Genomic DNA, 57,671 nt, shown 5'->3' on the forward strand with positions numbered 1-57,671 from the left:
AAAGCGAGTTCGCTGCCTCTCTACATGCCATGAAGCTTCGGCTTGGCCGCCTGATCTACTTCCGAGCGGCTGATGTTGCAAATTTGCTGGCTGGAGGTGAGTGATGCCGATCGACATTAGGTCGGCGCTCGTAACCCGGCCACCGGCATTGGACTATGTGTTCGGCAGCTTCGTAGCTGGTACCGTCGGCGCGCTCGTAGCACCTGGCGGAACAGGCAAAAGCTTCTGGGCTCTGCAGGCGGCAATTGCGGTGGCCTGTCATGTACCCGAAGGAAACCTCGTTGAAATCAACCCTCCCTCGAATGGCCAAGTGGTTTACCTGGCTCTGGAAGATAGTGAGCAGGTTCTCGCTCACCGGATCCATGCCATCGGTCGATGCATACAGAAGCGGGCACAACACTCGGACAACGCCGCTGAAGCATTGGATGCGATAGTTGGGAATCTGACGATCGAAGCGATGATGGGCAAACGCCTAGACGTTATGACCAGCGAAGGCATAGATACCGTCTTGCAGCTGCAAGAAACTCCTCGATTGATCGTCTTCGACACCGTAAGCCGCATTCATGGCCTAGATGAGAATAGCAACAGGGACATGTCTCTTCTGATCTCGCGATTGGAAGAGCTAGCTATAAAAAGCGGCGCCGCAGTTCTTCTCATTCACCACGTGAGCAAAGCCAGCAGACGGGATGGTCAACTCGATCAGTATTCCTCTCGCGGAGCTTCAGCATTGATTGATAACGCTCGATGGTGTGGATATCTAACGCAAATGACCGAGGAGGAAGCCAAGGGCCTGATAGACAGCTCCCAGCTCTCAACGCCCCTGACTGGGCTGCATAGCCAATACGTTCGCCTAGGCGAGAGCAAGCTCAACTATGGGGCTGCCGCACTTGATCAGCAGTGGTACAAACGTTCGGACGGCGGCGTGCTGATACCGGCCCAGATCAGGCGAACGACAAGTATGAAGCCTCGAAAAGGACGGGAGGCGGCAAATGCGCTCTGATATTCGTGGCAAGGACGCCATATACACAATTTTAGACCCGGCACTGGCTGCTGCTTCGCTATTCCGGGCTTATAAATACGGTGAGCGACCAGTCGGGCTCGCAGTGGAACACAGGCACGACAACACACATTTCTTGTTCACCTGCTATGAGTGGCTGGATGTTCGAGATCAATCAATCCTTCTGGCCATCGTGGGCTTAGCCGGGCTTGGCCGCGATCTAATAGGAGCAGAAAGTGACTCTTTAATAACCCGGCAGCTTTGGTCAGAACTGCATCCCTCGCGGGATGCATTAGGGGGTAGTGCTTTAACGCTCACTACGACGTGCTACCAACTGTTGACGGCAGCCAATCTCCCCACTCGTGCCGGCGATTACGGTCGCCTTAAAGACTCGCTTTATAGGCTTTCTCAGGTTGGCTGCAGAGCTAGAAGGGATGGATATGATTGGTCTATGCGCTTACTCAGCGTCGCAACGGCACCGAATGGAGAAGTGCTCATTGCGCTCAATTCTCGATTCGTACAGGCGTTATTTGATCGACAGTATGTGAAAGTATGCCTAAAGGAGCGCAGGATGTTGGACGGTGATCCAGCTAAGCTTCTGCATGCGTGGTTATCGGCCACTGTCCATGAAAACAGTGAGTGCTACTGGACGGGCTTGGATACTGTGTCTCGAAGAATCTGGGGCCCAATGAGCGACAATTCAGCAACACAGAGATGGCGTCGCGCACAGAGTCGCAAAGCACTAGTCGAAATTAGCGAAATTGGCTGGCGCGTCAAATTTCGCGGCGAGGGCATACGATCCCATTTTCGAATTTATCGACCTCGAATCAAATCCGACTGACGCGTTTTCACCAACAATATATCGCGCTTTCACCAACAGGCTATCGCGCTTTCACCAACGTAGAAAAATAGGTACGTCGCTGGAGAGCCCTTAAAATCAAGGCCTCCAGACCAAGCAATATTTTGCTTACTAGGAGATCTCTAAGAGATCCCTATACGCCGGCCCCTCGTTAGACGAGGCCCGGCCTTGCGAGCTCATTAACCACTACCTAAAGCACCGGTTCCGAAGCCCCCGTCGCCCTGCTGTTTTTTCTAATCAGAGGCTTTTGATTCTTCTGTTGATGCGGTATTGACTTGAAAGCCTGGGGCGCCATGACGATGCGACTTGGAAACAAGGAGGCCTGGACGTCGACATGACGCTCAACGCAGGTAGGTGTCGGTGATCTCTGGACGGAAATGCCCTAACTCCTGGGAGACAATAGCTTTTGCGCGCTGTACCTCACCTAGTGCAGCTTGAACCTCGCGGTTTCTATCCTGAGCGTATGAATGTCTTAAACCATGCGCTCCGTTGCTAAAGCCCAGTGCAGAGTTACTCGCGCGCGAGAAAGATTGAGACCACGATTGCCCACCCGCTATATCGTAGAAGCTTTTGTAATGAATTCGACGATCTATGACAATGACAGGCGCATCTAGCCGGCGAGCTTCGAGTTGTGCAACCAAGTTCTTTGGCAAGCTTACTTCGCGAACAAGCCCTCCTTTTCCTACCACAGTATATCTAACACCTTCTCGAAACTTTCCTGGGTCAGCAGGACGATCATCCATTGCCCTTTCGGATGCTGGGAGTAGTGTCAGTAGTTCGTGAGCTCTCAGGCCGGCTGTAGCGGCTAACTCGGTGCTAAGCGCATTACGCGCGGTCTGATGAGAAAGAATTCTTTGCACTTGTTCTGCAGTATAATTTCGGCTGGTTAGGTTCTGTGGCTTCTCTGCCTGAATTACACTCAAACGCTGCTTATCACTTAGCCTTCCAAGTTGGCGTAATACAGCCTGAAGAGCCTGCCGGTCTCTGTCTAAAGTTTTTTGACCTACTTCTCTGGAGCGCTCATACAGGTAAGCTTTAGCTGCCTTCGGAGTAAGCTCGTGTAATGCTCCTCGTCCTGCCCCACGAAGCCATTGTGCGGCCAATTTAAGGCTAGCCTCGTAACTGTGCGAAGTGCCAAGCCCCGAGACAAGCCCGGAGTTGTACATTGCCTTACTAAGGATCTTTGCTTGAGTGGAGGGCTTGGCAAATGTTCTCTTTTCTCTAGAGCGAGGACTTTTGATTTTTTTGCTCACTAATCACCTGCAACATTCTGACGATAGAGCTCAAAGACGTTTCCACTCCTTGGGCCCGCAGCTCTATAAGAATTTGCTCAGCACCAAAGCCCCTGACATATCGATAATTCTCGATTAGACCAATATATTTACTCAAGTGTCGACGATAGGTTCGTCGCTGTAAGCTCGCGTCTACGTCGTTTCGGTAGCGTTTGAACTCGGAGTCTGAAATGGAAAGTGACTGCTGCCTCTGAGTACTTAGTGATCTATGGATTGATCTGGAAATTGCTGAAAGACAGACCTTTACCCTACGCTGCTCAAGCAGCCAACGTTGAATCATCACCAACGTATAGCGCTGTATCCGCAGAGATAAAATTTCTTCGTGATGCCCGTTGAGCTTACTATTCATAAATCTTTAGATCTCGCTGTAAGTTACAGCAACCACTTTAAAGACTTAAATTTCAGCTGCAACCCAAATGGGGCGCTTGGAATTCAAGTATGTGGTTCCGACATCCAGCGGATGCCTAGCCCCTTTTTTTGCAGTGTCGGACTTATCAGATGCAGATACCGAAGTACCGCAACGATGCGCTTTCGCACTCTCACTGTTTGCTTCGCTGTCTAATCGACAGAGTCGAAGGGTTGACCCCTTGCCAGGTTTTCGCGCCTGATACAACTCAATTTATTGTCAGAGTTAGACAGTGATGAATCTGATGCACGGCCGAAGCAAAACCCAGCATCAAGCCTAATACAACGCCTTGAGGTGATGGCTAATCAACTCAGGATGACCAAGCATGCAGATTGAATTAGCAAACTGATGCTTGGGAAGCGAGGTAACGGGCAGCAATAGCTGCCGCATAACCCCGCACCACTCACGCAGACTGAATTAGCAGTCTAGAAAGAACGCACGAAATAGCGTGACATCCTGTGAGGAGAACTCGCATAGCTAGTTCGGGTGCGATTTGATCTTGCTATCGACGCTAGTTTAAGGTCAATAGCAAATACTGAATGTCACATCGATTTTGCTTTTGATCGCGGGACGCGGCTCTGTTCATGGTGTTGAGCGTAGCGAAGCACCCTGACAGAGCCGCGTGCTTCGCACGCAGCAGCGCGTAAAGCGCTGCACGTTCAGCCTAAGCTGAACGAACTGAGATTTTGATGACACCGCATTCCATGAACCATTGTTGACTGATCGCTGGCTAGCAGTGGGACTGAATTCGGATGGCCTGTTTTGAGTTGATCTTTACGAATTTTACTTCAGAGTGAAACTCCTTAAGGACAGGTGAGGAGTTATCGTGAAGGTGCTTAATACTGAGATGAGTCCATCCAGGCTGGCGACGTTAGTAATTTTGGTTGTGGGATTCACGGTGCTGGAAAATTATGTGTATACAGCCGCTGGACTCATATGGGCAGCACTTGTTTTCGTGATTGGAACCGTAGCGATTTTTTTTACCGTACCTAAAAAGATTTTCTCAAGTATCGAGGCCTAACGAATGGGCGAGTTTGGTAATTTTGGGTGGCTATTTCAAAGCGGTCTTGACGCAATGATTTCATCGTTAATATCGATGGGAACAAAGAATGCTGAGCTTGCTGAAATAGTTCGCCAGCTCGCCAGAGCTGTGCCTTACATTTCATTATCTTGGATTATCTGGAATCTGGTGCGAGGCAGGCCCACCAGTATGCCTTTCGGGGTTTTTATAACATCGCTGTTCGTATTCATCGCTTTGCAGCCTGAAACCGTGACCTTCCCTGGTCGTGCCAGCATGGAAATGACAAAAGGACAATCATTTACACTTAAAGTAATTCTCCCTACATATGAAAAGCTCGTCCAGGTGTATCGAACTAAAAATAACGAACAATCCGCGCTGACGATTGCCGATCTTACCGAACGGGAAATCAGTCCATTCATGGGAAGTGATTTGGCTAAGCTAATGAAAGATTACAAAGTATATTGCGAGCCAAGCCCTACTGATGACAATAACGTTTCGGAAACTACTTGGCAAGCTATTGGGCTTCGGGGTGGTGGTGCGCTCGGAGTACCAGAATCTCAAGTCTCTATACTTAGTAGCAATACTGCCGATAAAGTTTCAGGTCTAAATTTTTCATGGTTTTCACAAATTCGACAAGCTCAAGCTTTAATGGATATTTACAAGGCAGGCGAACGAAGATCAGCGGGAAAAGCTGCGCTAGAGCAAATGAGTAGCGATAAATGGCCCACTGGAAAAAGATATTTGCTACCCAGTGAATCTGGATGGAAGTCTAGGTTGTCAGGTGGTGTTGAGGAACCCGCTGGCTACCTGAACCCTTGGGAGGTTGCCGATGGTTCGCTTTCTGATCCGGCGTTGTTAGCAGAGCCATCAGGTGTAAATAATAGATATTTCGTTCCGGAAAATTGCTATGAGGCTTATCAGGCTGCGCAAGCAGGTGCTGAAGAGGGATATAGGGCAGTGGGAGACCGTATTCGACCTTCTAATTTAGCACCTGATACAGAGCCATCTGTTGTCGCAGGGGTTAGAGCTTGGTCAGATGTTGTCAATAAAAGCCTAGGATCTCTTTATTCCGGCTCTGATGGGTCGTCTTTTAGTTCAAAGGTTCGCGAAAATGCATCTGAGGCGATTGGAGCACTCAATGAAGCAAACGGTGCACTTGCAACTTTAGATCTAGCGGCAAAGCTTCCATGGTTTGTCTATTTAACAGCAATGGGACAAGCCGCTCTTATTCATATATTCCCGCTGGTAGCGCTTTTGGCATGTGTCTTTGGTATTGAGATATTGCTCTATTGGATACGGCTGCTTGTATTTACATATCTATCATTGTTTTTTGCTGAAGGTATTCTTTATTTAGTTGCTAGCCAATTAGCCAGCATTAGTTTTATACAAGCTGCAACTGCTATTAATAGCTCTGGTACGCCAATGGAGATTAATGGCATGCGCGGAGTTTTAGCCGGTGGTGCCGGATTCGTTATTCTGGTCGCGACATGGGCTGCTGCAGCGCTTTTGAGAGTTCAATCGCTACCAAAAACAGACAGTGCTGCCAGTTTCACCCAATTAGGAAGTATCGCTGCATCTGTCGCGGGCTCAATAGTCGGCGGACTCTCTAAGATGTCGGCAATCAAGAGCGCCGGTCTAAAGCAAGAGCTACTCCGAGCAAAGATCCAACAAGCACAAAAAACCTTGGGCTCGCCTGGGTCGTCACCAGGTGGCACCCCTAGCAGGGCTGATACGCCGCCGCCTTCACGGCAAAGCCGCGAGTCTGCCGGTCAACGTCTTTCTCGACCAAGCTCTGCCGATAGATCAGAAGGTCAGCAGAAAAATCGGACCACTCGCGGCGAGCGTGCCGAAAAGCGTCGATCGCCGCTCAACCCTTCGGACAATCAGTAGTGCGAAGTACACGCAGCGTCGTTGTGGACGTGGTTCTGGCACGCGAGTCCTCATGCTTCGATGCAGACTCGCCCCTGCTTGAGTGCACCCAAATGAGCCTTACATTCGATTATTACCTAACGGCCACGTACTGCGAAAACTGGGACAACCCGGTCGACCTCAGGTACCTGTTTGATGCCTCGCCCCTTGGCCGGGATTGGTATGGGTCATGCGTGGGGATCAGTATTTTCTGTCGCCCCAACTGAGCGGAATAGGCGCTTATGAGTGGGATGAAACGACCCCCATCGAGATTCGGCTTTTTGAGACGCCATCACTGGACGCTTTGACCTGGTATCTGGTGACTGCGGAGCTAAATCGACGAAACGGCTTTGATGACCGAATGGCGGAAATCCATGAGGTGCAGCTGCAACACTTGATCAATGAGCTGCCAGTTGCGACGGTGCCTTACGTAGGGAGAGCTTGAAAAATGGCCTATCACAGGGTTGTCGTTGCGTGGGTGATCTCCGCGATCGCGTTACTTCCGATGACTGTTGCGTTGCTCCCTCAGGCGTCCTATAGCACTGCCCACAAAGCTTATCTGGCACTTCTGATCATCGCGACCATATCAGCAATATACGCAACGCACCGTACCCATCAGTGCACGCTTAGAAAGCGTTTCTGCTGCGTGTTGTGGGGGATCGTGGTCGCATTTCTCTGGACTTGGTATTGATGAAAAAGGAGCACCCTTTGAAGCAACGGTGGAAGGTACTTTGTGTGGCCGCTTGTTGTGGCTTGGGGTTGACCCCTTGGGAAAAAATCCCAGAACTGATTTCGTCAGAGGTAAGTGGGTACTACATCAGCGACGGCGGATTGAGTACCGGTTATAAAGTGCTCAAGATCGACAGATCAGGGGACGGGAAAATGTACTCGTACGATGCGATGCACCACGGGATCCTGAACACCTACCCCTTCAAGTATTCATCCACTTTTCTGACTATCACTCTCGACTTTGCGGGTGGGGGCCAGGCAGTCCTTTCTGAAGGATGGTTGGGACTGGAAGGCCGTCTCCATTGCTCGAGAGGAAGCTGTGGTGGGCTAGGAACGGTTAGCCGCGTGGGTGAAAGCGAGACGGATCTTCCTGAAGCATTTCAGCGCGCTCTATCAAAAATCAATTATTGATATATCAGTATTTATTTATTGATATTTTTTAGCTCATTGATATCATCGAGTCCGCAGCGCTTCAGGGTAGTAGAAGGGTAAAATCCAATAAACTCTGCTGCTGGTGATAGGGGGGAAGACCTACGGGCTGCCCCCCTGCTCCAATTCTGATGCGTGGTCTATGTCCTTAATTTTCGAAGCTGATCTACGGCGGTACCTGGCTTCAGGCTTGGTGCATGATATCTCGGCCCTTCGCACCCGCGATGGGTGGTCATTGCGCATTCAATTAGGTTCCGAATTTATGTCGTTACGCCGGCAGCGAGGCGGCGAGCGAACCTTCAAAAGTCTCGACAAGCTGGCGATCTTTCTGACCGAGCTGGGGCTTGATCAGTTAATTGTCCAACTGAGGAATTCAAGCGATCAGACTGGAAAGCTTCTGTCACGCAGTCAGTCCGTAGAGGATGACCGGCAAGATCAATTGTTAAGGAGATCGTCAGATGCTTAAAAAGATTGGTTGCCTTATCGGGCTGTGCGTCGGTCTGAGTGGTTGCGGCAATCCATTTGAAGGCAGCTATCGAGCTATGCAAGGCGTAGTAGGTCCACTGGTGGCCATCGATATTAAGGGCAGTAAGGCCACGGTAGTGAAGGTCGATCCTTTTCAGAAAAAGATCCTTAGTGAGCAAACTTGGGAAGCAAAAAGCAAAGGCGAAAAGCTGCTACTGACCGACCTTAAAGGCAAGACCTTTGCTTTCAATCGATCAGTTGATGAGAAAGGGCTGGATTGCCTAAATTGCGGCTTCGGCACAGGCATGCCTGATTCTTGGCAGCAATTCGATCCAAACAAGTAAATGTGACTCATGGAGGGAGGGTACAGAGAATTGCAGCCTTCGCCTCATTACCTAAGCACGCGATTGATGGACGATGAGTGCGTACTTGCACGGACTTGAGCAGGCATTTGCTTTCGATTTGACCAGCAAACTGGTTGCTCACTATCGGAGGAAACCGGGGCGACTCACGTATCGATTCCAAGACTTCTATTCGACCTAACGCCGCTATGACAAGGCTTACAGGGCGATTATAGTCAGCGAGATAATTTAGGATATTTGAGAACGGCTACCCAAAATCGTCCTACCGAACAGGTATGGCTAATACCTTATTTTGAATGTGGGCGAATCCTCCGGCCTGAGCTGCCGGCGGTCATAAATCCGGGTTGTGCTGATATTGGCGTGACCGAGCCAAGCTTGTACCTTGGCAATGTCTGCTTCGTGCTCCAAGGCATTTGTAGCGGCGGTAGCACGCAGACCATGCACGCCAAGTCCGGCAACCTCGATGCCCACCGTCTTTGCATAGCTGCCCACCATCATGTAGATCCCGTTGGCACTGATACCAGCACCTGTCGCACGACCGCGCAGAGGCACAAACAGTGGCGCGTCGGCGCCGACTAAGTGATGACCTGAAATTTCCAGGTAACCATGAATGCGTTCGGCCGCTGTAGGGTGCAGCGGCAGGAAGCGCAGTTTGCCGCCTTTGCCGTGGATCTGCAGGTGCTTGATGCCGCGACGTTCCTGGATATCAGCCACCATGAGTTGCGCGGCTTCCTCCCTGCGCAGGCCGTGGTACAGCAGCACCGCCAGAATCGCCCGATCGCGCTTGCCCTTGAGCGTCTCCGGATCTGGGGCATCAAGCAGGGCCTTGGCCTGGTGATCACCGAGTGCCGGCGTTTTCCCTTCATTGGTTTCAATACGTGGTCGTTTCACCCCATGCACCGGGTTGCCGCCGGCGATGGCATTGTTCTCAAGGAGGTGATCGAATAGGCTGGCCAAGGCAGCGAGTTTGCGGCGGATGGTGGCTCCGGCCAGATCTCGGTCTTCGAGCTGGGCGCGCCAAGCCAAGACGTGCGCACGGGTGACTGCGCGAAACTCTTCGGCGCCGGTGAGCCCGACAAAACCGCAGAAGTCGGCCAGGTCGTTTTGATAGGCACGGCGGGTGCGTGGGTTGTCGATATTGGCGAACCATTCGACCGCTGCCGGCACCTCAGCCAGTATCTGAAACTCGGCAGCGGTCAGACGGCGTTCGCCAGTGATCTGCAGATCGCTCGATGCGCTGGCCGGTAGATTGATAGGGTCACTCATGGCTATGAGAGATCTACAAATTCGTCAGGCATTCGATAAACCACTCCTCCCCCTTTTTTCATAGCCAATCTCCACTTATGGGCAAAGGCTTTTTCTGTGGCCATTCCAGAATCCACCACTGGATGAGCAATGCTGAATTTGTGGGGCAAATACATCTGGTCTCCTACCGCTACGTCTCGAGCGCGAATACGCCTCACGAAAATCGTCGTATTTGCATTGACAATCATGACATTCAGAGGACCTCCGCAGGTTTTGCAGGTCCAGTCATCGTCGTTCACAGCGGCCATGTTCAGAATCAAATTGTGCTGGCCACAATTTGCGTTTACACATTTGTAGCCTTTGTCGTGCCCAGTGTTGATGCGTGGCGCCATGATGAGATCCTTTCAAATAATTGGTGATAACGTATTTTATCACTAATTTATTATGCCGCGTGGTCGCCCTCGCGCAAGCTAGTAGCGCATCAGGTTAGGGTCAGGATGCGCGGCTTCTCCTCCTATGTAGAGGGCCTTAAGGCGAGTCAACCAGTGAAAACCGTTCACTCCCTAGGCTTACCCAAGACTTATTAATCGTACGGAGCGCTTGTCTGACCCAAATCCTCCGACTGACCGCTCAGATCCTGCTCGTGTGCCACCCAAGCACTGCTGTATATTTGTGCTAAGGATGGTAATCCCCTCAGGATTACTGAGTGGCGATCAAATGCTTTTTTACGCTGAAGGCTAAATAGATGGATAGTTTAAAAAATAAAAACCCCTATAAACCTTAGCTTTTATAGTTTTTTTCAAAACCAATCAATCATAGAAACAGATCAGATTTATGATGGGGAACAAATGGAAGGCTTTGCGGAATACAATACGAAACTTGAGCAAGTCTTCTACCTTTGGAAAAAAGACTCTAGTTCTTTTTCCAACCACAGCAATATTACAGCATCTAAAGTCAGGGAACTGATAGACATTACGACTCTTCGTGAATCAGGAGTGTTTTTTACCAGCGACGCTTTGGCAGAAAAAGCAATAAACTCGTTTAACGTGCCAATTGATGATACCGCTCTAGTCGTAGACCCCACATGCGGCTCAGGAAGTCTGCTGGTTGCAGCATCAAGAAAACTGTCTGTAATGCCTTTAGCCAGTGAAACTTTGAGGCAATGGGGAAAACAACTTTGCGGCATCGACTTATTCCCAGAGTTTGTTTATTGCACCAAGCTGAGAATAGTGCTAGAAAGTTTAGTAAGGGGAGCGAAAGCAGATAAAAGCCTATCTGAACTTTTAGATTTGCTAATCAATATTCACACGGGTGACTGCTTAGACAACCTAAGCGTCATCGCTAAGGCCACGCACCTCGCTCTAAACCCTCCTTACAGCAATTCGAAGACTACAGCGAGATATAGCTGGGCCAACGGTAAAATAAACAACGCGGCAATTTATTACTACGAGTTATCACTAGTTCTAAAAGACGGCTGTTCGATTTCGGCTATTTTGCCAGATGTTCTTAGGAGCGGAAGTAGGTTCGCAGCATGGCGTAGCGCTGTCGAGCCTGCACTCACCAATTCTAACGTATCTGTCGAGGGCAGATTCGACAAGCAAACCGACATTGATATTTTCATCCTCAATGGACTGGTTAACAAAAAAGGCTTTGATAAAGTTGAATGGCAGACTGCGGAAACCTTAGGCAAGGCTGGCTCGCTTAAACTTCGAGACTTTTTTGAAGTGGCGGTTGGAGCAGTCGTGCCATACAGAGACCCTCATGAAGGAAAACTGTATGCATACATTCATCCAAAAACTCTTCCCCGCTGGGGAGAAATAAGTAAGATCCCGGAAAGTCGAAATTTTTTAGGGAGAGTGTTCCAACCTCCCTTCGTAGCAATTCGACGAACCTCTGGCCCTAGAGACAAACATCGTGCCGTACCGACTCTAGTGCTAGGAAAAAGATTAGTTGCAGTCGAAAACCACCTGATAGTATTGACGCCAAAGAATGGAAGCTTAGATAAGTGCCGAGAACTTTTAAAGTTACTCGAAGAAAAATATGTTAATGAGTTTCTTAATAGCAGAATACGATGTCGTCACTTAACAGTATCGGCAATATCAGAAATACCATGGAGGTTTTAATGAAAGAACTGCTAGATGAACTGCCTTTTGAGATCGCAGCTCGTTTACCTATCCAGCTCGGGCGGCAAAGCATATCGAGTTCTATGGTTGCTATTTCTGAACTCATTAAAAACTCCTACGATGCCGACGCTAAAAACGTCCGACTCACATTCACTAAATCTGAAGAGGGCGCTCCATCTCTGATCATTGAGGATGATGGGGAAGGCATGTCTTACGAAGACGTAAAAGAAAACTGGCTAATTATTGGTACAAGCCATAAGACGCATCAGGATATTTCAGGAAAAGACAGAATTTACACCGGAGCTAAAGGACTTGGCCGACTAGGTGCGGACAGACTATGTAGGACATTAGTTCTGCAGACCAAACGGGAAAGCGACCAGTTTGCATTAGAGCTTCAAATAGAATGGGAAGCATATGAAAATGCAGTAAAGCCCCTCTCACAGATAAGGCACAAGCTGTATAAACACACCAGTCAAATTCAGGACGAGACTGGAAGATTTCCGGACAATGAAAAAAACTCTGGCACGCGCGTTATGTTGTTGGGATTAAAAGACGACTGGAATTTGAGTCTCTTAACCGACCTAAAGAAAGAGCTATCACTTCTAATCTCTCCATTCGACGAAGCTAATGACTTCTCAATCTCTATTAAATCGGATTATGTCGAAATAGATGGACCTGTCTCGAGTTCGTCTGCTGTTGAATATGCACGGTGGGTAGTAGAAGCAGACCTTGATGACGAAATCGTTAACGCCACCTTTAAATACTCCGACGGACGAGAGTTTAAAATCGATTCAAAAGAATGGAAAAACTGGATTAAGGATCGCCCGCCGGTACCAAGTGCTGGTCCCCTTAAGCTTAAAATGTACTTTATCCCATGGGATGCACCTGGCCTAAAAAGCGTGGACTTTAATAAGCGTAATTGGCGCGAGTTCATGAATGCAAACCAAGGGATACGTATATATAGAGATAGATTCAGAGTGCGCCCTTATGGCGAGCCCACTGGTAAAGGTGATTGGCTAGATCTTGGTATCCGTCGCGCACGCAGTCCAGGTGGAGTTAAACAAGGTGGTTGGAAAGTCGGACCGCACCAGGTAATTGGTGCAGTATTTATAGGTAGAAAAACTAATCCTCTCTTGGAAGATCAAACAAATCGTGAAGGTATCGTTGAGTCAGAAGCATTTTATGACATGCGAGCATTCTGCCTAAAAATCATTGATCGATTTGAATCGTATGCTCATCAAATAGCCAGAGAAGAAGATGACGGGTCTGACACTGAAGAGAAAAAGCTGCTCGCTAAAAAGGCTCTAGCTGACACCACAAAAGTTGTTGAAGAGCTTAAAGAGTCAATCTCTAATAATCTTCAACAAAATGTTGATACTGGAGAGCAGAAAGATATCAGCGTTAACCAACCCGAAACTCTAATGAGTAGAATTGCCGAGGTGGAATCTAGATTGGCAGAGGCCGCTGCACGATCAACCGAACTAGAAATCCATTTAGAAAAAAAGGCTGAGGAGTTAGAGCATGAGAAGGATACTTTAGCAAACCTGGCATCTTTGGGAATTCTCACTGTCTGCTTTGGCCATGAAGCAAAAGAGTTTACGAACCTTTCATTAGTTAACGCGAAAAACCTAAAAGACAGTTTTGAAAGAGGCATCTTCATGCTGACACCTCCTTATGACGAGGAGTTCTCAAACTGCCTAAAAACGATAATTTCTAGCACAGGCTTTGTGAGAAACTTTGCATCGTTTGCCTTGGGAAATATAAAGCCAGATAAGAGAAAGCGCAAAGCCGTCGATGTGGGCGACGTTGCATCAGGCGTATTCAAAGCCTTAAGCGTATCACTAGAAAGACAAAATATTGAGACAAGCGTTACTTGCCAAACCAAACGAAAAATTACTGCCTTTGAGATAGACCTAGAGAGTATTTTTGTCAACCTCATATCTAATTCTATATGGGCTCTTAAGAAGACGGCAGTAGGCGAACGTTTTATATCTGTTAATATTCATGAAAAAGATGATTACTTATCCATAAGCTTTGCTGATAGCGGGTTTGGGTTAGAGTCAGGAACAGAAGATCAAATCTTCCAGCCGATGTATAGCACTCGGCTGGATAGGAAAGGCGCTGTTGAGGGCACCGGCATGGGGCTTTCCATTGTCAAAAGTTTTGTAGACAATCACACGGGAGGGAATATTTCTGCGATTTCACAAGGGAGACTTGGTGGAGCAGAATTTACAATTAACATCCCATTAACCACATACAACAAGGCCTGACGCCATGGAAAAGAATGTCGTGCTATATATTGATGAGGAGCAAACTGCGCTCGACTCTTACGGCCGAGAACTAAGAAAAAATTTGCCGCAAGAGCTTGAAATAATTTGCGCATTACCTCAGCCAACCCTTCCTTTAATGCTCAAATTTATCTGCAGCATGCGTCAGAGAATCGCTTCCATTGTTGTAGATGAACACCTTGAGGTCGCAGGAACTGCTGATTATATAGGAAGTCAACTAGCAGATGCGTATAGACAGCTGGACGACAAAATCCCCATATACATTCTCAGCAATCATCCAGACGAAATAGATGAAAACCTAGAAAGTGTTGAGTACATATTAAGCAAAGATGACTTTGCTGATGGAGGTGCAGCGCTCGAGAGTGCCATTAAACGCATGGTTCGCCACATCAACGCTTACGAACAAATTTTAGATGAACGCGAACAGCGCTTCCTACACTTATTAAAGAGATATGTTTTATCTGACATTTCAACAGAAGAAGCATCTGAACTAAACGAGTTAAAGTTCTGGCGAGAAGTTCCCGCAGCTATTGAGGAGTCGACTATGACAATGGAACTCAAAAGAAAATTAGACGACCAGGAAGACACGCTAAACAAAATAGAAAAATTACTTTCGGGCAAATAATAAAATGTTCTATCCCATTCTCACTCGTCGCGCTAATTACACAACAAAAAACGACGGCACTTATTACGCAGATTACCATCATTACCTAACAGAAATAAAAGAAGATTGTCAAGAGCGATGTGTTTATTGTGACGCACTGCTTTCGGAGCATGGAAATGAAGGCTTTCACATCGACCATTTCAGGCCATACGCGCACTTTGTGGAACTCAAGAGCAATCCAAACAATTTAGTTTTAGCTTGCTCTAAATGCAATATCTGGAAATCAAAAAATTGGCCGACAGGCATGTACTTTCATGTGCACGCATCTCACGACGGCGCTATTGGGTTCATTGATCCTTTCTTGGAACCATTATCCAACTACTTCCGAGTAGATCAATCAGGAAAGCTTTTAACTACAGGAGCAGTTGCGGAATATATGCTCGAACTCCTGCACCTTAACAGAGAGTCAAGAATCCAGTTAAGGCGAAAGAGAGCTACGCTTCATAAAGCGATGCAGCTCAATGAAATTGTCGACAAAAAATTAAAAGACCTAGTAGATTACATGCAAAGCGATGACTTCGACCGTGATACCGCACGAAATATGGCCATCTCACTACGCGAAGTTAAGGACCTGTTAACTGATGCTTTAAATATGCTTCACAAAAGAGTTTCTTAGAGACTAAGGAGGAAAAGCGTGGTTTGCCGATAAACGCCATATAGTCGGTAAAGCCATCAGCCTATCACTATGCTCTTACTACCTAAGAAGACCCCGTAGCCGCTCCGCTCCCCAAGGAAGATCTTCTGTGAGAATCCATGCTCAGTGATCGCAGAATAAATGCATCTTTTGCTGCCTGATACGGATCTGGTCATCCTTGCAAATGCCACATGCCTCATCGCTCACGGCATCTAGCACGCTGTCCAGATCACTTTGTAACACCTCTTTCATCCCTCGCGGCATCCAAGACGATGCCAAAGTCAGTTTGTAACACCTCTTTCGGATGCCCCCCGCCTAAGTAAGAATTGGAGGAGGCGAACCAGAAAGCCATACCCCAAACCACCAGTACCTCAATGACAATCTCAAGCGCTGGGACTAGCTGGTAACCTAGCATTCCTCGGACTCATTTCCGATGCGCCTATATGAATTCGACGGCGAGCCCGCCTGTGCCCCGCAGCTCCCTGCCAACAATCCGACAGGCTCCTCGAGCATGCTCTGGGCTGCAATATTTAAAAATCGTCCGTTTGTCACTGCCCGGGTGGTAAGAATGGCCCGTGCCTCCTTGATGACCAGTTCCTTAATCCGCCACTTATCCGTTCTGACCTTTCGACGCCCTTTCATTTCGACCTCATCCGGGTGGTGCACTAAGTGCCGTCTCGTGACAATGGCAGCTCCTGTCACCCATGGCCACTTCTGAGCCATTGCAAGCGCTCTGGACGTTGCTTACTCCGTGGTCTATGTTGCAGTAGCAGCTCATAAGTTCGAATAATAAAAGCCGTTTCTTATAGGGAAATAAACATGACTGCAATGCCAGGGCACGAAGCTTTTCAAAACGCTTCCGTCGATGCAAATTACGTGTTTACGGTTGAAGCTGAAATTCAAAAGCTTGGCCTTGGCCTGCACAGCTCAGCGTCCTATGCCGATGCCAGGGACGCATTGGTTGCGACGATCGGTAATGTCTGCCATTTCACCGGTCACTACTCGGGCGCGAATCTTGAGCGCGTTCTCAGCAAGGTGGAAACAGCCACCACTGGCCATCGCGTCGTCGCTGTGCTGTTGATTCGATGCATTTCGATTGAAGGGTTATTGCCTCTCGATGACCCCCATGGTTTGGTCGACAGGAAGATCCTGAATATCATCGAAAGCCACGCGCCTGATCTGATGAGATTTGCCAAGATCGAAAAACAGCAGACCTATGAAAAACTGAATATTCTGCGTTCGCTCCATAGCACGGTATGTTCCAACTACACTCCCTTGGCCACGGTGTCTGGCTCACTTTCAGAGATCGCCAGCCAGAAAAACACCATACTGAAATGCCTCAGGCACAATTTGTTTTTAGGGTATATGCATCCCTTCAACATCGTGCCGATCAAAATAAAGCTTGAGTCGATATGCGAAGGGCTTGAGGCGCTATCCGCGAGCGGCGGGGCTGACTACAAGACGAATTTTGACGACACCGAGCGAGCCGTCTCCGAGGCGATGGCGTTGGTGCAGACCTGCCAGTCTTTTTTCACGGACGGGTTTGTCGGTCCATTCCTCATTGCAGTGAGTAACGCGCTGGAGGAGGTGAAAAGCTCTGCTTCGGAGAAATTCCGATCCACGATCGAGTCCTTGAGGTCTCCCCCGAAATGCGCGGAAAAAAAATACCCACTGCATCAGGTCGATCGCTACATAAACTTCACCCTGCCGATGGTCAACAAAGGCCCAAGCACAGCTGTCGATGTGGTGGTTGAAATCGACTGCGGGCTGGACTCCAACATTGCGCTTGAAAACGACCAGCTTTGTCTGGGAGACGTACCTCCGGGCAACTTCGCGATGTGTTTTGGTGGTTACGTCATCAAAGCATCGAAACACTTCGAGATAGCGATCGAGGTCAGTTGGGGAGAAGTCTTCGGTTCGAGGCAAAGCTGCATCTTCGAGGTGAAGATCGAAGGTCAGAACGAAACCGTGGACTGGGCTTCTTTGGAGTCTCTGGAGCCCTACAGCCTTGAGGTCGCAGAGGGCGACATGTTTGTGGGGCGGGTCGCCAAGGTGAAGGCGATAGCGAACAAGCTGCTAAAGCGCCCCATGACGTCCTCGTACATTACCGGCCAGAAGCGGATCGGCAAGACATCCCTAGCCAGGGCTGTGGCCAACTACCTCGTTCAGGAACACGAAGACTTTCACAGCCTGTACCTTGAATATGGCGAGTATTGTTCTGCCACCCCTCAAAAGACACTCAGGACGTTAGGGGAAAACATCTACTCGTTCCTGAGCGAGTTCCTTTCGGCGACCGAGATCACAACCCCTGATTTTTCCGAGTCGATCGCGGACCTGAATATTGCGGCCAAAAAGCTTGAGGCAAAATATCCCAATAGTCGATTTGTCATCATTCTGGATGAGTTCGACGAAATCCATCCTGAGCTGTACCGCTCTGGGCCACTGGCCGAAACCTTCTTCGCTAATCTGCGAACGCTTGCCGCCAGGAAGAATCTGGCGTTCATCCTGGTGGGCGGTGAGAAAATGCCGTTCATCATTGGCGCGCAAGGCGACCAGCTGAACAAATTCTCGCGTGAGCCTCTGGACTATTTTTCCCGGAGCTCCGAATGGACGGAGTATTTGGAGCTCATCAGCAAGCCTGTCGAGGGCATATTGAATTGGGATGCGGCGGCGATCAACGAACTCTTCACACTGACCCATGGCCACCCATATTACACAAAGCTGCTGTGCTCCAAGGTTGTAAGCGCAGCAGTTGCAGAGCGAGATACCGAGATTATTGCCCCAGACATTTCCAGAGGGTTGACGTTGCTCCTGCCGGAGCTCGATACCAACGCGTTTGCGCATCTGTGGAAGGACGGTATCAGTTTCGAACGTGATCTTGCCGAGGTCACCGAACTCAAGCGGCTCAGGTTGCTGGTCGGTATCGGACGATCGCTAAGAGAGCACAAGCGAAAAGAGGATGATGTCAAACAGCAGGCAGTGGGAGCGCACCTTCCAGAACATGAGATCACTCCGTTGCTCAGCGACTTTCAGCGCAGGGAAATTTTATACGAACGTAATGGCGAGCTGTTTTTTACGGTTCCCATATTCGAAGCATGGCTAACCGAATTCGGTCTAAGCAAGCTGATTACCAGCACGTTGGGAGATGAGCTTGAAGCTAGCATCAAGCAGGCGGAAGACAAGGCGCATGTTACCTCCACTGAGATTCAGCAACTGGTGACTACCTGGCCAACCTACCGCGCGCAAAAAATTAACGCTGAGCAGGTCAGGGCGTGGCTAGATCAGTTGCCGTTGATGCAAAACCAGAGGCTATTGTTCAAGACTTTGCAGCACATTAGATTCCTGTCACCTGTAGAAATTGAAGACCATCTAAAACTCGCACATGACCGCGTGGTGCGGCCGGCAATCGGTGCGCTGACGATAACCAGAAAAACCGACCGGCGCACGGACTTGTGGATCACCTACGTTGACGGAGCGGGGAAGAGCGGTCAACAGTACGCCCGCGAGTACGCTAAAGCCAACGCCATCTCCCTCACCTGCATACTTGATCATGCCGACCTGCTCAAGCGTCTAAACGGAATCCAGCGACGAGAAGAGGGGCCTCCCAAAGCCCTGATCGTCGTCGACGACGTGGTGGGCAGTGGCGAGACGCTCTCGAAAGGAGTCGCGGGGCTGGTAGGCCCCATCGCAGAGCAATTATCCTCGTTGAAAATTCCATTGCTGGCTATCGCGTTGGTATCTACAGAAGAGGGTGAGAAGAAGGTCACGGCTGCGCTCAGCAAATTTGATATCACCTCTCAGTTTTACCCCTGTGAAATCATGGCGAGCGAGTATTTCGCGTTTCCGAAATCAGGCATCGGATTCTGGAGCGATGCAGATGAAATGCACCGCGCCAAAGCTCTCTGCCAGGAACTGGGCGCTAAACTGTACAAGTCTCCGCTGGGCTTTCAGGACCAGGGTCTGCTGTTGGTATTGCCTGCCACGTGCCCGAACAACTCCTTGCCTGTCCTGTTCCGTGAAAAAGCGGGCGCAACGCCATGGGTGCCGTTATTTCCAAGACCGATCACCTGATTCACCCGAGATCTTGCTATGGGCGTCCTAATCGGCACCATTTGCCCAAACCGTACTGTCGCGATGGGCGCGCAGGTCGGAGAGATAAACACACCCGTGGCTGATCTCGGTAAAGCGGCAGCCACTTGCGATTAACTTTGCCGTTGATCCCGTGGTTGATGACGACGCTGGATAGCATAGCCCCCAGCAGCCACTCCTGAACAACCTGGACCTTGAACGGTTTGGGATAAGGGCTTCGTTGGCGCATGGACGTCCTCACGTTAAGGGCTATAGCGTCCGCTTCAATACGCGGACACCATCGCCTTTAATGTGGACTTCGGAAGGTGAATTGGAAGGACGCTTGCGTTTACTGCTGCATTTGAGCCGTTTTTTGTGCAATAAAACGTGGTTTTAGCTAACCCATTTATCAGTGGTGCATTTGAAGTGTGCTAAAGGGAAAAAGCCGGACCTTTAGAGGAAGTGATCGGTGCTTGGAGGGCATTAAGGCTTGGATGAGTGCGTTTTTGGACAGTTGTCCTGGGGTGCGTCATGAGTACTTGATGGGAGTCTTCGGGGCATTCAAGGGAATCTATAAGGTATTAGCGGTGCTATGGGGGTGCTAAGCGGGAATTAGAAGGGGCCTCGTCACCCCCGCTTTGGTCCAAAACAGCGAAAAAATGCCTTCAAGGCCCAAGGTCCGAAAAAAAGCTCCATCGCCCCTCGGGTGCACCGTTTGATACTAGCTTCTATCGGTTGCACCTGGTACTAGCCAAGGCATCCACATCAGCGGAAGCGTCCTATAAGTACATTGGCAGTACAGTCCCCAGTCGTACCCTCTTTTATGAAACTGGCAAAAACTCAGTGTTAACAGTTGGTTAGCCCTGTTGTACCTTTGCCTACCCTCGCCTAGACTTATATGGCCTCGGAGTGTCATTCGGTGACTCATAATCCCTTGGTCGTAGGTTCGAGTCCTACTGGGCCCACCACTTTGAAAGCCACGCACCGCGTGGCTTTCGTCGCTTCTAGGGCTTGGAAAACTCAAGCCGAAACAGTGCAAAAAAGTGGTTCCACCCAAGATTTGTCCAATCTCATTTTTCGACGGCTGAATTCTCGGCCACTTTTTCATCATGATCCTTCTCGAAAATGCCCGCTAAGGGTTTAACGAAACGACCTCTGCCATGTGTCCAGGGCTGAAGTGCGCGTACTGTTGAGTCATGGCCAAGGTCGAATGCCCAAGCACACGCTGCAGCGTCAGGATGTCGCCACCATTCATCATGTAGTGACTGGCGAAAGTATGGCGTAACACACCTAACGTCTCCAAAACCGACGCGCTCGATGTGTTATTAACGGGGAGTTGGCTTGCTGGCGATGAGGCCCGTGCAGACGTCAAATTCCCCGGGGCCTTACATCAAAGACCATTTGCATCTTAGTCACCGCGTGTAGAAAATCATCGTCTTTTTGCACGAATGGATACGCGCATGAAGTTTGAGAAGACCACGCAGTACAGGTCCGCGGAAGGGATCGTCTTCAATCTGTCTCAAATCACCCTCATGGAAAGCGACCGAGGTCGCCTGCGCGAGTTGCACTTTGGCGAAGCGAAACGCGCCCATTACCAAGTTAACGGCATGGTCGTCGATATGTACGACCGAATGCAGGCTCGAAACCTGCCATGCCTGCTGAAAGTCTGCATTTCCAATCCCCTCACCCGGCAGCAGGCCGATGCTATCAGCACTATGCGGGGCAACGTCGCCAAGGGAATTGCTGCGGCCTCAGGTGGCGTTGCCGGCAAGGTAGGTGCGTTGGGCGGGCCGCTCATTGGCTGGGCTTCAGGTGCAGTGGTGACGACAGGTGTCAACTGGTACCTCAAAGGGGCCCTGCCGAACCTGCATGCAGGTGACGTGCTGGTCAGCATCGAGGGAGAGGTCCATGGCGGGATTGGCCCACAGCGCTCTGTCGTGACGCTGGTCATCAAGGTCTGAGGAAGTGCACATGCCCTACATCATGCAAACTGTCGTCCTTCTGGTGCTGGGCGCGATCCTCGTTCAGTTTCTGAAACCATACCCGCTGCGCAAGTGGCTGGGTTTGGCCCTACTGGCAACGGGCTTGGTCAGCATCTTCAAGGTTGGTGAGCAGCAGGTGCTGGGCTTTGACCTGGAGCTGCTAGCACTGCTGGCCGTGCCGCTGGGCGTGGTGCTATTCCTGACGCGGCGGCGGTTCACGGAGGGGGACTGAAGCCCCGGCACGATTTCTCGGTGCCGTCTCTGACCCAAATCAGATGGGATAACAGTCGATCAACAGCGCGTTGATCGATGATCTTAGCGTTGGACCTTGCCGGCGGATTGGGGGTTACTTTGAACATACTGGTAACGCCTAACGTAGGTTAGATGCCGCCAAAATCACTGCTAAATGATGAATGGCGGCTGTAACGCAGGCCAGGCGCAGTCGTAAATGTGTAATACCACATTGACCAGCCTCGCGAACTCAGCGGGCGCGTCCTAATTCTGATCCTAGACAGCACGGATATAGCGCACATGAAAGGTCACCGCAATCGCCAACCTTTAAAGTCAGACTATAGGCATGCCCCAGGCCAAGCCGCGTTTTGCTTCTCGATCTGTGAATGGAACGTGGTTTGGAGCTGCGAGGCGAATTGCGAAACTCAAAGGCCGTAAAAACCGTACAACCACGCGACAGCACTCAGCTTGAGCCACTCACTCTGAATTACGCTCAACACCAAGTAATACGGGGCATCCAGCCATGCCAACCTACGTTCACCTAAGAACGCTTTCTCTAGGCATACCAGTTCGCCCAGCAACTCATAATGTCTTGGTCGTAGGTTCGAGTCCTACTGGGCCCACCAAACTTAAAAGCCGCGCAATGCGCGGCTTTTGTGTGTCTGGAAGCCTGTAATATGCTCCCCATCGCCGCCCATACCGGAGCACCCCTTGCCTGCCCTAGATGAAATCGACCGCCAACTAATAGCCGCCCTGCAAATCAACGCCCGCGAAAGCGTGGCCATGCTTGCCCGGCAGTTGGGCATCGCGCGCACCACGGTGACCTCACGCCTGGCGCGCCTGGAGAAAACCCAGGTGATCACCGGTTATGGTGTGCGTCTCGGCCAGCGGGTGGTGGACGGTGGTTTGCAGGCGTATGTGGGCATCACCGTGCAGGCACGCTCGGGTAAAGAAGTGTTGCGCAGACTGAGTGCCATGGCGCAGGTGCAACAGTTGTGCGCGGTCAGTGGAGAGTTCGATTACGTGGCCTGGCTGCGCACTGACTCGCCGGAGCAGTTGGACCAATTACTCGACCAAATAGGCAGTGTGGACGGCGTGGAGAAAACCACGACCTCAATCATCTTGAGTAACAAATTGGATCGCGGGCAGCCAATTTGACCACCAACTTCGTCATTACGACTAAAAACAGTCCAATCCGACGACACTTTGCGTCTTATTAACGAACGCTACGCTCCCTAAACTGGCTGCCATCTTTTCCTATACTCAGCGGGTCACGTCCGCCCAGTCGCCAGTAAGGTCAACCATGAGCATTCCGTCCAGCACCATCAGCAAGACCAATCGCCACCCTGCAGACGGTAAAAAACCCATCACCATCTTTGGCCCGGATTTTCCGTTTGCCTTTGATGATTGGATCGAGCACCCGGCCGGCCTGGGCAGCATTCCCGTCGCCAACCATGGCGCCGAAGTGGCGATCGTCGGTGCAGGGATCGCGGGCCTGGTTGCCGCCTACGAGCTGATGAAACTGGGTCTCAAGCCGGTGGTGTATGAAGCTTCGAAAATGGGCGGCCGCCTGCGCTCCCAAGCCTTCGAAGGCGCCGAAGGCATCATCGCCGAGCTGGGTGGCATGCGCTTCCCGGTGTCGTCCACCGCGTTCTACCACTACGTGGACAAACTCGGCCTGGAAACCAAACCCTTCCCCAACCCGCTGACGCCAGCCTCCGGCAGCACGGTGATTGACCTGGAAGGCCAGACTCACTACGCACAAAAACTGTCCGATCTTCCTGCGCTGTTTCAAGAAGTCGCCGACGCCTGGGCCGACGCCTTGGAAGCCGGCTCGCAGTTCGGCGATATCCAGCAAGCCATCCGCGACCGTGACGTGCCACGCCTCAAAGAGCTGTGGAATAAGCTGGTGCCACTGTGGGACGACCGCACCTTCTACGACTTCGTTGCCACGTCGAAGGCTTTCGCCAAGTTGTCGTTTCACCATCGCGAAGTATTCGGCCAGGTCGGTTTCGGCACTGGCGGCTGGGATTCGGACTTCCCCAACTCGATGTTGGAAATCTTCCGCGTGGTGATGACCAACTGCGACGATCACCAACACTTGGTCGTCGGCGGCGTGGCCCAGGTGCCGATGGGCATTTGGCGCCATGTGCCGGAGCGTTGCGCCCACTGGCCGGCCGGCACTAGCCTCAGTTCGTTGCACCGTGGTGCGCCGCGGGCCGGGGTGAAACGCATCGCCCATGCCGCCGACGGCCGCTTTGCCGTCACCGACAACTACGGCGACACCCGCGAATACGCCGCCGTGCTGACCACCTGCCAAAGCTGGCTGCTGACCACCCAGATCGAATGCGACGAAACCCTGTTCTCGCAAAAGATGTGGATGGCCCTGGACCGCACCCGCTACATGCAGTCATCAAAAACGTTCGTGATGGTTGACCGCCCGTTCTGGAAAGACAAAGACCCGGAAACCGGCCGCGACCTGATGAGCATGACCCTCACGGATCGCCTGACCCGTGGCACTTATCTGTTCGACAATGGTGACGATAAGCCGGGGGTGATTTGCCTGTCTTACTCGTGGATGAGCGATGCACTGAAGATGCTGCCGCAGCCCATCGATAAACGCGTGAAACTGGCCCTCGACGCGCTGAACAAGATCTACCCGAAAGTCGACATCAAGGCGCGCATCATCGGCGACCCGATCACGGTGTCCTGGGAAGCCGACCCGCATTTCCTCGGCGCCTTCAAAGGTGCATTGCCCGGCCACTATCGCTATAACCAGCGTATGTATGCGCACTTCATGCAGAAGGACATGCCCGCCGAGCAACGTGGGATTTTTATCGCAGGTGACGACGTTTCCTGGACCCCGGCCTGGGTCGAAGGCGCAGTGCAAACCTCATTGAACGCGGTATGGGGCATCATGACCCACTTCGGCGGCAGTACTCATCCGGAGAACCCAGGGCCGGGTGATGTGTTCGACGAAATCGGGCCGATCGCCCTGGCCGAATAAGGAGCTGAGCATGCGTGTTGCCCTTTACCAATGCCCACCACTGCCGCTGGACGTGGCCGGCAACCTCAAGCGCCTGCACCAACTGGCCCATGAAGCGTGCGGCGCCGATGTGCTGGTGCTGCCGGAGATGTTTCTCAGCGGCTACAACATCGGCGCTGAAGCGGTTGGCGCGTTAGCTGAAGCGCAAGACGGGCCATCCGCACAGGCGATTGCCGAACTGGCCAAAGGCGCCGGGCTGGCCATTCTGTACGGTTACCCGGAACGTGCCGAGGACGGCCAGCTCTACAACGCCGTGCAGTTGATCGACGCCCACGGCCAGCGCCTGTGCAACTACCGCAAGACGCATCTGTTTGGCGATCTGGACCACTCGATGTTCAGTGCCGGTGACGACGATTTCCCGCTGGTGGAACTCAATGGTTGGAAGCTTGGCTTCCTGATCTGCTACGACCTGGAGTTCCCGGAAAACACCCGGCGCCTGGCCCTTGCCGGTGCCGACTTGATCCTGGTGCCCACCGCCAATATGGTGCCGTTCGACTTTGTGGCCGATGTCACCGTGCGGGCGCGGGCCTTCGAGAACCAATGCTATGTGGCCTACGCCAATTACTGCGGGCACGAAGGCGAGATCCTGTACTGCGGGCAAAGTAGCATCGCTGCACCGAACGGCGAGCGTATAGCCCAGGCTGGCCTGGATGAAGCCTTGATTGTCGGTACGCTGGAGCGCCAATCGATCATCAATGCGCGCGCCGCCAATCACTATCTGCATGACCGCCGCCCCGAGTTGTACGGCGCGCTGTACAAGCCCTGACCCGACGGGTTGGGTAGCGGTTTGTTAATATAGCCACTTCCTATGTTTCGGAAGTGCCCATGCCTGCGCCGGCCCACCCTCATCACCTTCACCTGACCCTGGCCAATGGCTTGCGGGTTTCCTTGCATCATGCCCCGCGTTTGAAGCGTTGCGCTGCCGTTTTGCGGGTGTCGGCCGGCAGCCATGACGTGCCATTGGCCTGGCCGGGGTTGGCTCACTTTCTGGAACATTTGTTGTTTCTCGGCACCGAGCGTTTTCCCACCACAGAGGGGTTGATGGCCTACGTGCAGCGTCATGGGGGCCAAGTCAATGCGCGCACCCGTGAGCGCACCACGGCGTTCTTCTTTGAGCTGCCGGCGTCAACGTTTACGAGTGGCCTGGAGCGCTTGGCCGACATGCTGTCCCATCCACGCCTGGCGCTGGAGGATCAGCTACGCGAGCGCGAGGTGTTGCACGCAGAGTTTGTCGCCTGGTCCCAGGATGTCGGGGCGCAGCAACAAGTCGCGTTGCTGCAAGGCCTGGCCGCAGACCATCCGCTGCGGGGTTTTCATGCGGGCAACCGCGACAGCTTGCCGGTGGAGCGTGAGGCATTTCAGCAGGCATTGCGGGAGTTCCACGCGCATTTCTATCAGAGCGGGCAGATGACGCTGAGCCTGGCCGGCCCACTGTCGCTGGATGAACTGCAAAGCCTGGCACAGCAGTTCAGTGAGCAACTGACCTCAGGACCTCTACGCCCACAATCTGCGCCACCGGCTTTGATGAAGGGTGAAGCGCGGAGCTATCAGCACATCGCCAATGACCACCTGCACCACGTCATCACTTGTGACGCGCCGCGTGAAGCACTGGATTTTCTCTGTGCCTGGCTGAATGCCTCGGCACCCGGCGGCTTGCTGGCTGAACTGAAAGCGCGGCAACTGGCCAGTGCACTGCAGGCGTCGGTGCTTTATCACTTCGCCGGGCAAGCTGTGTTGGATATCGACGTCACGCTCAGCGCCCAAGATAAGTCGGCTACGCAGATAGAGGCGTTGCTGCACGATTGGCTGAGCTTTTTCGCACAGCGCGATTGGACTTCACTACGGGAAGAGTTCGCGCTGTTGGCCGTTCGTCAACGACAGGTCCAAGGCGCGCTGGCCTTGGCCAGACACGACAGCCAGGCTCTTTCGGAACAGGATGTCGTCGCCCTCAAAGCCATGCTTGGTTCGCTGCGGCTGCCACCCTCCGCGCACACTTGGCAACTGCCGCCGAACAACCCGTTCCTACGACCATCAGTCAAGGAAGAACGCGCCGGCCTGATTCGCGGCCAGACCAGCGCACACCGGGGGTTGCGCACCTTCGCCCAGGATCGCTCCCGCGGACGTCGGGAGGTGTCGGCATTGAACTTCAGCCAGGCGCTGGCGGATGACAGTGGTGAAGGTGCACTGTATTTGCAATGGCAGTCGGCCCCCACCGGCCTGGAGAGCGCATTGCAGGCGTTGCGTGAAAATGCGCGTCAGGCGGGTGTCGAATTGTCGTTCGAAAGCCTGGGCAATGACGCGCTGGTAAAAATGATAGGGCTGCTGGAACCCATACCCTCCGTGCTGGACGTGTTGGCGCAGAGTCTGATTCAACCGCAAGAGGCGCAACCTGCCTCACCGCCGATGATCGCCATTCGGGAGTTGCTCAAGGCCCTGCCCGCTTGCTGCACCGTTATCACGCCTCGTTCTGAATCGTGGGCCACCGCATGTTGGCAAGGCCTGGGACTGGGGTTTCCTGCCGCGTATGAGGCCGCTGTCAAAGCAGCAGCCGCCCGACTGCCCGGGCAACCCGCAAACATAAATCACAGGGTGCCATCCCTCAGCGGCCAACGTATCTGGCATGAAGTGAAAACCGACTCCAACGACGCCGCCCTGCTGCTTTTTTGCCCAACACCCGGTCAATCCCTGGCGGACGAGGCCGCGTGGCGACTGCTCGGCCATCTGCTCCAAGGGCCGTTCTACCAAAAGCTACGGGTAGAACTGCAAATCGGCTACGCCGTGTTCAGCGCCATCCGGCAGATAAACGGCCAGACCGGCCTGCTACTCGGCGTACAGTCCCCCAGCGTTACCCTGGAAGGCATCGCCGATCACCTGCAAACCTTCCTGGCGCAACTGCCAGCACTGATCAATGGCTGCGACGACCTCGGCAACCTGGATCTGGCGCAACAATTTTCAGCGCAGGCACTGCCCAATGCTCAAGCTGCCGACCTGCTCTGGCACGCACATCTGGCTGGCCATCCGTCGGGTTATCTGGAACAACTGCAATCCCGGATCCAAGCCTGTAGCCTCGAAGCGTTGCAACTGGCCGCCCAGCAATTGAACGACGCCACAGGCGGCTGGCGCTGCGTCGCCAACGGCGCGCGCATTTCGGCTACCTGGCAAGCGGCAGACTGATCATTGCCGCCCTTGCAAAAGGCTTTTTCCACCAAGACAGCGCTAACTTTAAAATAATTGCGTAACATTCCCACGCATACCTGTGAACATCTCCGACTGGAGGTGGACTATATGTATTACTTGGTAGTGAACGTCCCATCCCTTCGTAGGAGTAAGAACATGACTTGGTCCAAACCTGCTTACACTGATCTGCGCATCGGTTTCGAAGTCACCATGTACTTCGCCAGCCGTTAATCCGCTGGGTAATACAACGCCTCGGTTCGCCCGGGGCGTTTTTGTTTTGAGCTTGATGGAGCGACCATGTTTGTCCAGATTTTAGGTTCCGCCGCCGGCGGTGGTTTCCCGCAGTGGAACTGCAACTGCGTGAACTGCGCTGGTTTGCGCGATGGCAGCCTGCGGGCGCAAGCGCGTACCCAGTCATCCATCGCGATCTCCGACGATGGTGTGAACTGGGTGCTGTGCAATGCCTCGCCGGATATCCGCGCGCAACTCCAGGGTTTTGCGCCGATGCAACCGGGCCGCGCCCTGCGTGACACCGGCATCAGCGCGATCATCCTGATGGACAGCCAGATCGACCACACCACCGGCCTGTTGAGCCTGCGCGAGGGTTGCCCGCACCAGGTGTGGTGCACCGACATGGTCCATGAAGACCTGAGCACCGGCTTCCCGCTGTTCGCCATGCTGACCCACTGGAACGGCGGCCTGGCCTGGAACCGCATCGACCTGGACGCCAGCTTCAGCATCCCGGCCTGCCCCAACCTGCGTTTCACCCCTCTGCCACTGCGCAGCGCCGCACCGCCTTATTCGCCACACCGTTTCGACCCGCACCCCGGTGACAATATCGGCCTGATCGTCGAAGACCTGCGCACCGGCGGCAAGCTGTTCTACGCCCCGGGCCTGGGCAAGGTCGACGCGCCGTTGCTGGAGATCATGGCCGGCAGCGACTGCCTGCTGGTGGACGGCACGATGTGGGATGACGATGAAATGCAGCGCCGTGGCGTCGGCACCCGCACCGGCCGCGAGATGGGCCACCTGGCACAGAACGGCCCCGGTGGCATGCTCGAGGTGCTGGAGCAATTGCCCGAGCAGCGCAAGGTGCTTATCCATATCAACAACACCAACCCGATCCTTGATGAAGACTCCCCCGAGCGAGCGGAATTGGTGCGGCGCAATGTCGAAGTGGCTTACGACGGCATGAGCATTGAATTGTAGGAGCAGACAATATGACTGACGCACCGCTAACGCCCGCCGAATTTGAAGCAGCCCTGCGCGCCAAGGGCGCCTTCTACCATATCCATCACCCGTATCACGTGGCGATGTACGAAGGCCGTGCCACCCGTGAACAAATCCAGGGCTGGGTCGCCAACCGTTTCTACTATCAGGTGAACATCCCGCTGAAGGACGCTGCGATCCTGGCCAACTGCCCGGACCGTGAAATACGTCGCGAGTGGATCCAGCGCCTGCTCGACCACGATGGCGCCCCCGGTGAAGACGGCGGCATCGAAGCCTGGCTGCGTCTGGGCCAGGCGGTCGGCCTCGACCCGGACCAACTGCGCTCCCAGGAACTGGTGTTGCCCGGCGTGCGTTTTGCGGTGGATGCCTACGTCAACTTTGCCCGCCGCGCCAGTTGGCAGGAAGCCGCCAGCAGCTCGTTGACCGAGCTGTTCGCGCCGCAGATCCACCAGTCGCGCCTCGACAGCTGGCCGCAGCATTACCCGTGGATCGACCCGGCGGGTTATGAGTATTTCCGCACCCGCCTGGGCCAGGCCCGGCGCGATGTGGAGCACGGGTTGGCGATCACCCTGCAGCACTACACCACCCGTGACGGCCAAGAGCGCATGCTGGAAATTCTCCAGTTCAAACTGGACATCCTGTGGAGCATGCTGGATGCCATGAGCATGGCCTATGAACTCAAACGCCCGCCGTATCACAGCGTGACCGAGCAGCGGGTGTGGCATAAAGGGATCACCCTATGAGCGTTGATCGCAGCAAAAAACCCACCTGGCGCCAGGGCTATCGTTACCAGTACGAGCCTGCGCAAAAAGGCCATGTGCTGCTGTATCCCGAGGGCATGATCAAGCTCAACGACAGCGCCGCACTGATTGGTGGTTTGATCGACGGCGAGCGCGACGTGGCCGCGATCATCGCCGAGCTGGATAAACAATTCCCCGGCGTACCCGAGCTCGGCGAAGACATTGAGCAATTCATGGAGGTCGCCCGTGCTGAGCACTGGATCACCCTTGCCTGAAAAGCCAGCCATCGGCCTGCCGCTTTGGCTGCTGGCCGAGCTGACTTACCGCTGCCCGTTGCAGTGCCCGTATTGCTCCAACCCGCTGGATTTTGCCGAACAGGGCAAGGAGCTGAGTACTGAGCAGTGGATCAAGGTGTTTCGTGAAGCTCGCGAGATGGGCGCCGCGCAATTGGGGTTTTCCGGCGGTGAGCCGCTGGTGCGCCAGGACCTCGCCGAGCTGATCGCCGAGGCGCGCAAGTTGGGTTTCTATACCAACCTGATCACTTCCGGCATCGGCTTGACCGAGCAGAAAATCAGCGATTTCAAGAAGGCTGGCCTGGACCATATCCAGATCAGTTTCCAGGCCAGCGACGAACAGGTGAACAACCTGCTGGCCGGCTCGAAAAAAGCTTTCGCGCAAAAACTGGAAATGGCCCGTGCGGTGAAAGCCCACGGCTACCCGATGGTGCTGAACTTCGTCACCCATCGGCACAACATCGACAAGATCGACCGCATCATTGAGCTGTGCATTGCGTTGGAAGCGGACTTTGTCGAACTCGCCACCTGCCAGTTCTACGGCTGGGCGCAGCTCAATCGTGTGGGGTTGCTGCCGACCCGGGAACAACTGGTACGCGCCGAACGCATCACCAACGAATACCGCGCCAAACTGGAAGCCGAAGGCCACCCGTGCAAGCTGATTTTCGTCACCCCGGACTACTACGAAGAGCGCCCCAAAGCCTGCATGAACGGCTGGGGCAGTATCTTTCTTACCGTGACACCAGACGGCACCGCCCTGCCCTGCCACGGCGCCCGACAGATGCCCGTACAGTTTCCCAATGTGCGCGACCACAGCATGCAGCACATCTGGTACGACTCGTTCGGCTTCAACCGCTTTCGCGGCTACGACTGGATGCCCGAGCCGTGCCGTTCCTGCGATGAGAAAGAGAAAGACTTCGGCGGCTGCCGTTGCCAGGCCTTCATGCTCACGGGGGATGCGAGCAATGCCGACCCGGTGTGCAGCAAGTCCGAGCAGCACGGCATCATCCTGCAGGCGCGGGAAGAAGCCGAACACGCCACCCAGACCATCGAGCAACTGGCCTTTCGCAATGAGCGCAACTCACGGCTCATCGCAAAAGGCTGACGGCCTCAGCGCTTGGCGATGATGTACACCGCGTGAATAACGCCTGGGAAGTAACCGCACAGGGTCAGCAAGATGTTCAGCCAGAACGCGCCGCCGAGGCCCACTTGCAGGAACACACCCAGTGGCGGCAGCAGAATGGCGATGATGATTCGAATGAAATCCATAGGGTCAGCTCCAGAAAATCGGCTCGTGCGAGCCGTGTAGCTAATCGACCTTGGGCGTTCGTGAGGGTTCAGTGGGATCTGGCGTTGGGCCATCCAGACAAAAAAACGCCCCCAGCCAAAAGAATCAGGCCGGAGGCGTCGCGTAGACCGCGAGACGGTTCAGGAATAGGGGTTAAACGGCGATGCCCTTGCGGCATTGCAACTGCTCGGTACGCACCCGGGAAAAGGCACGGGCCAGGCGCAGGAGCATTTCGTCGATGTTACTTTTGCTCACCGTCAGGGCCGGGGTGAAACGCAGGCAGTTGGGTTGTGGGGCGTTGAGGATCAGGCCTTCATGCAAGGCCGCTTTTACCACCGCATCCGCAGAATCATCCGACAGCGTCAGGCCCCACATCAGGCCGTGGCCGCGCAGTTGGCCATGGTCGTAGCGATAGGCTAGGCGTGTCAGGCCTTCGCCGAGGTAAAAGCCGGACTCACGCACCTGCTCCAGAAAGCCGTGGTCCAGTACCGTATCGAGTACCGCCAGCCCGGCCGATGCCATCAACGCATTGCCATGATGGGTGCCTTCCAGTTCGCCCACCTCAAAACAGCAGGCTTTACCGCGTGCCAGCAGCGCGGCGAGAGGCACGCCGCCGCCCAGGCCTTTGCCGAGAGTGATGATGTCCGCACGTACGCCGTACTGTTGTTCGGCGAGCAAGGTGCCGCAGCGGCCTATGCCGGTTTGCACCTCGTCGAGGATCAGCAGGATCCCCAACTCGCGACAAAGCCTCTCGACCCCTTTGAGGTAGTGCTCCGTCGCAGGGATCACCCCGGCTTCGCCCTGGATCGGCTCGAGCAGGATGGCGACGGTTTGCGCATCGACTGCCGCATGCAGGGCCGGCAGGTCGTTGAAGGGTACGTGGCTGAAGCCTGGCAACTGTGGTTCAAAACGGTTTTCAACAGTGCCCGCCGACGCCGACATCGCCGCAAAGCTGCGACCATGGCAACCACCGCTCGCGCTGATGATGCGGTAGGCGCCACCGCGATGCAGTTGGCCCCATTTGCGCGCCAATTTGATCGCGGCTTCAACGGCTTCCGCACCGCTGTTCAGCAGATACGCCTGGTCACTGCCGGTACGATGGCACAAGCGTTCGGCGAGGTTGAGTTGAGCGCGGTTGTACAGGCCGCTCCCCGGGTTGATCAGCGCCTGGGTCTGGTCGGCCAGCGCCTTGATCAACACCTGCGGGCTGTGGCCTAGGCTGTTGGCCGCGTTGCCCTGGCTGAAATCCAGGTAGGCACGGTCGTCACTGTCCCACAGCCAGGAACCCTGGCCGCGCGCAAATACTTGCGGCGATCGCCTTAGGGAGGGCATCAGGGATTCACTGGAAGGATTATCCCTGGGCGTCTCCAGCATCAAATCATCCAGGCTCGGCGCAGGGCGACGAAACAGATTCATAGCTCACCCCCAATAGCAACCGGAGGTTGATCGGTACAACGTGCCGATACGGCCTGGAGGTTTTTTGTCTTGCCTATGTAAACGCTATCAACATCAACGCTGTTCATTGCCCGATCCGGCCCTGTAAGCCCTGCGAATAGGCGCTAGACTAGGCGTCTCAAGGGCCAACGGCCATTTCGATTTTCCAGCTTTTTCGATAAGTAAGCCTTATGGATTTCAAGCAACTGCGTTATTTCGTCGCGGTGTATGAGGAAGGCCACGTAGGCCGTGCTGCGGAGCGCTTGTCGATCTCCCAACCGGCGCTGTCCCAGCAGATTCGCCACTTGGAACAGAACCTCGACGTGAGCCTGTTCGAGCGCAGCAGCAAGCGCCTGCTGCCCACCCTGGCTGCCCACACGTTGTACAACCATGCTCTGCCGCTGATCGATGGCATGCAGCAAGCCGTGGAGGCGTTGCGTAACTTCAAGGGCCAGGCGATGCGCACCTTGGCCATTGGCGTGCTGCAAACCGTGCACACCAGCCTGGTGCCGCAGATGCTCGAGCGCGTGCGCAAGGCCCAGCCGCACTTGGTGGTGCAGATCTACGAGTTGACCGGGATTGAGATTGAACGGCGATTGCTCAACGGTTCGCTGGACATCGGTATCAGCTACTTGCCGCCCCGCCAGCCGGGGCTGCACGGCGTGTTGTTGTATGAAGACGAATTGAAGGTGGTCATCCCGGAGGATCATCCCCTGCGCGAATTCAAGAAGGTCTCGCTGAAGCAGGCGGCGGAGTTACCCATGTTGCTGCTGGGCGAGGAGTTCCAGGTCAGGCAGATCTGGCAGGGCCAACTGGCCAACCTCGGCCGTCGCCCGCAAGTGCAGGCCGAGCTCAATACCATGGTGGGGATTCTCGACAGCTTGCCTCACACAAAGCTGGCGACAGTACTGCCGGGGCGCTCCCAGGACGAACACAATAGCCAGGCGCTGTTGTGGAAACCCTTGAGTGAACCCAGGGTGGCGCTGAAAGTGGGCTTGGTGTGCCGCGACGTGCAGCGCCAGCAGGCGACGGTTGCGTTGCTGCGCACCTTGCTGGAAGACGTGATGAATGCGCCGCAGGCACCGGCATGACTTTTTCGCAGGCAAAAGAAAACCCCGCCTAAGCGGGGCTTTGCAGACTGTTTCCCTGACATCCATTTCACTCCGCCGTCCTGGCAGAATCCTACGTGTCCGTGTTGTTTCTTTGCGCTTCCTGCGCGACGTCCATGTGAAGTAGATTAGCCGTGGATCCAATATGGCGATAGAGGGCGAATAGCAGCACGTCATGTAAGAGAATGCTTACACGCCCTCCAATCCCTTAGAACAGGGCTTCATCCAGCAGAAACAGCGATTCGCTGCCGGCTTTTACCGACGCACTCAGCGAATGGATACGTGGCAACAGGCGCGCAAAGTAGAAGCGCGCGGTGCCCAGCTTGCTGGCGTAGAAGTCTTCTTCAGCCTCCTTGCCCAGCGCCGCCTTGGCCATGCGCGCCCACATATAGCCGTAGGCCATGTATCCAAATGCATGCAAATACTCAACGGACGCCGCGCCGATTTCATTCGGGTCTGTCTTGGCGCGATCCAGCACCCAAGCGGTCAGTTCATCCAGGTCATCCACCGCCGCACTTAGCGGTTTGGTGAATTCAGCCAGCTCGGCACCGGCCGAGGCAATGAACGCGCGGATCTCATCGGCAAACAAGGTGTAGAACGCCCCGCCGCTGCCGACGATCTTGCGCCCCATCAGGTCCAGCGCCTGGATGCCGTTGGTGCCTTCGTAGATCTGAGTGATGCGCACATCGCGCACCAGTTGCTCCTGGCCCCACTCGCGAATGTAGCCGTGGCCGCCAAACACTTGCTGGCCGAGCACCGTGGTTTCAAGGCCCAGGTCGCTCAAGAACGCCTTGGCCACTGGGGTCAGCAACGCCACCAGGTTATCCGCACGTTCGCGGGCAGCGGCATCGTCGCTGAACTTGGCGATATCCAGTTGCGTCGCCACGTAGGTGGAGAAGGCACGGCCGCCTTCGTTCGCGGCCTTCATGGTCAGCAGCATCCGGCGCACGTCCGGGTGCACGATGATCGGGTCAGCCACTTTTTCCTTGGCCTGCGCGCCGGTCGGCGCACGGCTTTGCAAGCGGTCACGTGCGTATTCAATGGCGTTCTGGTAAGAGCGCTCGCCGGACGCCAGGCCCTGGATACCCACACCCAAGCGCTCATAGTTCATCATGGTGAACATCGCCGCCAAACCACGGTTCGGCTCGCCCACCAGATAACCCGCGGCTTCGTCGAAGTTCATCACACAGGTCGCGGACGCCTGGATCCCCATCTTATGCTCGATCGAGCCACAGCTCACCGGGTTGCGTGCGCCCAGGCTGCCGTCGGCATTCACCATGAACTTCGGCACCAGGAACAGCGAAATCCCCTTGGGACCGGCCGGCGCATCCGGCAGCTTGGCAAGCACCAAGTGGATGATGTTGTCGGTGAGGTCGTGTTCGCCACCGGTGATAAAGATCTTGGTCCCGCTGACTTTGTAGGAACCGTCCGCCTGCGGCTCAGCCTTGGTACGGATCATCCCCAAGTCGGTACCGGCATGGGACTCGGTCAGGCACATGGAGCCTGCCCATTCACCGGAATACATCTTCGGCAGGTAGGCGGCCTTGAGTGCTTCGCTGGCGTGCGTGGCAATCGACACGCAGGCGCCGGAGGTCAGCATCGGGTACAAACCGAATGCCAGGCTCGACGAGTTGATCATCTCTTCGACCTGGGCTGACACAGCCTTGGGCATGCCCATGCCACCGAAGGCAGGGTCGCCACCTACGCCAACCCAACCGCCTTCGGCGTAGGTTTTGTAGGCCTGCGGGAAACCGTCCGGCGTAAACACCGCAGTGTTGTCCCAGCGGCAACCTTGTTCATCGCCACTGCGGCTGAGCGGGGCGATGGATTTGGCAGTGACCTTGCCGGCTTCTTCGAGGATGGCCTCTACGGTTTCGGCGTCAACGGTGTCTGCCAATGCCGGCAATTGGGCCCACGTGTCGGCGACCTCAAAGACTTCGTTGAGGACGAAGCGCATATCACGCAGCGGCGCTTTGTAATCAGCCATGGCAAACCTCGTAAGAACGTGAAAGTGATTCGGTAGGATCGGTTTTACAGGCTCCGAGTGTACCCGAACAACTTTTCAGACACATAGGGTCCACTTGTGACTGATAGGTATTTTTAAGTCATCACAGCGAAAATGCCTCCGCGGGCAGACTCATCAGGCATTCGCTGCCCGCTTCCACAGCCGCGCGGTGGGTGGCGGTACGCGGCAGCAGGCGCTTGAAGTAGAAGTCGCAAGTGGCCAGCTTGGCCTTGGCGAAATCAGCGTCTTGCTGGTCAAGGGCAGCAATCGCCATGCGCAGCCACAGGTAAGCGAGCACCACGTAACCGCTGTACATCAAGTAATCCACTGCCGCCGCACCGACTTCATCGGGGTTCTTCATCGCGGCCATACCGACCTGGGTGGTCAGTTCACCCCATTCACCGTTCAGTTGATTGAGCTGCGCTACATAGGCCCTGAGTTGCGGATGCTCGGCCTGCGCGGCGCAGAACTTGTGCACGATTTTGGTAAACCCGCGCAGCAACTTGCCCTGGCTGCCCAGCACCTTGCGCCCCAGCAAGTCGAGGGCCTGGATACCGTTGGTGCCTTCATAGATCGGCGCAATCCGAGCATCCCGGGCCAGTTGCTCCATGCCCCATTCGCGAATATAGCCGTGGCCACCGAAGACCTGCATGCCATGGTTGGCCACCTCCAGCCCGGTATCGGTCATAAAGGCTTTGCACAGTGGCGTGAGGAAAGCCAGCAGGTCTTCGGCGTCCTGGCGTTGGCCGGCGTCGCTGCTCAGGTGCGCGGTGTCGAGCAGTTGCGCGGTGAAGTAGGCCAGCGCGCGGTTGCCTTCGTTGAAGGCTTTCATGGTCAGCAACATGCGGCGCACGTCGGGGTGCACGATGATAGGGTCGGCAGCTTTTTCCGGAGCCTTGGCGCCGGTCAGCGAGCGCATTTGCAGGCGATCGTTGGCGTACTTGATCGCCCCCTGGAAGCTTGCCTCGCCGCTGCACAGGCCCTGCATGCCGGTGCCCAGGCGCGCATGGTTCATCATGGTGAACATGCAGTTGAGGCCTTTGTTCGCCTCGCCGATCAGGAAACCTCTGGCACCGTCAAAGTTGAGCACACAGGTAGCCGAGGCCTTGATGCCCATCTTGTGCTCGATAGAGCCGCAGTGCACCGCGTTGCGCTCGCCGGAATCGGCATGGAACTTGGGCACGATAAACAGCGAGATGCCCTTGGTGCCCGCCGGCGCATCCGGCAGCTTGGCCAGCACCAGGTGGATAATGTTGGTACTCATGTCGTGTTCGCCGGCAGAGATGAAGATCTTGCTGCCGGTGACCGCATAGCTGCCATCCGCCTGAGGCACGGCACGGGTCTTGATCAGGCCCAGGTCGGTGCCGCAATGGGCTTCGGTGAGGCACATGGTGCCGGTCCATTCGCCGGCGGTGAGTTTGCTCAGGAACGTATCTTTTTGCTCGGCGGTGCCATGGGCGTGGATCGCCGACATTGCGCCGTGGGTCAGCCCTGGGTACATGCCCCAGGAGGTATTGCTGGAGCCGATCATTTCGCTGAGCACCAGACCAAGTGACTGCGGCAAGCCCTGGCCGCCAAAGGCCGGGTCCGCCGCCACGCCGTGCCATCCGCCTTCAACGTACTGGGCGAACGCTTCCTTGAAACCCTTGGGCGTGGTGACGACGCCATTGTCGAAATGGCAGCCTTCTTCATCACCGCTACGGTTGAGCGGCGACAGCACGTTCTCGCAAAATTTGGCGCCTTCTTCGAGGATCGCATTGACCATGTCCGGGCTGGCGTCGGTTGCACCCAACGCGGCGTAGTGGCCGTGAAAATCAAATACGTTGTCGATCAGAAAGCGCATGTCGCGCAGGGGAGCTTTGTAGTCAGGCATGGCGATGTCTCCGGCAGCAGATGGTTTAACCCTACTGCCGGCCACGGCTCTCGACAATCACTGTAGGGCTGCTGAATACAGCACCATTACTCAACCGGCAGCGCTTTCCCGCACAGCGCCACGGCGGGTCTGGCCAGCGGCGACCACACAGTTACGCCCGGCGCCCTTGGCGGCGTACAGCGCCTGGTCGGCAGACTTGAGGACTTCCTCCGGTGTGCGCTGCTCAGCCTGGCGTTCGGCCACGCCGATACTGATGGTCACCGAAACACTCGATGCGCCACTGCCCGCCCGTCGCTGGCGGCCTTGGTGGTCGTCCTGAGGGCGGTCCAGGTTGCGTAATTTGATAGCGTAATCGGCGATGATTACGCGGATTTCTTCCAGGTGCGGCAAGCATTCTTCCACCGTCTTGCCGGCGAACACCACGGCGAACTCTTCACCGCCATACCGGTAAGCGCGCCCGCCGCCGTTGACCTTCGACAGCTTGCTCGCCACCAAACGCAGCACCTGGTCGCCGACGTCATGGCCATGGGTATCGTTGAAGCGCTTGAAGTGGTCGACGTCGCTCATCGCCAGCACGTAGTTGCGGCCCAACCGCTGCATACGCTCGTTCAGCGCGCGTCGTCCCGGCAAGCCGGTCAGCTCATCGCGGAAGGCCATTTGATAGGCCTCGTGGGCGACGCCGGCGGCGATCATCAGCATCACCTGGCTGCACATGATATTCAGGGTGAACGGCAGGATGAACGTCTGCGGCAACATCCAGAACAACCCCAGCAAACCCACCAGTTGCGCGGCGTGCAGCGGGCGCGGCTGGTACCAGTATTGCGCGGCCAGGGTCAGGAAGCCGATCAGGAACATCGGATAAGACAGTTGGATCAGGCTCATCCAGGCGCCATGCAGCACTGGCCAGCGAATCTCCGCCAACCAGTTCAGCACCGCCACGGGGAAACTCTGCTCGAGTGCCAGCGCCACGCTGCCTATTGCCAGCAACACTGCGCCACGGGCGACGAAATCACGGAACAGGTGGGTCTTCTCCTGCCACAGCGCGTAAATGCTGAACAACAACGGCAACAACAGGCAGCACAGGTGAAACACCACCGCCGCGTCTTCGCGCACGCGGCCGTTGTCGCGGTAGAAGTCGGTCTGGGTATCGAGCAGGAAGTAGGCGATATACACCGTGATCATCAGGAACAGTTCACGCTGACGGCGGTACACCGCGCAGTACGAACCGCCGAGCAACAACACCAAGGTCGGCAACACATTGAACAGTGACGTGAAGAAAACGCTGAGGTCTTTGATATATGCAGCCGAGAGCCCGGCCAGCAACAGCAGTAACGAAGGGAGGAAATGATTGAAACTGACAGCGAACACGCGTGACAAGGGTAAAACTCCGACCCGCAAAAAATGATGGCAATGTGCCTCCGCGCAGACAGTTAAGCACAACCCGTCGCGCATGTATCACATTGCCATCACTGTAACGGCAGCCGGCAGCAATCCCTGAGTACTGTGCTGCGGTTTTTTATCGCGCACAAAAAAGCCGCTGCTCTTGTCAAGGAGCAGCGGCTGTGGAAGTGGACCCGGTGAGGCTTAGTAAGCCAGGCCGAAGTCTTCTTCTTTCATGTCCATCAGGTTGTTGGCGCCCGATAGCATGGTAGCTTTATGGGTCTGGGTACGCGGCAGGATACGCTGGAAGTAGAAGCGCGCGGTCTGCAGCTTGGCGGTGTAGAACGCCTCTTCGGTGGTGCCAGCAGCCAGTTTTTCGGCAGCCAGGCGCGCCATGTCGGCCCAGAAGTAAGCCAGGCACGCATAACCGGAGTACATCAGGTAGTCCACCGAGGCGGCACCCACTTCTTCACGGTCTTTCATCGCGGCCATGCCGACCTTCATGGTCAACTCGCCCCACTCTTTGTTCAGCGCATCCAGCGGAGTAACAAACTCCTGAACGGCTTCGTTGCCTTCGTTGGCCTGGCAGAACTTGTGGACGATCTTGGTGAAGCCCTTGAGCGCTTCGCCCTGGGTCATCAGCACTTTACGGCCGAGCAGGTCCAGCGCCTGGATACCGGTGGTGCCTTCGTATAGCATCGAAATGCGGCTATCACGAACGTTCTGCTCCATGCCCCACTCGGCGATGAAGCCGTGGCCACCGTAGATCTGTACGCCGTGGTTGGCAGACTCAAAACCGACTTCGGTCATGAACGCCTTGGCGATCGGGGTCATGAAGGCCAGCAGGCCGTCAGCCTGTTTCTTGGCTTCGTCGTCGGTGCCGTATTTGACGATGTCCACTTGCTTGGCGGTGAAGTACACCATCGCACGGTTGCCTTCGGCGAAGGCTTTCATGGTCAGCAGCATGCGGCGCACGTCTGGGTGCACGATGATCGGGTCAGCGGCTTTTTCCGGCGCTTTCGGGCCAGTCAGCGAGCGCATTTGCAGGCGGTCGCGGGCGTACTTCAGGCCGCCCTGGAAGCCGATCTCGGCGTGGGCCAGGCCTTGCAGCGCCGTGCCCAGGCGAGCGGTGTTCATAAAGGTGAACATGCAGTTCAGGCCTTTATTCGCCGGGCCGATCAGAAAACCGGTGGCCGCGTCGAAGTTCATCACGCAGGTAGCATTGCCGTGGATACCCATCTTGTGTTCCAGGGAGCCACAGGTCACCGCGTTGCGCTCACCCACCGAACCATCGGCGTTTGGCATGAATTTCGGCACGATGAACAGCGAGATGCCTTTGGTGCCAGCCGGTGCGTCCGGCAGGCGGGCCAGTACGATGTGGACGATGTTGTCGGCCATGTCGTGTTCACCGGCCGAGATGAAGATCTTGGTGCCGGAGACCTTGTAGGAACCGTCAGCCTGAGGCTCAGCCTTGGTGCGCAGCATGCCCAGGTCGGTGCCGCAGTGTGGCTCGGTAAGGCACATGGTGCCGGTCCATTCACCCGACACCAGTTTGGTCAGGTAGGCCTCTTGCTGCTCTGGGGTGCCATGCTCGGAAATGGTGTTCATCGCACCGTGGGACAGGCCCGGGTACATGCCCCATGACCAGTTGGCTTCGCCAACCATTTCGCTGACTGCCAGGCCCAGGGACTCCGGCAGGCCTTGGCCACCGTGCGCCACGTCGTGGGCCAGGCTTGGCCAGCCGCCTTCAACGAATTGCTTGTAGGCTTCTTTGAAACCAGCAGGGGTCTTAACGCCTGACTCACTCCAGGTGCACCCTTCGATGTCGCCCACGCGGTTCAGCGGTGCCAGCACTTGTTCACAGAACTTGGCGCCTTCTTCAAGGATGGCGTCAACCATGTCCGGGGTAGCGTCCTGGCAAGCCGGCAGGCTCTGATAGTGCGCTTCATAGCCGAGCAGTTCGTCACGAACGAAGCGAATATCACGCAAGGGGGCCTTGTAGTCAGGCATAGCGATAAACCTCTGCTGATGTATCTGGAATGAACAACCGCGTGGATGGGTTATGGCGGTCAAACAGGTGTTTGAAACATACGTTTACCACCTGGGGATGTCAAGCGTCGTCCGGGTGCCGTTTGTCATGACGTGGGTCAATGGCGCGCACGGCAACGTCTGCGGCGGGTTGCCACACCAAAATGAGTGTAGAAGTTCGAGAGGACGAAGCAGAACAACTGTGTGAGCGGGCTTGCCTGCGCTACAGGCGCCTCGCTGCATCAACAGGACCGAACAGATGCTATCGCGGGCAAGCCCTCTCCCACAGGAGAGCCGGTGTGCAGGCGGCGAGAGCGTTAAGCGTAGGTATCGATCAACGTGCCGAGCATTTCATCCGAAGCCTTGGCGACTTTTACGCCGAGCTCGACTTGGAACTTGCCTTGGGCCATTTCCACCATGTTGCTGGCCGAGTTGGACAGCTGGGCGCGGTCGTTGGCTTGTAGACGGTCGCTTTGCGCATCCGATGGCTGGGTCGTGGCGGCGCTGGCAATCTTGCCCGCAGCCTGGTCGACACGGTTCTGCCCGGCCTGAATAGTGCTCAGCCCCGAGTAAAACGCGCTGCTTCCAGAGATTTCCATGGCGTAAGCCTGCCTTTAGAGAATCGTGAGCTGTGATTGAAGCAGAGTTGCCCACAAAACACCCGACAAAAACACTAATGGCATAATGCCTCAGCGATAGCCAAAATCAGTCAAGCAAGTCTAATTGCAGGTACTCCGCCACGGTTTCAGCCCCCGCCTGCTTAAGTTTCGGCACACGGCCCAGGCATGGCGCAGGCAACCGCTCTGCCAGGGTGGCGAGGTTTTCTTCCAGACGGGAGGTCTTGGGGTCGATGATATTGGCCACCCACCCGGCCAACTGCAAACCGTCTCGCGCGATGGCTTCGGCGGTAAGCAAGGCGTGACTGATGCACCCCAGCCGCACACCCACCACCAAGATCACGGGCAGTTTGAGCGCCATGGCCAGGTCCGACAAATTCGCCTGATCGGCCAATGGCACACGCCATCCGCCGGCGCCTTCGATCAGGGTGAAATCCGCTTGCCTGGCCAGAACCTGCTGCATAGGTTTGAGCAAAGAGTGAACGGTGAGCGAGACACCCGCTTCCCGCGCCGCCAGATGGGGCGCGATGGCCGGTTCGAATGCCACCGGGTTGACCTCGGCATAACTCAGGGGCAATGAGCATTCGGCCAACAATGCCAGCGCATCGGCATTACGCAAGCCTTTGGGCGTGACCTGGCAGCCGGAAGACACCGGTTTGCCGGCAGCGGTGCTTTTGCCGGCTTGCCGCGCCGCGTGTAACAGGCCGGCGGCAATGGTGGTCTTGCCGACATCGGTGTCGGTGCCAGTGATGAAGTAAGCGGCGGTCATAGCGGTTTCTCCAGTACGGCATACACCACTTGGTAAGTCGCCGGCAGGCCCTGGGCCTGACGGAACTGCTCATACGCTTGCACCAGTGCAACAATCCGCGCACGCCCCGTCAAGCCTCCCGGCCGGCCGGGGTTGAGGTTATGCGCGCCCAAGGCCTTCAGCTCGTGGGTCAGGCTGCGCACGTCCGGGTAGTGCAACACATGGGGGCGGCGCTCCAGGCTCACTACTCGCAGGCCACTGGCCGCACACCGCTGCTGATAAGCCTCGAAGGTGCGAAAGCGGTTGACGTGGACCAGGCCATCCGCGGCGCGCCAGCTTTCGCGCAGTTCTTCCAGGGTGCCCACGCAAAGACTGGCAAACGCCAGGACACCCCCCGGTTGCAGCACACGATAGGCTTCACTGAGCACCGCCTCGAAGTTCGCGCACCATTGCACCGCGAGACTGGAGAAGATCAGCCCGCAACTGGCGTCGTGCAGCGGTAAACGCTCGGCGTCCCCCGCGATGAAATGTCTAGCGCCACCCAACGGCCGCGCGTGGTTGAGCATGCCTTCGGCAATATCCAGCGCCACGCCCTGGCTGGCGGGCAACCGTTCACCCAACACACGGCTGAAATAACCGGTGCCGCAGCCCATGTCCAGCCAGCGTTGCGGCGCGATGCCTGCTGGTAGACGCGCCAGCAATTGGCTGCCCACCGCCCGCTGCAACTCGGCAACGCTGTCGTAACTGGCCGCCGCGCGGGAAAAGGAGGCCGCCACCTGGCGCTTGTCCGGCAAGCCACCCGGCAGCGGGGCGTGGGATAAATCAGTCATCGACGCACTCATGCAAAAAGGCCTGGATGGCCCCCGCTACACCGTGGGGGTCTTCCAGAAGAAACGCGTGGCCGGCCTGTTCAATCAGGCCGATTTCAACATCGGGGAGCAGGGCCAGCAGGGCGCTGGCGGCTTCGGCGGGCACCAACTCGTCCATGCCGGCAAACAGGTGCAGCTGCGGGCCACGGAAGGCCAGCAAAGCGCCGCGCGTATCGAGTTGGGCGAGCAGCTCAAGCCCGGGCATCAACACACTCGTCGGTGTATTCGGCGCGCCACTGACCAGCAGGCGCGACAACCCGCGTGGGTCCTCCGCGCCCTTGGCGCACAACAGGCCGAAGCGCTTGAGGGTGACCTGGGAGTCGGCATGGCAGCCGGCGAGGAACGCGTCAAAGGTCTCGGCGGGCATCGCGCTCGGCCAGCCGTCATGGGCAACGAAACATGGATTGCTGGCCAGGGTCAGCAGGCCGCAGCAGCGCTCTGCGCGTCGCGCCGCCAGCGCCGAAGCGAGCATGCCACCCAGCGACCAACCGCCCAGCCAGGCGTTGTCCGGCAGCGTGGCGTCGAGTTCATCGAGCCATTCATTCAGGTCACTGGAGTCCAGCGCCGGCAGCGGCTCGATCTGCACCCGCAGGTGCTCGTCCAGGCCTTGCAAGGCGGCGGCCAAAGGCTCCAACGGCGATACGCCAAGGCCCCAGCCGGGCAGTAATATCAGTCGATCACGCATGGTTGGGCTCCGTGGCGCCTAACAAGCGGAAACACGCTTCCAATGCATTTAACAATAGCCGCACCTGCGCCTCGCTGTGGGCCGCGGTCAAGGTCACGCGTAAGCGCGCGCTGCCAGCCGGCACGGTAGGTGGGCGGATCGCGGTCACCATCAAGCCGCGTTCGCGCAGCATGTGCGACAGGCGCATGGCTTTGGCACTGTCGCCGATCAGGATCGGCTGGATCGGCGTAAAGCTGTCCATCAAGTCCAGGCCGAGCTGCTCCGCGCCCTGGCGGAACTGGCGAATGAGGCTATTGAGGTGCTCGCGCCGCCAGTGCTCGGTACGCAACAGCTCCAGGCTTTTCAAGGTAGCGCAGGCCAGGGCGGGCGGTTGGCTGGTGGTGTAGATGTAGGGCCGGGCGAATTGGATCAGGCTTTCGATCAGTTCTTCGCTGCCGGCCACAAAGGCCCCCGCCGTACCGAAGGCCTTGCCGAGCGTGCCGACCAGCACCGGCACGTCCTCCTGGCTGAGGCCGAAATGCTCGACGATGCCGCCGCCGTGGGCGCCCAAAGGGCCGAAACCGTGGGCGTCGTCCACCATCAACCAGGCGCCCTTTGCCTTGGTTTCACGGGCCAGCGCGGGCAAATCCGCCAGGTCGCCGTCCATGCTGAACACGCCGTCGGTGACCACCAGCGTATTACCGGTCGCCTTCTCCAGGCGCTTGACCAGGCTTTCAGCGTCGTTGTGCAGGTAGCGATTGAAGCGCGCACCGGACAGCAGGCCGGCATCCAGCAGCGAGGCGTGGTTAAGCCGGTCTTCCAGCACCGTGTCGCCCTGCCCCACCAACGCCGTGACCGCACCGAGGTTGGCCATGTAGCCGGTGGTAAACAGCAAGGCGCGTGGGCGACCGGTCAGGTCCGCCAGGGCTTCTTCCAGTTCATGGTGCGGCGTGGCATGCCCGACCACCAAGTGCGAAGCGCCACCGCCCACGCCCCAACGGGAGGCACCGGCGCGCCAGGCCTCGATCACCTGCGGATGATTGGCCAGGCCCAGGTAATCGTTATTGCAAAACGCCAGCAACGGCTGGCCGTCCACCACCACTTCCGGGCCTTGGGGGCTACCCAGCAGCGGGCGTCGGCGATAGAGGTGTTCGGCACGGCGGGCAGCGAGGCGCGCGGCGAGATCAAAAGACATGCAGGCCTCATTTAAGCAGACTGAGCGCGGTCGAAGTGTGGGAGCGCATCCAAGGTGAGACCGGGGGTTCACACAGCGGCGTTATAGAACTGCTCGCTGCTCTTGTGCTCCACCAACGCCTGCTCGATCGCGGCCTGATGCACCTCATCCGCGTGCTCTTCCCGCGCTTGCGGCAGGATGCCCAGGCGCGAGAACAGTTGCATGTCCTTGTCAGCCTGTGGGTTGGCGGTGGTCAGCAATTTGTCGCCGTAGAAGATCGAGTTGGCACCGGCAAAAAACGCCAAAGCCTGCATCTGCTCGTTCATCGCCTCACGGCCGGCCGACAGGCGCACGTGGGATTGCGGCATCAGGATGCGCGCCACGGCCAGCATGCGGATGAAGTCGAAGGGGTCGATATCCTCGGCATTTTCCAGCGGCGTACCGGCGACCTTAACCAGCATGTTGATCGGCACTGACTCAGGATGCTCAGGCAGGTTGGCCAGTTGGATCAGCAAGTTGGCGCGGTCGTCGAGGGACTCGCCCATGCCAAGGATGCCACCGGAGCAGATCTTCATCCCCGAATCGCGCACATAGGCCAGGGTTTGCAGGCGCTCGCCATAGGTGCGGGTAGTGATAATGCTGCCGTAGAACTCCGGCGAGGTATCGAGGTTGTGGTTGTAGTAGTCAAGGCCGGCCTGGGCCAGGGCCTCGGTCTGGTCCTGGTCCAAGCGGCCGAGGGTCATGCAGGTTTCCAGGCCCATGGCCTTCACGCCTTTGACCATCTGCAGCACGTAAGGCATGTCTTTGGCCGACGGGTGCTTCCAGGCGGCGCCCATGCAGAAACGCGTCGAGCCGATGGCTTTGGCGCGAGCGGCCTCTTCGAGGACCTTCTGCACTTCCATCAGCTTTTCTTTTTCGAGGCCCGTGTTGTAGTGGCCCGACTGCGGACAATATTTGCAATCTTCCGGGCAGGCACCGGTTTTGATCGAGAGCAGCGTCGACACTTGCACACGGTTGGCGTCGAAATGCGCGCGGTGCACGGTCTGCGCCTGGAACAACAGGTCATTGAACGGCTGCACGAACAGCGCTTTGACTTCGGCGAGAGACCAATCGTGACGCAAAGTGGCGGTGGTGCTGGCGCTCATGGGCGATTCCTTGATTATGCTTTGGCAAACGCTGTGGGAAGGGCAATACCCACAGGCACGACACGGATGCTCGGCATATTTAAGGAAGATTCATGCACTGTCAACCAAAGCATAAACACCAGGTTTACATCTGGTTAAAAACCGTACAGACCTGCTTAATCTGCGATGAGGCGACGCAATCCACCCATTGTGTGTGCAACGTCTGCGAAACCGAGCTGCCTTGGCTGCTGGAGCACTGCGACGTGTGCGCCCTTCCACTGCCGATGGAGGGTTTGGTGTGCGGCCAATGCCAGAGACAACCACCGCCCTTTAAACAGGTGATCGCCCCCTGGACCTACAGCTTTCCCATCGACAGCCTGATCAGCCGCTTCAAACACCAGGCGCGCTGGCCCTTCGGGCAGATGCTCGCAAGACTATTGGCGCAACACCTGCAGCACCGCCTGGACAACACCGAACTCACGCGCCCGGATTGCTTGCTGCCGGTGCCCATGGCGCGCAAACGCCTGCGCGAGCGCGGGTACAACCAGGCTTTGATGCTGACGCGTTGGCTCAGCAGCGAGCTGAACCTCCCCCACGATGAACATGTGTTGTTACGCCCTCATGATACGGTCGCCCAGCAAGCCCTCGACGCCAAGACTCGCAAGCGCAATCTGCTCGGCGCCTTTGCCCTGGCCCCCGGCGCCCACGTGCAAGACCGGCACTTTGCCTTGGTGGACGACGTACTCACCACCGGCGCCACCGCCCACAGCCTGGCGCAACTGTTGATGAAGGCCGGCGCGCGACAGGTTGATGTGTACTGCCTGGCGCGCACGCCCAAACCGGGCAGCTGACTTGACTCCAGCCAACCTTGCCCGCAACGTTCGGCCCATCTCATCGAAGCGTACCCACATGTCACTGCCAGCCTCCCTCAGCCAGCACATCATCCGTCGCCCACAGCGCATTGCCTTGCTGGCGCATATCGCCGAGCAGGGCTCCATCACCCGCGCGGCGAAAAGCGCTGGTTTGAGTTACAAGGCGGCGTGGGATGCTATCGACGAGCTGAACAATCTTGCGCAAAAACCACTGGTGGAACGCAGCGTCGGCGGCAAGGGCGGCGGCGGCGCCAAGCTGACGGTCGAGGGTGAGCGAGTCTTGCGTCTTTACCAGCGCCTGCAAGTGTTACAGGCCCAAGTGCTGGGCTCTGATGAAGCCGCCAGTGACTTCAACCTGCTCGGCCGCTTGATGCTGCGCACCAGCGCGCGTAATCAACTGCATGGTCAAGTCGTCGCCATCGAGCATCATGGCCGCAATGATCTGGTCCGCCTGCAACTGGCTGGCGGGCTGACCCTGGATGCGCAAATCACTCACGACAGCACGCAGCGACTGGAGCTGGAAACTGGCGTGGAAGTGGTCGCACTGATCAAGGCGGGCTGGTTGGAATTGCTCGCACCCGAGGTTTCTGCAACAACTGGACACAATTGCATGAGCGGCACCGTCGACGCCATTCTCGATGCCGACGACGGCCCCAGCGAAGTCCGCATCGTGCTGCCCAACGGCCAGGTTCTATGCGCCCTGGCGCAGCGCGACACGCTCAACGCCCTCGGCGCAGCCAGAGGCCAGACGATCCAGGTGCAGTTCGCGCCGAGCAATGTGCTGCTGGGAACACCGGTGTAAGGCGCCACCTTCTTTTAACTGCAACAATTTCGTCACGCCCGCTCCTTAAGGTGTCTGCAAAAACCGCAGGGAGCCTGAGATGAGCCTATTAGAAGAAAACCAAGCCACCGACCTTGAGCAGATGGTCGGCCTCACCCGCCGCCGCTTTATCGGCGCCGGCGCTTTGTGCGGTGCCGCGATGTTCCTGGGCGGCAACCTGCTGACACGCAGCGCCCTGGCCGTCAACGCCGCCACCGCCAGCCCGCTGCTGGGTTTTACCAGCATCGCCGCCGCTACCAGCGACGCTATCACTTTGCCGCCGGGCTACAGCGCTTCGGTGTTGATCAGTTGGGGCCAGCCGCTGAGCAAGAGCGCGCCGGCGTTCGACCCGTCCGGCAACGGCACGGCCAACGCTCAGGAACAGCAGTTCGGTGACAACAACGACGGCATGAGCCTGTTCGCCTTCCCCGGCGACGACAACCGCGCCCTGATGGCGATCAACAACGAATACACCAACTACCGCTACCTCTTTGCCCACGGCGGCGCGCCGCAATCGGCCGAAGACGTGCGCAAGGCGCAGGCCAGCGAAGGCGTGTCGGTGATCGAAGTGCGGCGCAAGGGTGACACCTGGCAGTTCGTCCAGAACTCGCGCTACAACCGGCGCATCCACGGCAACTCGCCGATCCGTCTGAGCGGCCCCGCCGCCGGTCACGAATGGCTGAAAACCAGCGCCGACAAATCCGGCAAGAAAGCCCTCGGCACCTTCCAGAACTGCGCCAACGGCAAAACCCCGTGGGGCACTTATCTGACCTGTGAAGAGAACTTCACCGACTGCTTTGGCAGCAGCAACCCACAGCAAACGTTTGATGCCGGGCAGAAACGCTACGGCGCCGTCGCCGCCAGCAAAGACATCAACTGGCACCAGCACGACCCGCGCTTTGACCTGGCCAAGAACCCCAACGAGCTCAATCGCCATGGCTGGGTCGTGGAAATCGACCCGTTCGACCCGCAATCCACCCCAGCCAAGCGCACCGCCCTGGGCCGCTTCAAACACGAGAACGCTGCCCTCGCTGAAACCCGCGACGGCCGCGCCGTGGTGTACATGGGCGACGACGAGCGCGGCGAGTTCATCTACAAGTTCATCAGCCGCGACAAGATCAACCATAAGAACCCCAAGGCCAACAAAGACCTGCTCGACCACGGCACCCTGTATGTGGCGATCTTCGACGCGGGCGACGGCAATGCCGACCACCCCAAGGGCAAGGGCCAGTGGGTCGAGCTGACCCATGGCAAAAACGGCATCGACGCCAGCAGCGGTTTCAACAGCCAGGCCGAAGTGCTGATCCACGCGCGCCTCGCCGCCAGTGTGGTGAAAGCCACGCGCATGGACCGCCCGGAATGGATCGTGGTCAGCCCCACCGATGGTCAGGTCTATTGCACCCTCACCAACAACGCCAAGCGCGGTGAAGACGGCCAACCCGTCGGCGGCCCCAACCCCCGTGAGAAAAACGTCTACGGCCAGATCCTGCGCTGGAAAGCCGACGCCGATAACCACGCCAGCATGGCATTTACTTGGGACCTGTTTGTGGTGGCCGGCAACCCTGGCGTCCACGCCGGCACGCCGAAGGGCGGTTCGTCGAATATCAACCCGCAAAATATGTTCAACAGCCCTGATGGCTTGGGTTTCGACAAGGCCGGGCGGCTGTGGATTCTGACCGACGGCGACTACAGCAACGCGGGTGATTTCGCGGGGATGGGTAATAACCAGATGCTCTGCGCTGACCCGACCACCGGGGAAATCCGTCGTTTCATGGTTGGCCCTGTGGCCTGTGAAGTGACGGGCATCAGCTTCTCGCCGGATCAGAAGACGTTGTTTGTGGGGATTCAGCATCCGGGTGAAACCGGCGGCTCCACCTGGCCGGAGCACCTACCGAATGGCAAGCCGCGTTCGTCGGTGATGGCGATTCGACGGGATGACGGCGGTATCGTCGGCGCCTGATAGACCGCTTTCGCGAGCAAGTCGAAGCGTCGAACCGGCGGTTAGACGCTTCGACTTGCTCGCGAAGGCGTCCCCACAGCCACCACCTATGTATGCTCGTGTGCGTTACCATACCCGGCCGGACGCGGCGACCTGCTGCGCGCAGGAGTTTGCATGGCCCATCCGTTTGAAACACTCACCCCCGACCTGGTGCTCGACGCTGTCGAAAGTATCGGCTTCCTCAGCGATGCGCGCATTCTCGCGCTCAACAGCTACGAAAACCGCGTCTACCAAGTGGGCATCGAAGACTCCGAACCGTTGATCGCCAAGTTCTATCGCCCACAGCGCTGGACTAACGAGGCGATCCTTGAAGAACACCGTTTCACCTTCGAACTGGCCGAGTGCGAAGTGCCGGTGGTGGCGCCACTGATCCACAATGGCGAAAGCCTGTTCGAGCACGCCGGTTTCCGCTTCACCTTGTTCCCACGCCGTGGCGGCCGTGCGCCGGAGCCGGGCAATCTGGATCAGTTGTATCGCCTTGGGCAACTGCTTGGCCGTTTGCATGCGGTGGGTTCCACCCGCCCGTTCGAACACCGTGAAGCCTTGGGCGTGAAGAACTTCGGGCACGATTCCCTGACCACCCTGTTGGAAGGCAACTTCATTCCCAAGAGCCTGCTGCCGGCCTACGAGTCCGTGGCGCGCGACCTGCTCAAACGCGTGGAAGAGGTGTACAAGGCCACGCCGCACAAGAACATCCGCATGCACGGCGATTGCCATCCCGGCAACATGATGTGCCGTGACGAGATGTTCCATATCGTCGACCTGGATGACTGCCGCATGGGCCCGGCGGTGCAGGACCTGTGGATGATGCTCGCCGGAGACCGTCAAGAATGTCTGGGACAGTTGTCGGAATTGATGGACGGCTATCAGGAATTCCACGACTTCGACCCGCGTGAACTGGCGTTGATCGAACCGTTGCGCGCCCTGCGCCTGATGCACTACAGCGCCTGGCTGGCACGGCGCTGGGATGACCCGGCGTTTCCCCACAGCTTTCCTTGGTTTGGCAGTGAGCGCTATTGGGGCGACCAGGTGTTGGCATTGCGCGAACAACTCTCGGCCCTGAACGAAGAACCTCTGAAACTCTTCTGACGGCTTCTCTGTGGGCGCCGGGCTTGCCCGCGATGCAGGCACCTCGGTTGTGCAGGAGAACCGAGATGATGCTATCGCGGGCAAGCCCGGCGCCCACAGAAAGCAGATCCCAATGCCTGAGAAATATCCTTACAATTACGCTTTGTTAGCTGCCTAAGCAAGGATTCCGCATGCAAGCCGCCAACCCCCGCAAGGGTTACATCCTGGGCCTTAGCGCCTATGTCATCTGGGGTCTGTTCCCGCTCTACTTCAAAGCCATCGCCAGCGTGCCCGCCGCCGAGATCATCGTGCACCGCGTACTGTGGTCAGCGCTGTTCGGCGGTTTGCTGCTGATGGTGTGGAAACACCCCGGCTGGTTCCGCGAACTGCGTGACAACCCCAAGCGCCTGGCGATCCTGGCCCTCAGCGGTTCGCTGATTGCGGCCAACTGGCTGACGTATGTGTGGTCGGTGAATACGGGGCGCATGCTGGAAGCGAGCCTGGGTTACTACATCAACCCGCTGGTCAATGTGCTGCTGGGCATGCTGATCCTGGGTGAACGCCTGCGCCGTCTGCAATGGGTCGCCGTCGGGCTGGCTGCAGCGGGTGTGGCGCAACAGGTATGGCAGGTGGGCAGCTTGCCGTGGGTGTCGCTGGTGCTGGCGTTGACCTTTGGCTTTTACGGATTGATCCGTAAACAGGCGCCGGTGAAAGCATTGCCGGGGCTGGTGGTAGAAACCTGGATGCTGGTGCCCATTGCTGTCGCATGGCTGCTGTTCAACCCAACGGCCCACAGTGCGCAGCTGGAATTTTGGAGCACCTCAGAAGCCTGGTGGCTGGTAGCTGCGGGCCCGGTGACGCTGATCCCGCTGGTGTGTTTCAACGCCGCCGCACGGCATTTGCCTTACACCGCGCTGGGCTTCCTGCAGTATGTGGCGCCGACGCTGGTGCTACTGGAGGCCGTGCTGCTGTTCGGCGAACACTTGGCGCCGAGCACGTTGACTGCCTTCGCCTTTATCTGGGCAGGCCTGGTGGTGTACAGCGTGGATATCTGGCTGAGCGTGCGAAAACGCTGATCAAATAACGTACAAACCTCTGCAAGGCATGGTCGGCGTGACTTGCAGACACCCATCCCAAGGTTATCCACAACCTGATCCCCGCCATTTGTGCACAAGCCCTTGAAACTGCTCGTTTTTTGCTCAGTTGACGGAGAAGCCCGGCCGGTCTGGCCTGGCGCCGGGTCTCTACAGGTTATCCACAGGCCCATGCAAGATTTCCATGCATAACCTCGTGGCCAGATTATTCCTCGTGGTGCAACTCCACCATCAAGTCATCCGCCAGGGTTTCCAGGGATAACTGCAATACATCCAGGGATAATGCTGCCGGCACCTGCAACAGCGCCTCGGCAGTGAACAACGGGTCACCGCTCATAGGGGCCGGGCGAACGTCAGTGCTCAGACTCGCCAGGTTCACCCCCTGCTGGCTCAGCAGCGCCGTGATCTCGCGCACGATGCCCGAACGGTCGTTGCCCACCAGCGTCATCACAATCGCTTTGGATGCTGAAGCCTGGCCAGTACTGCCCTCACCCACCAGCACACGAATGCCGTGTGTGGATAAATCCTCCAGCGCGCCCACCAATGCCTGACGGCTCTGCGTCGGTACACTGACCCGCAGGATCCCGGCAAACTGCCCGGCCATGTGCGCCATGCGGCTTTCCAGCCAGTTGCCGCCGTGGGCGTTGATGTTCTGCGCAATGCGTTCAACCAGCCCGGGTTTGTCGGCGGCGATAATTGTGAGTACAAGATGGTCCATGGCAAAGCCCTCTGGAATTCAATCTACAAGGTGGACCCGGAAGCCCTTGAAAACAAATCGTGTACCATTTTTATATTTATCTGGAACAATCCAATAGTTTTTTGAGAACATCCGATTCTCCGCTGTGACCGTACGACCAAAGTGGGTCGCTAAACGACGTATTTAGTCTAATTTTCACAACCGCAAGTCATCATGTAGTATGCCCAACCGTGCACTACATAATGAAAATCTGAAAAAGCGCATAAGCTCCGCAGAGTGAGGCAAGCAATGACTGAACACGTTCAAGTCGGTGGCCTGCAGGTCGCCAAAGTCCTGTTCGACTTCGTGAACAACGAAGCCATTCCCGGTACGGGCATCACTGCCGACCAGTTCTGGGCCGGTGCCGACAAGGTCATCCATGATCTGGCACCGAAGAACAAAGCCCTACTCGCCAAACGCGACGATTTCCAGGTGCGCGTCGATACCTGGCACCAGACCCACGCCGGCCAGGCTCACGACCCGGTGGCCTACAAAGCCTTTCTGCAAGACATCGGCTACCTGCAGCCAGAAGCTGCAGACTTCCAGGCCACAACCCAAAACGTCGATGACGAAATCGCCCGCATGGCCGGCCCTCAGTTGGTCGTGCCGGTGATGAACGCGCGCTTCGCACTCAACGCCTCGAATGCGCGCTGGGGTTCGTTGTATGACGCACTGTATGGCACCGACGCCATCAGTGAAGCCGATGGCGCCGAGAAGGGCCAGGGCTACAACAAAGTGCGCGGCGACAAGGTTATCGCCTTCGCCCGCGCTTTCCTCGATGAGGCCGCCCCGCTCAGCGCCGGCAGCCACGCCGAGTCCACCGGCTACAAGGTTGCCGATGGCAAGCTGATCGTCAGCCTCAAGGGCGGCAGCAACAGCGGCCTGCGTGACGACGCGCAGTTGATCGGTTTCCAAGGCCCTGCGGCTGAGCCGATTGCGATCCTGCTGAAACACAACGGCTTGCACTTCGAAATCCAGATCGACGCCAGCACCCCGGTCGGCCAGACCGATGCCGCCGGCGTCAAAGACGTGCTAATGGAAGCCGCGCTGACCACCATCATGGACTGCGAAGACTCCGTCGCCGCCGTCGATGCCGATGACAAGGTGGTGATCTACCGCAACTGGCTCGGCCTGATGAAGGGCGACCTGGCCGAAGAAGTAGCCAAGGGCGGTAAGACCTTTACCCGCACCATGAACGCGGACCGCGTCTACACCGGCGTGGATGGCAAGGATGTCACCCTGCACGGTCGTTCGTTGTTGTTCGTACGCAACGTGGGTCACCTGATGACCATCGACGCGATCCTCGACAAAAACGGCAACGAAGTGCCGGAAGGCATTCTTGACGGCTTGCTCACCAGCCTCGCGGCGATCCACAGCCTCAACGGCAACAGCAGCCGCAAGAACAGCCGCACCGGCTCTGTGTACATCGTTAAACCGAAAATGCACGGCCCCGAAGAAGCGGCGTTCACCAACGAGCTGTTCGGGCGCATCGAAGACGTGCTGAACCTGCCGCGCAACACGCTGAAAGTCGGGATCATGGACGAGGAACGCCGCACCACGGTCAACCTCAAGGCCTGCATCAAGGCGGCCAGCGAGCGTGTGGTGTTTATCAACACCGGCTTCCTCGACCGCACTGGCGACGAAATCCACACCTCCATGGAAGCCGGCGCGATGGTGCGCAAGGCCGCGATGAAGGCCGAGAAGTGGATTGGCGCCTACGAAAACTGGAACGTCGATATCGGCTTGAGCACCGGCCTGCAAGGTCGCGCACAGATCGGTAAAGGCATGTGGGCCATGCCCGACCTGATGGCGGCGATGCTCGAACAGAAAATCGCCCATCCATTGGCCGGTGCCAACACTGCCTGGGTGCCGTCGCCAACGGCAGCCGCATTGCACGCGTTGCACTACCACAAGGTCGACGTTTTCGCCCGCCAGGCCGAACTGGCCAAGCGCGAGCGCGCCTCGGTGGACGATATCCTGACGATTCCTCTGGCCAGCAACACCGACTGGTCTGACGAAGAAGTCCGCAACGAGCTGGACAACAACGCCCAGGGCATCCTTGGCTACGTCGTGCGCTGGATCGACCAGGGCGTCGGCTGCTCGAAAGTGCCGGACATCAACGATGTGGGCCTGATGGAAGACCGCGCCACCCTGCGCATCTCCAGCCAGCACATCGCCAACTGGCTGCGCCACGGCATCGTCAACGAAGCCCAAGTGATGGAAAGCCTCAAGCGCATGGCGCCGGTGGTGGACCGTCAGAATGCCGGCGATAAGTTGTATCGCCCGCTGGCACCGGATTTCGACAGCAACATCGCGTTCCAGGCGGCGGTGGAGTTGGTGATTGAAGGGACCAAACAGCCGAATGGGTATACCGAGCCGGTATTGCACCGTCGGCGGCGGGAGTTCAAGGCTAAAAACGGCCTGTAAATGAAAAAGCCCTGGTCGCGAGATCAGGGCTTTTTATTGGTTTTTGTGACGGCTGGACTGGCGCTTTCGCGAGCAAGCCCGCCCCCACACTTGACCGCGCTCTATCTGGAAAACGCGGTCGACTGTGGGAGCGGGCTTGCTCGCGAAGAGGCCATCACCGTCAACACAGAGTCAGGACGCCATCCCCAACTCCCGCTTCACCAACTTCGCCAACTTCGCGCTATCAATCGGCTTCAACAAAAAATCCACCACACTCAAATGCATCGCATCGATCACATCCGGCGCTTCCGCGTCCCCCGACATGATGATGATCGGCAACGCCGCACGCGTGGATTCGCGAACCTGGCGGATCAGTTCCAGGCCATTGCTGGGCGCCATGCGCAGGTCGGTGATGAGCAAACCGATGGAGCTGCTGGAATTCAACATGTACCACGCCGCCTCACCATTCTCGGCGGTCATGCAGCGAATGCCGTCCAGGCCCAGGATTTCCGCCAGCAGTTCACGCGCGTCTTTGTCGTCATCGACGATCAACACGCGCTGTGGCGGTAGATCAGGCTCCAGCATCACAGCGCTCAGCGCCTCGCGCTCGGCGTCGCTTAAAATATCGTGGTCGGACATACGGTTCTCAGCAGTTCTCATCAATCCACTCCGCTCAGACGTCAGACATCACCGGAGGGTCGAACAATGTGCACTTCGTCGGAAAGTCTGACTAGTGGGCGTTCTACGGGTTTTGGACGATAGTCATGTAAGGCTTTCCCCTAGGTGAGTGCGGTTTGTATCGACCTAGACTTACGTCCAATGGGCACCCGCCGCGCGCGAGTCGACCATGAGGGACGATAACGACAAAAAATGCGGCCACTGTTATGAGTAAAGCTGATGCCTTCGCCCAGGCGGGGAAAACTGCTGTGTTGCAAAACATTCACGGCACCCTGCAGTTCTTGCAACGCTTCCCGCCCTTCAACCAGATGGAAAACGCACACCTGGCGTTTTTGGTGGAACAGTGCCAGCTGCGCTTTTATGGCCCCGGCGACAGCATCCTTAAACCGTCGGGCGGGCCGGTTGAACATTTTTATATCGTCAAGCAGGGACGGGTCGTAGGTGAGCGCCCGGACAGCGCCGAAACCACTTTTGAAATCGCGACGGGCGAGTGCTTTCCCCTCGCGGCACTGTTAGGTGAACGGGCAACCCGCACCGAGCACAAGGCGGCCGAAGACACCTTCTGCCTGCAACTGAACAAACCGGCGTTTATCAAGCTGTTCGCGCTGTCCAGCCCGTTTCGCGACTTCGCCCTGCGTGGCGTCAGCAGCCTGTTGGACACGGTTAATCAACAGGTGCAACAAAAAGCCGTGGAGACCCTCGGCACTCAATACTCACTGAACACCCGCCTGGGTGAATTGGCCATGCGCCATCCAGTGATGTGCAGCCCAACCACGCCGCTGCGCGAAGCGGTGACGATGATGCACGAACAACAGGTGGGCAGCATTGTGATCGTCGATGAGGGCCAGGCGCCCCTGGGCATTTTCACCCTGCGCGACTTGCGCCAAGTGGTGGCCGATGGCACCAGCGATTTCACCCAAGGCATCGAAGGCCACATGACCCAGGCGCCCTTCTTCTTGACCCCGGACCACAGCGCCTTCGACGCCGCCATCGCCATGACCGAACGGCATATCGCCCATGTGTGCCTGGTCAAAGACCAACGCCTGTGTGGCGTGGTGTCCGAGCGCGATCTGTTTTCCCTGCAACGGGTGGACCTGGTGCACCTGGCGCGCACCATCCGTAACGCGCCACGCGTGGAAAACCTGGTGGCGATTCGCGGCGAGATCGGCCAGTTGGTCGAACGCATGCTGGCCCATGGCGCGTCGTCGACCCAGATCACCCACATCATTACGCTGCTTAACGATCACACCGTATGCCGGGTGATCGAACTCACGCTGGCTGAAAAAGGCGACCCCGGCGTGCCCTTCAGTTGGTTGTGTTTTGGCAGCGAAGGTCGTCGCGAGCAGACGCTGTACACCGACCAGGACAACGGCATTCTGTTCGATGCCAAGGACACCGCCGAAGCAGCGCAGATCCGTAGTCGCCTGTTGCCGCTGGCACAGCAGATCAACCAGAGCCTGGCGTTGTGCGGGTTCAGTCTGTGCAAGGGCAACATC

At 56.6% G+C, this 57,671-nt stretch carries 49 protein-coding genes and 1 pseudogene (2 of these 50 cut by a window edge); 32 read left to right on the forward strand and 18 right to left on the reverse strand.

From position 1 onward, the window contains the following. The 3 genes in view from AACY36_RS02635 to repC are tightly spaced (each overlapping or abutting the next) and all read left to right on the forward strand, a layout consistent with a single transcriptional unit that may run on beyond the window. Positions 1-104, forward strand: the end of a protein-coding gene (locus AACY36_RS02635) for a hypothetical protein (protein ID WP_054071027.1). 133 nt of this gene lie to the left of the window's left edge; only the last 104 of its 237 coding nucleotides appear in the window; its start codon lies off the left edge, out of view; its stop codon occupies positions 102-104. Further along, complete coding sequence (locus tag AACY36_RS02640; protein ID WP_122455305.1) at positions 104-1,000, forward strand: helicase RepA family protein; 897 nt, start codon at positions 104-106, stop codon at positions 998-1,000. The genes AACY36_RS02635 and AACY36_RS02640 overlap by 1 nt, the downstream gene beginning before the upstream one ends. Beyond that, a complete protein-coding gene (gene repC / locus AACY36_RS28160) occupies positions 990-1,838 on the forward strand; it encodes a replication protein C, IncQ-type (protein WP_445262850.1) in 849 nt (282 codons plus the stop codon). The genes AACY36_RS02640 and repC overlap by 11 nt, the downstream gene beginning before the upstream one ends. A 359-nt stretch (positions 1,839-2,197) precedes the next feature. Here repC and AACY36_RS02645 read toward each other — a convergent pair whose 3' ends face one another. Next, positions 2,198-3,109: a site-specific integrase gene (locus tag AACY36_RS02645; RefSeq protein ID WP_339496718.1), complete on the reverse strand. Its 912-nt coding sequence runs from the start codon at positions 3,107-3,109 to the stop codon at positions 2,198-2,200. A gap of 1,271 nt (positions 3,110-4,380) precedes the next feature. On the opposite strand from AACY36_RS02645, the gene AACY36_RS02650 reads away from it, so the two are divergent. The 5 genes from AACY36_RS02650 (at position 4,381) to AACY36_RS02670 (ending at position 8,450) form a co-directional block, all read left to right on the forward strand. Continuing rightward, positions 4,381-4,575 (forward strand): hypothetical protein, encoded by a 195-nt coding sequence (locus AACY36_RS02650; RefSeq protein WP_339496719.1) that lies wholly within the window; start codon positions 4,381-4,383, stop codon positions 4,573-4,575. 3 nt (positions 4,576-4,578) lie between these two features. Beyond that, complete coding sequence (locus tag AACY36_RS02655; RefSeq protein ID WP_339496720.1) at positions 4,579-6,465, forward strand: hypothetical protein; 1,887 nt, start codon at positions 4,579-4,581, stop codon at positions 6,463-6,465. Positions 6,466-6,673: 208 nt separating this feature from the next. Next, positions 6,674-6,928 carry a hypothetical protein gene (locus tag AACY36_RS02660; RefSeq protein ID WP_339496722.1) on the forward strand — a complete coding sequence of 85 codons (255 nt, stop codon included), beginning with the start codon at positions 6,674-6,676 and terminating at the stop codon, positions 6,926-6,928. 245 nt (positions 6,929-7,173) lie between these two features. Continuing rightward, positions 7,174-7,623, forward strand: a complete 450-nt coding sequence (locus tag AACY36_RS02665) for a hypothetical protein (RefSeq protein ID WP_339496724.1) — start codon at positions 7,174-7,176, stop codon at positions 7,621-7,623. Between the two features lie 476 nt (positions 7,624-8,099). Further along, positions 8,100-8,450 (forward strand): hypothetical protein, encoded by a 351-nt coding sequence (locus AACY36_RS02670; protein ID WP_047295889.1) that lies wholly within the window; start codon positions 8,100-8,102, stop codon positions 8,448-8,450. A gap of 297 nt (positions 8,451-8,747) precedes the next feature. Here AACY36_RS02670 and AACY36_RS02675 read toward each other — a convergent pair whose 3' ends face one another. Both AACY36_RS02675 and AACY36_RS02680 read right to left on the reverse strand, forming a co-directional pair. Beyond that, complete coding sequence (locus tag AACY36_RS02675; protein ID WP_339496726.1) at positions 8,748-9,734, reverse strand: tyrosine-type recombinase/integrase; 987 nt, start codon at positions 9,732-9,734, stop codon at positions 8,748-8,750. A gap of 2 nt (positions 9,735-9,736) precedes the next feature. After that, positions 9,737-10,105, reverse strand: a complete 369-nt coding sequence (locus tag AACY36_RS02680) for a hypothetical protein (protein WP_339496728.1) — start codon at positions 10,103-10,105, stop codon at positions 9,737-9,739. A 456-nt stretch (positions 10,106-10,561) separates the two neighbouring features. On the opposite strand from AACY36_RS02680, the gene AACY36_RS02685 reads away from it, so the two are divergent. The 5 genes from AACY36_RS02685 (at position 10,562) to AACY36_RS02705 (ending at position 19,493) form a co-directional block, all read left to right on the forward strand. Then, positions 10,562-11,836: a hypothetical protein gene (locus AACY36_RS02685; protein ID WP_339496729.1), complete on the forward strand. Its 1,275-nt coding sequence runs from the start codon at positions 10,562-10,564 to the stop codon at positions 11,834-11,836. Next, entirely contained in the window at positions 11,836-14,106 is a 2,271-nt protein-coding gene (locus AACY36_RS02690) for a sensor histidine kinase (protein ID WP_339496731.1), read from the forward strand. The genes AACY36_RS02685 and AACY36_RS02690 overlap by 1 nt, the downstream gene beginning before the upstream one ends. 4 nt (positions 14,107-14,110) lie before the next feature. Next, positions 14,111-14,749, forward strand: a complete 639-nt coding sequence (locus AACY36_RS02695; protein ID WP_339496732.1) for a hypothetical protein — start codon at positions 14,111-14,113, stop codon at positions 14,747-14,749. Between the two features lie 4 nt (positions 14,750-14,753). Beyond that, complete coding sequence (locus AACY36_RS02700) at positions 14,754-15,404, forward strand: HNH endonuclease (RefSeq protein WP_339496734.1); 651 nt, start codon at positions 14,754-14,756, stop codon at positions 15,402-15,404. Positions 15,405-16,241: 837 nt separating this feature from the next. Continuing rightward, the gene (locus AACY36_RS02705) at positions 16,242-19,493 is read left to right on the forward strand and encodes an ATP-binding protein (RefSeq protein ID WP_339496735.1); all 3,252 of its coding nucleotides are present in this window, start codon (positions 16,242-16,244) and stop codon (positions 19,491-19,493) included. 1,132 nt (positions 19,494-20,625) lie between these two features. Here AACY36_RS02705 and AACY36_RS02710 read toward each other — a convergent pair. Then, a pseudogene (locus tag AACY36_RS02710) lies at positions 20,626-20,778 on the reverse strand (tyrosine-type recombinase/integrase); the annotation flags it as partial. A gap of 172 nt (positions 20,779-20,950) precedes the next feature. On the opposite strand from AACY36_RS02710, the gene AACY36_RS02715 reads away from it, so the two are divergent. The 11 genes from AACY36_RS02715 (at position 20,951) to pqqE (ending at position 31,294) form a co-directional block, all read left to right on the forward strand. Continuing rightward, positions 20,951-21,451, forward strand: coding sequence for a hypothetical protein (locus AACY36_RS02715; protein WP_339415392.1), 501 nt, complete (start codon positions 20,951-20,953; stop codon positions 21,449-21,451). A 10-nt stretch (positions 21,452-21,461) separates the two neighbouring features. Continuing rightward, positions 21,462-21,704 carry a hypothetical protein gene (locus tag AACY36_RS02720; protein WP_054594326.1) on the forward strand — a complete coding sequence of 81 codons (243 nt, stop codon included), beginning with the start codon at positions 21,462-21,464 and terminating at the stop codon, positions 21,702-21,704. A gap of 710 nt (positions 21,705-22,414) precedes the next feature. Next, entirely contained in the window at positions 22,415-22,861 is a 447-nt protein-coding gene (locus tag AACY36_RS02725; RefSeq protein WP_010206997.1) for an Lrp/AsnC family transcriptional regulator, read from the forward strand. Between the two features lie 166 nt (positions 22,862-23,027). Continuing rightward, the gene (locus AACY36_RS02730) at positions 23,028-24,710 is read left to right on the forward strand and encodes a flavin monoamine oxidase family protein (protein ID WP_339427693.1); all 1,683 of its coding nucleotides are present in this window, start codon (positions 23,028-23,030) and stop codon (positions 24,708-24,710) included. A 10-nt stretch (positions 24,711-24,720) separates the two neighbouring features. Then, complete coding sequence (locus AACY36_RS02735) at positions 24,721-25,515, forward strand: carbon-nitrogen hydrolase family protein (RefSeq protein ID WP_339415391.1); 795 nt, start codon at positions 24,721-24,723, stop codon at positions 25,513-25,515. A 59-nt stretch (positions 25,516-25,574) separates the two neighbouring features. Then, on the forward strand, positions 25,575-27,923 hold the full coding sequence (pqqF, locus tag AACY36_RS02740; protein WP_339436915.1) for a pyrroloquinoline quinone biosynthesis protein PqqF: 2,349 nt from the start codon (positions 25,575-25,577) through the stop codon (positions 27,921-27,923). 159 nt (positions 27,924-28,082) lie between these two features. After that, entirely contained in the window at positions 28,083-28,157 is a 75-nt protein-coding gene (gene pqqA, locus AACY36_RS02745; protein ID WP_003194766.1) for a pyrroloquinoline quinone precursor peptide PqqA, read from the forward strand. A 66-nt stretch (positions 28,158-28,223) separates the two neighbouring features. After that, a complete protein-coding gene (gene pqqB / locus AACY36_RS02750) occupies positions 28,224-29,135 on the forward strand; it encodes a pyrroloquinoline quinone biosynthesis protein PqqB (RefSeq protein WP_339415389.1) in 912 nt (303 codons plus the stop codon). Between the two features lie 11 nt (positions 29,136-29,146). Beyond that, positions 29,147-29,899 carry a pyrroloquinoline-quinone synthase PqqC gene (pqqC, locus tag AACY36_RS02755; RefSeq protein ID WP_339415388.1) on the forward strand — a complete coding sequence of 251 codons (753 nt, stop codon included), beginning with the start codon at positions 29,147-29,149 and terminating at the stop codon, positions 29,897-29,899. Then, entirely contained in the window at positions 29,896-30,171 is a 276-nt protein-coding gene (gene pqqD / locus AACY36_RS02760; RefSeq protein WP_339415387.1) for a pyrroloquinoline quinone biosynthesis peptide chaperone PqqD, read from the forward strand. The genes pqqC and pqqD overlap by 4 nt, the downstream gene beginning before the upstream one ends. Beyond that, entirely contained in the window at positions 30,164-31,294 is a 1,131-nt protein-coding gene (pqqE, locus tag AACY36_RS02765) for a pyrroloquinoline quinone biosynthesis protein PqqE (RefSeq protein ID WP_015886197.1), read from the forward strand. Before pqqD ends, pqqE begins: the two co-directional genes overlap by 8 nt. A 5-nt stretch (positions 31,295-31,299) precedes the next feature. On the opposite strand, the gene AACY36_RS02770 is transcribed toward pqqE, so the two are convergent. Both AACY36_RS02770 and AACY36_RS02775 read right to left on the reverse strand, forming a co-directional pair. Next, positions 31,300-31,458, reverse strand: a complete 159-nt coding sequence (locus AACY36_RS02770; protein ID WP_339415386.1) for a YqaE/Pmp3 family membrane protein — start codon at positions 31,456-31,458, stop codon at positions 31,300-31,302. 172 nt (positions 31,459-31,630) lie between these two features. Next, a complete protein-coding gene (locus AACY36_RS02775; RefSeq protein ID WP_339496736.1) occupies positions 31,631-32,893 on the reverse strand; it encodes an aspartate aminotransferase family protein in 1,263 nt (420 codons plus the stop codon). A gap of 209 nt (positions 32,894-33,102) precedes the next feature. Here AACY36_RS02775 and AACY36_RS02780 point away from each other — a divergent pair, with 209 nt between their 5' ends. Then, positions 33,103-34,002, forward strand: coding sequence for a LysR family transcriptional regulator (locus AACY36_RS02780; protein WP_339427682.1), 900 nt, complete (start codon positions 33,103-33,105; stop codon positions 34,000-34,002). 226 nt (positions 34,003-34,228) lie between these two features. Here AACY36_RS02780 and AACY36_RS02785 read toward each other — a convergent pair whose 3' ends face one another. The 10 genes from AACY36_RS02785 to bioB all read right to left on the reverse strand — a co-directional run bounded on the left by AACY36_RS02785 (position 34,229) and on the right by bioB (position 46,523). Further along, positions 34,229-36,007, reverse strand: coding sequence for an acyl-CoA dehydrogenase C-terminal domain-containing protein (locus tag AACY36_RS02785; protein ID WP_339436916.1), 1,779 nt, complete (start codon positions 36,005-36,007; stop codon positions 34,229-34,231). Positions 36,008-36,128: 121 nt separating this feature from the next. Continuing rightward, positions 36,129-37,898 (reverse strand): acyl-CoA dehydrogenase C-terminal domain-containing protein, encoded by a 1,770-nt coding sequence (locus AACY36_RS02790; RefSeq protein ID WP_339494611.1) that lies wholly within the window; start codon positions 37,896-37,898, stop codon positions 36,129-36,131. Positions 37,899-37,988: 90 nt separating this feature from the next. Further along, a complete protein-coding gene (locus AACY36_RS02795; RefSeq protein ID WP_339415382.1) occupies positions 37,989-39,275 on the reverse strand; it encodes a GGDEF domain-containing protein in 1,287 nt (428 codons plus the stop codon). 207 nt (positions 39,276-39,482) lie between these two features. Beyond that, the gene (locus AACY36_RS02800) at positions 39,483-41,288 is read right to left on the reverse strand and encodes a phenylacyl-CoA dehydrogenase (protein ID WP_339496737.1); all 1,806 of its coding nucleotides are present in this window, start codon (positions 41,286-41,288) and stop codon (positions 39,483-39,485) included. 335 nt (positions 41,289-41,623) lie between these two features. Beyond that, complete coding sequence (locus tag AACY36_RS02805) at positions 41,624-41,905, reverse strand: pyrroloquinoline quinone biosynthesis protein PqqE (protein WP_339415380.1); 282 nt, start codon at positions 41,903-41,905, stop codon at positions 41,624-41,626. Positions 41,906-42,011: 106 nt separating this feature from the next. After that, positions 42,012-42,692 carry a dethiobiotin synthase gene (gene bioD, locus AACY36_RS02810; protein WP_339496738.1) on the reverse strand — a complete coding sequence of 227 codons (681 nt, stop codon included), beginning with the start codon at positions 42,690-42,692 and terminating at the stop codon, positions 42,012-42,014. Beyond that, positions 42,689-43,501 (reverse strand): malonyl-ACP O-methyltransferase BioC, encoded by an 813-nt coding sequence (gene bioC / locus AACY36_RS02815; RefSeq protein WP_339415378.1) that lies wholly within the window; start codon positions 43,499-43,501, stop codon positions 42,689-42,691. The genes bioD and bioC overlap by 4 nt, the downstream gene beginning before the upstream one ends. Then, complete coding sequence (locus tag AACY36_RS02820; RefSeq protein ID WP_339415377.1) at positions 43,494-44,225, reverse strand: alpha/beta fold hydrolase; 732 nt, start codon at positions 44,223-44,225, stop codon at positions 43,494-43,496. The genes bioC and AACY36_RS02820 overlap by 8 nt, the downstream gene beginning before the upstream one ends. Next, complete coding sequence (gene bioF / locus AACY36_RS02825) at positions 44,218-45,399, reverse strand: 8-amino-7-oxononanoate synthase (RefSeq protein ID WP_339415376.1); 1,182 nt, start codon at positions 45,397-45,399, stop codon at positions 44,218-44,220. Before bioF ends, AACY36_RS02820 begins: the two co-directional genes overlap by 8 nt. A gap of 68 nt (positions 45,400-45,467) precedes the next feature. Further along, positions 45,468-46,523 carry a biotin synthase BioB gene (gene bioB, locus AACY36_RS02830; RefSeq protein ID WP_339415375.1) on the reverse strand — a complete coding sequence of 352 codons (1,056 nt, stop codon included), beginning with the start codon at positions 46,521-46,523 and terminating at the stop codon, positions 45,468-45,470. Between the two features lie 92 nt (positions 46,524-46,615). Between bioB and AACY36_RS02835 the strand changes: the two genes are divergently transcribed. The 5 genes from AACY36_RS02835 (at position 46,616) to rarD (ending at position 52,337) form a co-directional block, all read left to right on the forward strand. Beyond that, on the forward strand, positions 46,616-47,353 hold the full coding sequence (locus tag AACY36_RS02835) for a ComF family protein (RefSeq protein WP_339496739.1): 738 nt from the start codon (positions 46,616-46,618) through the stop codon (positions 47,351-47,353). 58 nt (positions 47,354-47,411) lie between these two features. After that, entirely contained in the window at positions 47,412-48,176 is a 765-nt protein-coding gene (locus tag AACY36_RS02840) for a TOBE domain-containing protein (RefSeq protein WP_339415373.1), read from the forward strand. Positions 48,177-48,255: 79 nt separating this feature from the next. After that, complete coding sequence (locus AACY36_RS02845; protein WP_339496740.1) at positions 48,256-50,154, forward strand: PhoX family protein; 1,899 nt, start codon at positions 48,256-48,258, stop codon at positions 50,152-50,154. A 153-nt stretch (positions 50,155-50,307) separates the two neighbouring features. Continuing rightward, positions 50,308-51,282 (forward strand): serine/threonine protein kinase, encoded by a 975-nt coding sequence (locus AACY36_RS02850; protein ID WP_106575556.1) that lies wholly within the window; start codon positions 50,308-50,310, stop codon positions 51,280-51,282. A gap of 170 nt (positions 51,283-51,452) precedes the next feature. Then, on the forward strand, positions 51,453-52,337 hold the full coding sequence (rarD, locus tag AACY36_RS02855) for an EamA family transporter RarD (protein ID WP_339415371.1): 885 nt from the start codon (positions 51,453-51,455) through the stop codon (positions 52,335-52,337). A gap of 223 nt (positions 52,338-52,560) precedes the next feature. On the opposite strand, the gene AACY36_RS02860 is transcribed toward rarD, so the two are convergent. Beyond that, positions 52,561-53,073: a glycine cleavage system protein R gene (locus tag AACY36_RS02860; RefSeq protein ID WP_339415370.1), complete on the reverse strand. Its 513-nt coding sequence runs from the start codon at positions 53,071-53,073 to the stop codon at positions 52,561-52,563. Between the two features lie 267 nt (positions 53,074-53,340). Here AACY36_RS02860 and AACY36_RS02865 point away from each other — a divergent pair, with 267 nt between their 5' ends. Next, positions 53,341-55,518: a malate synthase G gene (locus tag AACY36_RS02865; protein ID WP_339436921.1), complete on the forward strand. Its 2,178-nt coding sequence runs from the start codon at positions 53,341-53,343 to the stop codon at positions 55,516-55,518. A gap of 171 nt (positions 55,519-55,689) precedes the next feature. Here the strand turns inward: AACY36_RS02865 and AACY36_RS02870 are convergent, their stop codons facing one another. Further along, complete coding sequence (locus tag AACY36_RS02870) at positions 55,690-56,136, reverse strand: response regulator (RefSeq protein WP_339415461.1); 447 nt, start codon at positions 56,134-56,136, stop codon at positions 55,690-55,692. A gap of 245 nt (positions 56,137-56,381) precedes the next feature. Here AACY36_RS02870 and AACY36_RS02875 point away from each other — a divergent pair, with 245 nt between their 5' ends. Beyond that, on the forward strand, positions 56,382-57,671 hold the 5' portion of the coding sequence (locus AACY36_RS02875; protein ID WP_339415368.1) for a putative nucleotidyltransferase substrate binding domain-containing protein. The gene runs 633 nt beyond the window's last position; the window shows 1,290 of its 1,923 coding nt (coding positions 1-1,290); the start codon lies at positions 56,382-56,384; its stop codon lies beyond the right edge, outside the window.

The organism is Pseudomonas sp. EA_15y_Pfl1_P101, assembly GCF_963970835.1.
GTDB classification, from domain to species: Bacteria; Pseudomonadota; Gammaproteobacteria; order Pseudomonadales; family Pseudomonadaceae; genus Aquipseudomonas; species Aquipseudomonas tritici.

Coding starts and splice junctions, on each gene's coding strand:
- AACY36_RS02640 (WP_122455305.1), top strand. CDS start 104: ATGCCGATCGACATTAGGTCGGCGCTCGTAACCCGGCCACCGGCATTG.
- repC (WP_445262850.1), top strand. CDS start 990: ATGCGCTCTGATATTCGTGGCAAGGACGCCATATACACAATTTTAGAC.
- AACY36_RS02655 (WP_339496720.1), top strand. CDS start 4,579: ATGGGCGAGTTTGGTAATTTTGGGTGGCTATTTCAAAGCGGTCTTGAC.
- AACY36_RS02660 (WP_339496722.1), top strand. CDS start 6,674: ATGCGTGGGGATCAGTATTTTCTGTCGCCCCAACTGAGCGGAATAGGC.
- AACY36_RS02665 (WP_339496724.1), top strand. CDS start 7,174: ATGAAAAAGGAGCACCCTTTGAAGCAACGGTGGAAGGTACTTTGTGTG.
- AACY36_RS02670 (WP_047295889.1), top strand. CDS start 8,100: ATGCTTAAAAAGATTGGTTGCCTTATCGGGCTGTGCGTCGGTCTGAGT.
- AACY36_RS02675 (WP_339496726.1), bottom strand. CDS start 9,734: ATGAGTGACCCTATCAATCTACCGGCCAGCGCATCGAGCGATCTGCAG.
- AACY36_RS02680 (WP_339496728.1), bottom strand. CDS start 10,105: ATGGCGCCACGCATCAACACTGGGCACGACAAAGGCTACAAATGTGTA.
- AACY36_RS02685 (WP_339496729.1), top strand. CDS start 10,562: ATGGAAGGCTTTGCGGAATACAATACGAAACTTGAGCAAGTCTTCTAC.
- AACY36_RS02690 (WP_339496731.1), top strand. CDS start 11,836: ATGAAAGAACTGCTAGATGAACTGCCTTTTGAGATCGCAGCTCGTTTA.
- AACY36_RS02695 (WP_339496732.1), top strand. CDS start 14,111: ATGGAAAAGAATGTCGTGCTATATATTGATGAGGAGCAAACTGCGCTC.
- AACY36_RS02700 (WP_339496734.1), top strand. CDS start 14,754: ATGTTCTATCCCATTCTCACTCGTCGCGCTAATTACACAACAAAAAAC.
- AACY36_RS02705 (WP_339496735.1), top strand. CDS start 16,242: ATGACTGCAATGCCAGGGCACGAAGCTTTTCAAAACGCTTCCGTCGAT.
- AACY36_RS02715 (WP_339415392.1), top strand. CDS start 20,951: ATGAAGTTTGAGAAGACCACGCAGTACAGGTCCGCGGAAGGGATCGTC.
- AACY36_RS02720 (WP_054594326.1), top strand. CDS start 21,462: ATGCCCTACATCATGCAAACTGTCGTCCTTCTGGTGCTGGGCGCGATC.
- AACY36_RS02735 (WP_339415391.1), top strand. CDS start 24,721: ATGCGTGTTGCCCTTTACCAATGCCCACCACTGCCGCTGGACGTGGCC.
- pqqF (WP_339436915.1), top strand. CDS start 25,575: ATGCCTGCGCCGGCCCACCCTCATCACCTTCACCTGACCCTGGCCAAT.
- pqqB (WP_339415389.1), top strand. CDS start 28,224: ATGTTTGTCCAGATTTTAGGTTCCGCCGCCGGCGGTGGTTTCCCGCAG.
- pqqC (WP_339415388.1), top strand. CDS start 29,147: ATGACTGACGCACCGCTAACGCCCGCCGAATTTGAAGCAGCCCTGCGC.
- pqqD (WP_339415387.1), top strand. CDS start 29,896: ATGAGCGTTGATCGCAGCAAAAAACCCACCTGGCGCCAGGGCTATCGT.
- AACY36_RS02770 (WP_339415386.1), bottom strand. CDS start 31,458: ATGGATTTCATTCGAATCATCATCGCCATTCTGCTGCCGCCACTGGGT.
- AACY36_RS02775 (WP_339496736.1), bottom strand. CDS start 32,893: ATGAATCTGTTTCGTCGCCCTGCGCCGAGCCTGGATGATTTGATGCTG.
- AACY36_RS02780 (WP_339427682.1), top strand. CDS start 33,103: ATGGATTTCAAGCAACTGCGTTATTTCGTCGCGGTGTATGAGGAAGGC.
- AACY36_RS02785 (WP_339436916.1), bottom strand. CDS start 36,007: ATGGCTGATTACAAAGCGCCGCTGCGTGATATGCGCTTCGTCCTCAAC.
- AACY36_RS02790 (WP_339494611.1), bottom strand. CDS start 37,898: ATGCCTGACTACAAAGCTCCCCTGCGCGACATGCGCTTTCTGATCGAC.
- AACY36_RS02800 (WP_339496737.1), bottom strand. CDS start 41,288: ATGCCTGACTACAAGGCCCCCTTGCGTGATATTCGCTTCGTTCGTGAC.
- AACY36_RS02805 (WP_339415380.1), bottom strand. CDS start 41,905: ATGGAAATCTCTGGAAGCAGCGCGTTTTACTCGGGGCTGAGCACTATT.
- bioD (WP_339496738.1), bottom strand. CDS start 42,692: ATGACCGCCGCTTACTTCATCACTGGCACCGACACCGATGTCGGCAAG.
- bioC (WP_339415378.1), bottom strand. CDS start 43,501: ATGACTGATTTATCCCACGCCCCGCTGCCGGGTGGCTTGCCGGACAAG.
- AACY36_RS02820 (WP_339415377.1), bottom strand. CDS start 44,225: ATGCGTGATCGACTGATATTACTGCCCGGCTGGGGCCTTGGCGTATCG.
- bioF (WP_339415376.1), bottom strand. CDS start 45,399: ATGTCTTTTGATCTCGCCGCGCGCCTCGCTGCCCGCCGTGCCGAACAC.
- bioB (WP_339415375.1), bottom strand. CDS start 46,523: ATGAGCGCCAGCACCACCGCCACTTTGCGTCACGATTGGTCTCTCGCC.
- AACY36_RS02835 (WP_339496739.1), top strand. CDS start 46,616: ATGCACTGTCAACCAAAGCATAAACACCAGGTTTACATCTGGTTAAAA.
- AACY36_RS02840 (WP_339415373.1), top strand. CDS start 47,412: ATGTCACTGCCAGCCTCCCTCAGCCAGCACATCATCCGTCGCCCACAG.
- AACY36_RS02845 (WP_339496740.1), top strand. CDS start 48,256: ATGAGCCTATTAGAAGAAAACCAAGCCACCGACCTTGAGCAGATGGTC.
- AACY36_RS02850 (WP_106575556.1), top strand. CDS start 50,308: ATGGCCCATCCGTTTGAAACACTCACCCCCGACCTGGTGCTCGACGCT.
- rarD (WP_339415371.1), top strand. CDS start 51,453: ATGCAAGCCGCCAACCCCCGCAAGGGTTACATCCTGGGCCTTAGCGCC.
- AACY36_RS02860 (WP_339415370.1), bottom strand. CDS start 53,073: ATGGACCATCTTGTACTCACAATTATCGCCGCCGACAAACCCGGGCTG.
- AACY36_RS02865 (WP_339436921.1), top strand. CDS start 53,341: ATGACTGAACACGTTCAAGTCGGTGGCCTGCAGGTCGCCAAAGTCCTG.
- AACY36_RS02870 (WP_339415461.1), bottom strand. CDS start 56,136: ATGTCCGACCACGATATTTTAAGCGACGCCGAGCGCGAGGCGCTGAGC.